This is a genomic window from Arenibacter arenosicollis (assembly GCF_014397245.1).
Lineage (GTDB): Bacteria > Bacteroidota > Bacteroidia > Flavobacteriales > Flavobacteriaceae > Arenibacter > Arenibacter arenosicollis.
In genome coordinates, this window is the sequence record NZ_JACLHY010000004.1 from 1 (window position 1) to 57,671 (window position 57,671).

The following is a 57,671-nucleotide window of genomic DNA, read 5'->3' on the forward strand; positions in this document are numbered from 1 at the left end:
CTCTATTTCGTTGACCACTTTAAGTTTGAACGACATTGAGTAGTCCTTTTGGGTACGCTTGATGTACATCTGTTCTGATTTGTTCATTACACTTTCTTTTTGTGTAACGCTATTTCAGGACTAGACAAAATAACAAAAAAAAACCGCAATTAAAAGGCTTTGCGGTTTTCTAGTTTTATTTTAGGCTTCTATGTCTTTCCCTCGCCAATAAAGTGTTTTTTAACAACATGGCAATGGTCATTGGTCCCACACCTCCGGGAACCGGAGTAATAAAGGAGGCCTTCTTGCTCACGTTTTCAAAGTCAACATCACCAGTGATATAATATCCTCTTTCTTTGGTGTCATCCGGAACACGCGTAATACCCACATCGATAATCACGGCGTCGTCCTTAACCATTTCGGCTTTTAAAAAGTTAGGCACTCCCAATGCAGAAATAACAATATCTGCCTGCGAAATTATTTGTGTAATGTTCTTGGTATGGCTATGCGTCAAGGTTACTGTGGAGTTTCCCGGCCAGCCTTTTCTTCCCATAAGAATACTCATAGGCCTACCTACAATATGGCTTCGCCCAATAACTACAGTATGTTTCCCCTTGGTCTCTACCTTATATCTTTCCAAGAGTTCCAAAATTCCAAAAGGAGTTGCCGGAATAAAAGTACTCATATCCAAGGCCATCTTTCCAAAATTGGTAGGATGAAATCCGTCCACATCCTTATCAGGATCTACTGCCAACAAAACGCGCTGGGTATTGATCTGCTCCGGCAAAGGCAATTGAACTATAAATCCGTCTATATCCTCATTCTGGTTAAGTTCTTCGATTTTGTTCAACAACTCCTGTTCGGAGGTTGTGCTGGGCAGCTGCACCAAAGTAGATTCGAACCCCACTTTCTCACAGGACCTTACCTTACTTCCAACATAAGTAAGACTGGCACCATCGTTCCCTACGATTACCGCCGCCAAATGTGGCACCTTTTCTCCACGCTCCCTCATTTTAGCTACCTCTGCAGCTATTTCCTCCTTAATTTGATTCGATACTTTTTTACCGTCTAGTAATTCCATTATTTAGTATTCAGTTCCTAGTGGCAGTTGGCAGTCCATACACACCAAACTTACCCAGGTTGTTAATCATCTATTGTAATAATCTTATTATTTCCAAATCTTCAAGCCTTTCAATCTTTGCCATTAGGACATCTATTTTACACTGGGAAACTGGCCCCTTGAACCTTGAACCTCGAATAAAATTACTTCATCCCCTTCATGGCACCCATCATTTGCATCATTTTTTTGCCTCCACCGCCTTGCATCATTTTCATCATCTTGCTCATTTGATCGAATTGCTTCAACAATTGATTTATCTCCTGAATGCTGGTACCGCTACCTTTGGCTATTCGCTTTTTACGACTCGCATTTAATTTCGCAGGCGTAGAACGCTCATCCGGTGTCATTGAATGTATAATGGCCTCTATATGCTTAAAGGCATCATCGTCTATATCCAATCCTTTTAATGCCTTTCCTGCTCCTGGGATCATCCCCATAAGATCTTTAAGACTACCCATCTTTTTTATCTGCTGGATCTGGCTTAAAAAATCATCGAAACCAAATTTGTTTTTGGCTATTTTCTTTTGAATTTTCCTGGCTTCCTCTTCATCAAATTGCTCTTGGGCCCTTTCCACCAAAGACACTACATCCCCCATTCCGAGGATTCTCTCGGCCATACGGGAAGGATAGAAGACATCTATGGCGTCCATCTTTTCTCCGGTACCGATAAATTTAATGGGCTTATTAACAACCGACTTAATGGAAATTGCAGCTCCACCACGGGTATCCCCATCCAATTTTGTTAGTATAACACCATCAAAATTAAGCACGTCGTTGAACGCTTTGGCCGTATTAACCGCATCCTGACCAGTCATGGAGTCGACCACAAATAGAGTTTCCTGAGGTTGTATGGCTTTATGAATGTTGGCAATTTCATTCATCATTTGCTCATCCACCGCCAAACGACCAGCCGTATCTATAATAACCACATTAAAGCCATTGGCCTTTGCATGGGCAATACCTGCCTTGGATATGGCCACTGGATCATTGTTGCCCCTATCGGAAAAAACTTCTACCCCAATCTGCTCACCAACCACATGAAGTTGATCTATAGCCGCTGGCCTATAAACATCACAGGCTACCAACAACGGTTTCTTATTCTTTTTGGCAAGAAGATAATTGGCCAATTTCCCGGAAAAGGTAGTTTTACCCGAACCTTGTAAACCGGACATCAAGATTACTGAAGGTGTTCCTGACAGATCGATGCCCTCGGCGTCACCGCCCATAAGCTCCGTAAGCTCGTCCTTTACCAACTTCACCATTAACTGGCCTGGTTGTAGGGAGGTCAATACATCTTGTCCCAATGCCTTTTCCTTGACCTTGTTGGTAAACTCCTTGGCTATCTTAAAGTTGACATCCGCATCTAAAAGTGCTCTACGCACTTCCTTTAAGGTTTCCGCAACATTAATCTCTGTAATTTGTCCATGCCCTTTTAGAACATGTAACGCCTTATCTAACTTTTCACTTAAATTGTCGAACATAGTCTTACTGAATTATCAAGAAAGCGCAAATTTAAGAATAACTGCCGTAAGTCTGAAGCCCGAGGTGAAAAATATAAACGCAAAAAAAAAGGGCAGCTTCTTAAAGAAGCCACCCTTTTCCAAAAATTGGGGCAAAATTTTTATTTCTTTTCGAAGACCAAGATTTCCGTGGTGTTATCTCCGCTAATATTTTTCAGCTCAATTCGGCTACTGGTGACAGAAACAATTTTCCAGTCATCCATTAAAACTTGCATAGCTGTAGCTAAGCCAAAATTAAGATAGCATTTCAATTCCCCTTCGCTATCCCTGATAATTCTCCATAGTCCTGGGTAGGTAGGTCCAGTTTCTCCTGTAGTGACATTAACGGCAAGTTCTGCTTGAAAAGCAAAGGTAAATGCGGCGTAATTCTGGGTTTCATCTTTTTCACCTTCCGTATACTTTGCTACCATCCATTGGCCACCCATCAGAATATTCCTTATCTCGGCAACATCTCCGTCGTTGGCATTGTTATCACAAACCCTTTCCAAGATAAGTTCATAATTGTCATCTTCAATACTAAATTTCAAGCGTTTGTCCCTAAGATCGGACAACAACCATTCAAAACTCACTCCAGGCTCATCACCCATGGTAATTGCCATCACCAAACGCCCTTGTGCATTGGTAGTAATAGCCCATTGCCCTTCAGAAATATTGGATTCATTGCTTAAAGTAACAACTCCCTCTGCATGAAAATTAAATTCATATCCTAAAAGTCGATCAACCTCTTCATTATTAAGTTTCACCTTTTTAATGACCCAGCTACACTCCTTCAATATTTCCCTTAAGGTATCAGGTGTATTATCCACTATATCACATGCCTTTTTCATTATTATTCTCTCCCCTTCACCTGCATATAATTTTATTTTGCCATTATCCAAGTCATACACAAACCATTCCAAACTGAAATCGGCCAATGCTTCAAACTCTAGTTTCAACAAAACTCTGTGCTCAGCTATCCTTGTAATCCAAGTACCAGTAAGACTATTACCTATCCTATCTTTCATTACTACCTTACCGTCTTCAGTAAAGTTCATTACATAATCAAAGTATTGATCTGTGTTATCCAAATTGGCTCTAAACACTTCACGCACCAACCAAGGACAAGCAACAAGATATTCTTCCAAACGCTCCTGGGTAAAGTCATTATCATGATAATCATTATCATCATCCTCATCACATGCATTTTTTGCAGTTTCAATGGCGTGGGCCAATTCCGCATTATTGCTCACACTGATTTTAGTATCATCATATAATTCCAATGTAATAGGAAAATCAAAACTAAGTAGGTCATCATCACCACGCTCCGCGAAATAGCGTCTTAGTTGCATATCATTTTGTACAGTAACATTCCCTGTTTGTTGAAGATTAATATCAAAGGAATAAACCACAATTGGATACACAAAATCTATACATTCAATATCATCGTCATCCCCACCTTCAAGGCACTCCTTCGCCCTTTCACGTAGTTCCTCACGATTATTTATTTTAATTTCGGTATAATCTGATAATGTTATAGTTATAGGAAATACAATATCCACTATATCATCATCAATCTCAACTTCATCAAAAAGTTGCTTTATCAGCTTTAAATCCTCAATGGCATCTATTTCAACTTCCAAGCCATGTACATTTACTACATAGGGAAAGTTGATTGCAAAACAACTGGCACCATCCACAATATTATCATAGGAACCATCTTTGGACGAAGTTCTTTGTATTAATTGCCCAGTACTTGAACTTGCCAAAATGGCTTCCTGGTTATCCTCTCCAGGTAATTCTTCAAACTCTTCTTGACAAGAGGTGAAATTTAATGCCACCAGCAGTAGGCTCCCGTACATTAAATATGACATAAACTTTTTCATAACGATTTGGTTTTTATTTGTTCGTATATATCTAAAACAACCCACTTTTAAAATACCCTACCCCATATTTCATTTTTTTTAAAATATCTTTGAAAAAAATAAAAATAAGAAGGATTGAAAGCTATCAAAGAAGAACATGTATGCGAGGATAAAGTTTACGCTTCCATCTTCAGCACCCATTCCAAAACGGTTTTTAATTACATATATTATAAGTTCGGTAATGAGGAGAAAGCGTATGACGTTGTACAGGAGGCCTTTATAAAATTATGGGAGAACTGTTCCAAGGTTGCACCGGACAAGGCAAAATCTTACGTTTATACCATTGCGAACAACTTATACCTAAATGTTATAAAGGCGGAAAAGGTTAGATTAAAGTACGCACCGGGTACCAATGCCGTGGTAAATGAATCACCTGACTTTATCATGGAGGAACAGGAATATAAAGAAAAATTGGAACGTGCCCTGCAGGCCTTGCCAGAAAACCAGCGCACTACCTTTTTACTGAATAGGATCGATGGAAAGAAATATGCGGAAATCGCCGATATGGAAGGGGTAAGTGTTAAAGCCATTGAAAAGAGGATGCATTTGGCCTTAAAAACGCTCAGGGAAAAGATTGAAGGGATATAAAAGGCCGGGTATTGAGTATGGAGTATTAAGAAATGAGCAAATGACCTATTGGATTGCAATGTGATTTTGACTTAAACCAATCAGCGGTTTGGAAACTCTTTTTTTTGCCGTTTAAGGTTATGGAGTTTTTATTTTACACCGCAGCACCAGTATTCATACTCAATATTAAGCATAATTGTTAATTTAAAAGTAGGGTATTTTCATTTTTAATTGTTATACCTATATAAAGCTAGAAACCATGCAAGAAAATTATTTGGCAAAATGGCTCAACAACGAACTTTCCGAAGAGGAGGTCGTTAAATTTAAAGAGTCCAAGGAATACGCCTCGTATGTGAAATTACGTGAGGCCACCGATAATTTGGTTGGCCCGGATTTTGACATGGCAAAAGCGTGGGAAGACCTCAACAAGCAAAAGGCTTCCAAAGAGAGTAAAGTAGTTAAACTAAATCCTTTTAAAAAGTATTTGAGCATTGCTGCTGCTATAGCCTTGATTTTTACGGCCACCTTTTTATATTATGGCACATTAAACGAAGAGGTAAGCACTCAATATGCGGAGAGGGCGGAAATAGTACTTCCCGATGCCTCGGAAGTTCAATTAAATGCGGATTCCCAAATTTCTTACAGTAAAAAGAATTGGGATAACAAACGAAATATAGCACTGAATGGGGAAGCTTATTTTAAAGTTGCCAAAGGCAAACGTTTTACCGTAACTACAGAAAATGGAACCGTTACCGTATTGGGTACACAGTTCAATGTAGAAAACAGAAAAGGCTACTTCGAAGTTGCTTGTTATGAAGGGTTGGTAAGTGTTATCTACAACAAAAAGGAGGTTAAGCTTCCTGCAGGAAATTCTTTGGTAGTCATTAATGGTGAGGTACAGGCCTTGGAAATCCCTAATATTAAGGAACCATCCTGGATACGCAACGAAAGTAATTTTAAAAGTATTCCATTGAAATATGTACTGGATGAATTTCAAAGACAGTTCAATTTAGAGGTCGCTACCCAAAATATTGATACCGAACAATTATTTACCGGGTCCTTTAGCAATACCAACAAAGATTTAGCGTTGCAAAGTATAAGTACTCCTTCTCAAATGAAATATAAATTAGAGGGGAATAAAGTGCTATTCTATGCTGAAACACCATAAATACTATGTATTTCTTATTGGCCTGTATATATGTCTAGTTTCTTTCCCCGCTAGAGCACAGATCACTTCTACCCAAAAAACAAACCTAATTAGCTATTTAGAGCAACTGGAAAGGGAATTTAACATTAAGTTCTCCTATGCAGATGAAGACCTACGGCTCTTACAGATTACAGTTCCCGATACCAATTCGCTACCTGAAATAATTGAGGACCTACGCAAAAAGACCCTGCTTAACATCACCAAATTGGATGAGCGGTATTTTGCCATATCCAAACCTAACTTCGTGGATATCTGTGCTATTGTTGTTGACAATTTTGAGAACAACACTATAATGAATGCCACCGTCGAAGTTTTGGGCAACAATATATCCCAAATTACAGATTTGGAAGGAAGGTTTTATTTAAAGGAGGTTCCCAGAAACGCAAATATTGCTATCAAACACCTTGGGTTTAAAACAAAATATTTGACGGTGGAGGAACTAACAGGAAGCAATCCCTGCAAGACGATCTTAATGTCACCAAACTACCAACAATTGGAAGAGGTGGTTGTTTACCAGTTCCTAACCACAGGTATAACCAAGAAACCCGATGCGAGCATAGAATTAGATTCGGATAAATTCGGAATTTTACCTGGTCTAATAGAACCAGATGTTCTTCAGACCATACAGGCTTTACCAGGGATTAAGAGCGTAGACGAGACAGTATCCGACATTAACGTTAGAGGAGGCACAAACGACCAAAATTTGGTGCTGTGGGATGGGATCAAGATGTACCACTCCGGACATTTTTTTGGCCTGATATCCGCCTTTAACCCATATTTAATAGAAAAGGTTAACATCATAAAAAACGGTACCAGCGTTCAATATGGCGATGGAGTGAGCAGTGTTATAAACATCAGCACTAGAAACAACATAACAGATTCATTTGTTGGAGGAGCAGGATTTAATTTATTAAGCGGCGATATATACGGACATCTCCCCCTTTCAGAAAAAGTTTCCGTTCAATTTTCAGGCCGACGTTCTACTACAGATTTTATAAACACCCCAACCTACAATCGATTTTTTGATAAGGTTTTTCAGGATAGTGAAGTTAAGGACAATGACAACTCCACCAATGATGAAAACATTGTTCGGAACGAGGATTTTTACTTTTATGATTTTACAGGCAAATTGCTTTATGACATCAGTGAAAATCAAAAAGTAAGGATAAGCTTTATCAATACCAACAATCACCTTAGGTACACCGAAAAAACTGACGATCGCACCGCTACAAGTTTATTGGATCAAGCCAACCTTTCCTTTGGGGGCAGTCTGGAAAGTATATGGAATTCTAAATGGAGTACCCATTTAAACCTATACTATACAAGCTACAACATGGACTCCCAAAACATTCCTTCGGAATCCCAACAACTTTTTCAAAGTAACCAGGTTTTGGAGAAGGCCGTTAAGCTAAATACCAATTACAAATTGGGAAATGGACTTAACTGGCTTAATGGATATCAATTGAATGAAGTAGGCATTACCAATTTCACTCAAGTTAGTCAACCTCCCTACAAAAGCAATATAAAAGGGGTAATATTGACCCATTCCCTTTTTTCGGAGTTGGATTATGAATCCAAGAATAAAAAATTGATAGCCAGAGGAGGACTTAGATTAAACTACATTAAAAACCTTAAAACTTTTAAAACCTTTGAGAAAATTATCCTTGAGCCTAGACTAAACATCAATTATGCTTTGACCGATGATATTAAGACCGAATTATTGGGAGAATTCAAAAGTCAGACCACCAACCAAATAATCGACTTGGAGCAAAATTTCCTAGGAATTGAAAAAAGGCGATGGATACTTTCGGACGACGACATCCTGCCTATTACAAAAAGTAAGCAAATATCCTTAGGTCTTAACTATGACAAAAACACGCTTTACGTTGGCATTGAAGGGTTCTACAAAAAAGTGGACGGCATAAGTACCGCTACCCAAGGGTTTCAAAATCAGGATCAATTTAGTGGCGAAATAGGAAAGTATGATGTTTCCGGTATCGAATTTTTGATCAACAAAAAAACAGCCACCTATAGTACTTGGTTCAGCTATGCCTATAATACCAACAATTATACTTTTGAGAATATAACCCCTAGCAAATTTCCCAATAATCTGGACATAAAACACACCATAACTTTTGCTGGAACATATACCTATAAAAATTTCAGAATGGGACTTGGAGCCAATTATCATACTGGAAAACCCTACACAAAGCCACAAGAGGGAAACAATTCTATAATACTCAATGTGTTTCCCAACAAAATTAACTACGAGGAACCAAACAGCAGTAGACTGCCCGCCTATCTGAGGGCAGATGCTTCAGTCATCTATAACTTTAAAATTGGAACAGGTATAAAATCTTCGGTTGGAGCTTCCGTATTGAATATTTTGAACAAAAAAAATATCCTGAACACCTATTACCGGGTAGACGATCAAAACGAAATTGAAACGGTTGAACAGATCTCCCTTGGCATTACACCCAATTTTAGTTTCCGAATGAGCTTTTAGTTCTCCAATTTGGTATTTCAGCAATAAAAATCAATGGCAGATAACTGGTTTAGGACCTTGTCTCTACCACTTAAATTCATTCACCTTGAATTATTGCCACAAAAAAAGCCGGAAGCTTTGTGATAGAATCTATCCAAAACTCCCGGCTGATATAAATAAAAATCAAATTACTTACTCAAATCCTTAATTCTAATGTTCCTAAAGGCCAATTCGGCACCATGGCCCAAGAAACCAATATGTCCTGTATTTCTTTCCAGGCCTTGGTGATCTTTATGATCCGCCGTCCCATTCTTAGAAGCTTCTTTCCAATCCCCATCCACTATGACGTTACCATTCAAGGTTATTTTAATGTGATTCCCCTTAACGATCACCTCTTGTGAATTCCACTCTCCTACTGGATTTAGGGCTCCTCTTTTTGCAGCAATAATTCCGTATACGGAACCATGGTATTGATAAGGTTTTAGATTGGCATATATTTCAGCAGTGTCGTCCAAAATCTGCAGTTCCTTGCCTTCATACGCAGCATCCCCTTCCAATGGAGCGTGAATACCCAAACCGTTATTGGCTCCTGGTGTTAACTTAAAATCAAATCTGAAAATAAAATCGGAATATTCTTCGGCCGTAAACAAGTTACCATGTCCACCTCTTTTTGGACGTACCAACAACTCATTATTTTCCATGACATAATCGGTTTTATTGCCGATCCAATGATCAAGATCCTTTCCGTTCAACAAAGACTTAAAACCCTCCTTCTGTTCGGCTTCTGTCAATTGATCATCACCAGAACTGATTTCCCTAACATAAATATTCCTAAAGCCAAGGTCTTCCCCATGGGCCTGTAATTCTATGGCTTCTTTGGCAAAAATGGCCTGTTTGCGATCCCAGTAGTTTTCCAAAACTACATTGTCCGTTACCAAAACTCCGTTTAAATGTACGGTAACGCGCTCCCCAACCATTTTAATTCTAAAGGTATTCCATTCATCAATAGGGTTGTCCGCCACCTGTAACGGTTTGCTCTCATGTTTCTGATTGTTGTATAAGCCACCTGAACCAACTTGCGCACCCGCATCCACTCTAGCGATATCCCAAATTTGAACCTGGGGCGTACCTCTTAAATAAATACCACTGTCGCCGCCGTTGGTGATCTTCCAATCCACAATCATTTCAAAATCGCCATAATCCTTTACGGTACAGATATTATTATATCCTTCCCCTTTAAAGCCGATCACTCCATTTTCAATATACCAATCCTTCATCATTTGCTCATTGGCCTTGGCTTGTTCTGCTGCCAATTTTCTGGAGGACATTTTGGAACGGGCAATTGGGTTTTGCACCAATCCTTCCCATCCTGTAAAATCCTTTCCATTAAAGATGGACACAAAGCCTTTTTCATTAGGCATTTTATCCAAGAATTCCTTTACATCAATTTTAATATACTGACTGTCGGGACCTGTAAGGTTGTCGATACTTCTAGAGACAATATCCCTAACCACTTCACCACTTAGGCCATCCTGTACACCAGGAGTTGGCAAAGCAATGGCAATAGCTGCATTGGAAGCAGTAGTCAACAAGTCTTGGTCATCTAAATATTCCGATACAAAAATCAGGGAAAGAAAAGTTTTTATACTTCGTGCTGCAGATAGCACTTGCTTTTTTTCTGTGATGGTTTTGGCTTCAGGCATCAATTTCCTTACCAAAAGCAACTTCTGATCAGCTGGGTAATCCGATTTTCGCACTTTGGCAAGATAATTAGTAAAAGCATTTTTTCTTATGGCACCATCAGTACTAGCAGTAGCTGTTTTAAATAGATATGGCAAAGCATCATTGTTTTTCCAACTCGCAAGAGCATCCAAAGCAATCATTTTCTCACTTTCATTACCTGTGGAAAGTCTTTGGGAAACTAATTCCAATGCCTCCTTACTACTTAAGGAAGCCAATACCGGCAACAATTTCGACTTATCTGTCGCTCCTTTATACTCCTTAAATACCGCATCTGAATATTTACCATTACTTTCATTCAGAATGTTCAATACAGCTATCTGGGCATTTTCTATGTTTTCTGGCTTTTCTGTGTTGTCCAAAAGCTTAATTAAGGTAGAAAAATCTTTTTCCGTTGCAATGGACGGCAAAGCCTTATATACCGCACTAACAACATTTTCACTTCCAGTTTTGACAACACCGGTTAATGTATCAAATTGATCCGTAGCATTTCTGTCCGCCAAAACATTGATCAATACTATCTTACCCTCATCATTTACATTGGAAAGTTGACTAGCCAATAATTGACTGTCCTTGGCTTCGACCAACCTCAACAAGGTTTCCTCGATAGCATTATATTCCTCGGGGGATGTAGCCAATTTTAAACTCTTGAACAACACCGGCAATGCCTTGCTTTGATTCTGATAGGACAACGATTTTATTCCAGCCTCACGAACCGAAATATTCTTGTCTACCACCGCATTCAAAATAACCTTGTCAAAAACAACATCGGCATCACTATTACTGAGCATCCGAATGATAAGAGGCTTAATTTCCGTGGATGACTTCTTATACTGTTTAACCCAAAGAGCCACTTCACTGGGTGATAGATTTGAACTGGCAGCATCCAATACGGCACCTACATAATTCTTATTACTATTCTTGGATTCCTTCAGCAGTGTCTTGGTAAAGGAGGTTCCTTCATTGGTGCTTAATATATGGATTCCCGCAGACCGAAAATGTAACTGGTCGTCCAACTTGCAATTTTTAAGCAAGGCGTTGGCCACGTTATTACTCAAGGATGTATTGCCCTCTTTCTGCAATCTATTTCCGTAGTGTATAAAAGCAACAATACTTTTAGTATCATCCAATTTATATGCAGAATTGCCGACAGCTTTTTCAAGTACCTCATAAGAACTTGGGCTGGCTATTTCTGCCAGCGCCATTAAGGCCCTTTGTTTAACTATTTTTGAAGATGAATTTACTCTAGCCTTCAGCAATTCTTCGGCTGGTGCAAATTGCAGGGCACCCAAAGCCTCTATAAAAGCAGCTTGTTTATTTACATCCTCAACCTCAGTAGCTTCCAAAATGGCCAAGGCAGCATCTGTAGTGCCAATTGAAGTCAAAGCGGCCAAAGCAGGTTTAAACAAATCGTTGTTGGATAAATACTTGCTCAATACAGGAACGCTTGCTTCAGTTCCTACATAGATCAGACGATCCATTAAAAAGGTTTTCACCTCTTTGTTGGTCGATGACTCCAGAGCTTTCAATAAAGCACTTTCAACAACACCGCTTTGGATTTTGGATTGTTGCCCACCGCTATATATAGCCACACTCTGTATAGCATATCTGGCTTTGGTATCGTCCCCGCTACCAAGAGGCACAAGCTTCTCCGTAAATTTCAGGATACCAGTCGCACCCAAGTCGATGATTTCCTGCATTAGACGATCGGAATGTCCTAGATCTTCCGTTGGTAACTGCATCAAAATATCGGCCACCTTGGTATCCAAGGTTCTATTATCCTGTGCGCTTATGGTAAGTGTACCTAAAAACAGCATTAGCACACCTATATTTTTATATAATGTATTCATTTTATTAATTCTAATTAATTGGTTAATAAGCCCAAGAGGACCTCATTGGTTGGTCTATTAATCTATTGGCTTCTTCATCATTGATAAATTCTTGTTTTACCGGATCAAATTCCAAAGTACGGCCCAATCTCAAGGCAATAATACCCATATTCACTACAGTTGCCGAACGGTGGCCATTTTCTTCATTAAGGGCAAATTTTTGTCTGGTTTTTACGGATTCGGAAAAAACGGTAATCTGCTCCTCGGGATCAGGCATACTATTTATCAATCCCTCAATATTAGGGATCGTAGATTTAAATCCGTTATATATTTTTCCATTTGGTCCTTCTATATATGCGGCATCCTTATCGCTATTTTCACCATCCAAAATAATTTGACACCCATCGGCATAGGTGTAGGTAATTCTTCTCCAGGTACCAATAGCATCATAGTGCTGTTGCGGAGCATCTACTTCTACCTTTACCGGACTGGTATTATCCTTACCCAAAAAGTATTGTACAGGATCTATATAGTGTTGGCCCATATCGCCCAATCCACCACCATCGTAATCCCAATAACCCCTAAAGGTACCGTGCACCCTATGTGGATGATACGGCTTTTCCGGGGCAGGTCCCAACCACATGTTATAGTCCAATTCTGAAGGTACGGGCTGTGGCGTTAGATTTTCCTTTCCTACCCAATAAAATTTCCAATTAAATCCAGTAACACCACTAATGGTCACCTTTAATGGCCATCCCAGGGCACCACTGTCCACTACCTTCTTCAATTTTTTTACAGGAGTACCCATTCCGTAAAAATTATCCTTAAAACGGAACCATGTATTTAAACGGAACATCTTACCATGCAGTTGCATTGCTTCAACTACCTTTTTACCTTCACCAATGGTTCTGGTCATAGGTTTCTCGCACCAAACATCCTTACCTGCTTCCGCAGCCATAATGGACATAAGACCATGCCAATGGGGAGGAGTGGCTATATGAACGATATCAACATCAGGTCTTTGCAACACTTCCCTAAAATCACGGTATCCCTTTACTCCACTTCCTACTTTTTGAAGGGTGCTTGACAGGTGATTCGCATCAGCATCACAAATTGCCAATAACCTTGTTCCTTCATAATCCAAATGTCCTTGACCCATGCCCCCAACTCCTATTACCGCTTTGGTCAATTGATCGCTAGGCGGAATAAAATTGGTTCCACCCATTACATGTCTTGGAATAATACTGATACCTGCAGCTGCCACTAGCGACCTTTTTACAAAATCCCTACGGCTGGTTGATTTTTTCTCCATTGATTCTATTCTATTAATTATTTGAAGTTTTGATATTTATATTTAAACCCACAAAGAAAAACTGCAATGCGTAAAAAAAGGGGTAATATTTGGGGTAATAAAATTGAAAAACAGCGAATTATGTAAATTTTATTTTAAATCTTGATGAGTGTTATGGGGTATTGCCAACAACCATATCCTCAAATTTAACGGTATACATTTCACCATAAATCTTTTCATAAAGCTTGGCAAAATTGTCATACACCGTATGTGCCAAACTCAATTTTCCCTGACCAATAAGAATTTGCAATTTAATCTGCAGCGCATTCTCATTTAAATCATCATAGATGTACATCACCGACGCCAAATCATACAACAAGGAACTATGCTTATCAATGTCTAACCTCTTTGATATGTCATAACAGAATTCAATAATTCTATTGCTCATTTTTTCGACTATGGGATCCAACCAAGAATCGCTCATATTAACAAAAAAACGATCCTCCTTTAAAATAGCAATCAATTTTGGTAAATGTTCTTCCAAATAGGTGACCGATAAATCATTCCTGCTCAAGTCATTTAAAAAATTAAGCACCGCCTGATAATCACAAAAACATCCTTCCCCAATTTCCAAATACCAATTTTTATCTCGAAATGTCAAATTCATTTCTTTGGTTGCCGATAAAATGGCCCTGAGGTTCTGTATATTGGTTCCTCTGGTGTTTTTTGCATTCTTTAGGCCAACCCCAGGCCAAAGTGCTTCCGTAAGTTTTTTAGTATTTATTCCATCTTTACCACCTAGGCTATGTAGCAAAACAATAACAAATAACTGTTTTAGTTTAGGCGACAATTTCTTGGCTATATCATTACCTTCTGAGGTAATTATGCGCAACGGACCAAAACATAGTATTTTTTCGGAAGCATTACTTGAACTCTTGAAGTCACTATTGGCCTGCGTTTTTTTAAATTCCCTGGACATTGAAGTCACCTTTGTCTTGGCAGCCCTTCTCCTCCACAGCCAAATAGTCATAACCACAAGGAAAACTGCAGCCATTACAATTCCTATCAACGTATAAAGGGATAATTCCGTAGGACTCTTCAATTCTATCTTATGGTACTCCTTAGCAATTTCAAAGGCATTCAATTCACGCTCCCATATTTTAATATTTGTCATGTATCCCACGAAAAACTCCTGCCATAAATTACTTCCTATTAAAATATTATAGTCGGACGTGTCATAGTCCTCTATGAGTTGGATCTTATCCGTTTGCACCCCATTAACAAAAAACAAGAGCTCATTGTTCAGCTTAGAATGCACTAAGGCAACATGTGTCCATTCATTTATCGGCACAGGGGATGCCTCCGATATATAATCCTTGATATCGGCCATGGTAAAGGTCAAAAAGCCCTCATGGAGCTTTAAAACAAAATTATCTCCTTTCCCAAGGATGCTATTATTATTATTGAGAACAGTAGGCTTTACCCAGGCCGAAATAGTAAAACTTCCTTTCAACGCAGTTCTACTGTCAAGTCCGGCATCTACATAGGCACCTTTACTAAAATAGCCCACCTTTCCCTGAACCTCATCATCCTGAATCCTTACCTCGTTAATGATCAGTTCCTTGTTATTTTTCCTAACCGTATTTTTTATTGTAGTCCCAAATGCAAAATGATCCGTTAAACCATATTCAAAATCCAAGGGAAATCCAATAAACTCTTTTAGATTACTGCTATTTTCCGGAGTGGTGTAAATTATATCGGGAGAAAAATAATAACCAGCTTTATGGGGAATAAACACCGGTAGGCTTTCCTTTAAATCTATCGGAAGGCTAAAATATCCGTCGACAATAAGATTCTTATGGTTTTTAAAATTTACCCCATTCAACAATCCCTCTTTGGATCTTACCGCACCAAATACCTTGCTTCTCCTATTTAGCATCAAAGCAATACTATCTGCGACAGGGAAGAAATTGGGACTGATTTGAATAAAATTGGGCATTTTCCCCAAAAGCCTCCAATAATCCACAAAAATACTGTCATTAATAAATTCCTTATCCGATACCTTCAGTGCCACCAATTCCTTCGCTGCAGCAAGTTTCAAGAAACCCTCACTCTTGAAAAGGGTATCCAATTGAATTGTTTCTACCTTTTGATTTGGTATCTGAGGAACCCATGCCTCTGAAAAAAAATCATTATCAAAAACCTTGTCGCACACCAGTATGAGTGAATCCCTTTCTCCAATCAGACGTCCTAAAAGTGGTTTATAATCCTCTTGGTAATTTGAAATATAAAGGGCTATAGGAGTATTGCCCTTAAGAAGCGCAGATAAATTATCCGTTGTAATTTGATCTATATCTATTAAAACGTGGGATTGTAGACGTATCCTCCATTTATCATCTTCCGAAAGAAGATGGTATTGCTGGGCCATGCCTACTTTCATTGAAAGAAGCAAAAACAACAAACAAATTTTAGAAAATGGACTACTTCTTAACAATATTTACGTGATAATCCCAGATTGGGCATTTATGTTAACCACGCAATTTACTAAGAATAAATAAAATTTCGTCCAAGGAAGTTATCCGAAGTATATCCATACTGAACAATTCAATTTTAAGTCACTAAAATCCTACCTGGCCATGGTAGTCTCAAAACCGTTTACATCCTTTCTGGTACCTGTATCCCTAAAAGACCAAAGCCCGATTTTATAACGTCGCTAACCTTTTTTGCCAATTGAACCCTGAAAATCTTTTTGTTCTCCTCCTGCTCCCCCAATATGGAGACATTCTGATAAAAGGAGTTAAACTCCTTCACCAAATCATAGGTATAATTCGCAATTAAAGCCGGACTAAAGTTATCCGCTGCCAACTGTATTGTATCTGGAAATAACTGCAATTGCTTTATTAGTTCTTTCTCTTTTTCATGGAGATCCGTCAACTTTGGAGTACTGTTCAGGTCATATTCCAATTCTTCGGCCTTTCTCAAAATAGACTGGATCCTTGCATAGGTATACTGAATAAAAGGTCCGGTATTTCCTTGAAAATCCACAGATTCCTCCGGATTGAACAAAATTCTCTTTTTGGGATCAACCTTAAGAATATAATACTTTAGAGCGCCTAGCCCTATAATTTTATAAAGTTCTTGCCTCTCTTCCTGCGAGTAATCCTCCAACTTACCCAATTCTTCAGAAATTTCGGCTGCCGTCCTGGTCATATCGTCCATTAATTCATCGGCGTCCACAACGGTACCTTCCCTACTCTTCATCTTTCCACTAGGCAAATCTACCATTCCATAACTTAAATGGTACAGTTTTTCAGCCCATGAAAATCCTAACTTTTGCAAGATAAGGAACAACACCTTAAAGTGATAATCCTGCTCGTTACCTACGGTATAGACCATACCACCCACATCGGGATTATCCTTCACCCTTTGTATTGCGGTACCAATATCTTGTGTCATATACACTGCAGTACCATCTGAACGAAGCACAATTTTTTCATCAAGCCCCTCATCCCTTAGGTCTATCCAAACACTGCCATCCTCCTTTTTATAGAAAACACCTCTTTGCAACCCATCCTCAACAAAATCCTTTCCCAACAAATAGGTATTGCTTTCGTAATAAAGTTGATCAAAATCAACCCCCATGTTTTTGTAAGTAACATCAAACCCTGTATAAACCCATTGGTTCATAGTTTTCCATAAGGAAACCACTTCCTCATCTCCGGCCTCCCATTTTCTGAGCATGTCTTGGGCTTCCAGCAAGATAGGAGCCTCTTTTTCTGCCACTTTTTCATCTACCCCATTGGATACCATAGCAGCAATTTCAGCCTTATAGGCCTTGTCGAAGGCCACGTAATAGTTCCCGACCAACTTATCCCCTTTTAGTCCACTACTCTCTGGCGTTTCTCCATTGCCAAAGCGTTGCCATGCCAGCATGCTTTTACAAATATGGATTCCCCTGTCGTTAATGATTTGGGTTTTATAAACCTTCTTACCTGAGGCCTTTAGAATCTCTGCCACGGAATATCCCAATAAATTGTTTCTAACATGACCCAAATGCAAAGGCTTATTGGTATTGGGTGAAGAATATTCCACCATCATAGCTTCACCTTCCCTTTTGGCAACAAAACCAAAATCTTGTAGATTTCTTATCCCAGCAAAAAAATCGAGGTAGTATTCGTTACTAATAGTAATATTCAAAAATCCTTTAACCACATTAAAGTCGGTTACCTCATTTACCTGATCTTTCAAGTACTGCCCTATTTGCTCCCCTATTTGTACAGGATTTCCTTTTACAAATCGTAACATTGGAAAAATAACCGCTGTAATATCCCCAGCGAAATCCTTTCGGGTAGGTTGAAATTCCACACTGGGCAAATCAACTTTAAAAATTGAGCTAACGGCTTCTTTTACCTTTTGGGTAAGGACTTCTTGAATGTTCATTAATTTCGTAGTTTACGGCTGCAAAATTAAGCAATTTTTATTCTTCACCCTTCAGAGCCTGTTTAAGAATTCGTCAATTGCTTTTTTATAGCCCTTTTTGCTCATTATTCCGTTAAAATCTTGAACAGCAGCTATTACTTTGTTTAAAAATCCCACCTCCTAAGGCCGGAAAAATTAACCTATAAAAATTCTGACCCTTTTTCCTGAAAAGCTGTTAAAGATAAAGATAGGTTCATCATAAAGAGGAAAGATTTTTTTAACTTTATTTCACTAAATAATCCGAAGTACACTAACAAAACCTTTAAATCATTAAAACTTATGCTTTTAAACGTTTCCTATAACAATAAAGAAATTACCAAAAAAATAGACGAAGAAGTTGGTAAACCTTTTACGTTAAAAGAACGCTTTGCCTTGGACGGAATAGGCTCTCCCAAATTATTCATTGTGGACAGTAGCATCGAAATTAAAAATCTATTGATTTTAGACAACAATACCAATTCCTGCAATATAGAGTTGAGACCAAAAGGAATCATAATTCGTTTTCGGTCCCTGTTGGAAACCTTTGGGTTAATCATCCCATATTACAAGTTTACCCTTTACAAGACCGATCTTGGTATATACACCATTTACAGGGACCAATACTTTATAAAAATAAAATCTGACACCAAGGCTATACAGAAATTTTTCACCAAATTATTAGGTCATAGAGCGGACAATGCACCACCTAACATAGAGGACATTTAATATATTTATTTACAAATACATTACGATCCGCCACAGGATAAAAGCAGACAAATTACACGATAAACACAAAAAACCATCCATAAAATTAAGAAGCTTTTTAGTACCTTGTCTTAAAATCCATATTATCAAAATATTAAATTCCTACCGCAAAAATCCGTTGCTTTCCATTTCCATTGGAATTCTATCAATATCCACTTTGATTGTGTTTGTGGCCACCAAAGCCACCTACAATATTATTGAAATGACTTCTATTTGGGTAAGGAACCATTTTGGATATTTCTATTTATATCTTGGGCTGGGATGTGTTCTTCTTTTGCTTGCTATTGCCCTTTCACCTCTGGGGAAAATTAAATTAGGAAAGAAAAATGAAAAACCCGAATTTACAATCTGGGCTTGGACAGCTATGCTCTATAGTGCGGGAATGGGAGCAGGAATTTTACTCCGGGCGGTACAGGAACCCACTTATATGCAGCAAAACCCTCCTTACCTTTCGGATTTGTCTCCAGAAATCCTTGCCTTGGAGTTCACCTTTTACCAGTGGGGGTTTACCGCCTGGGCATTTTATGGGCTTTTCGCAATGATTATTGGTTATTATCTCTTTGTTAAAAAGAAAAAAGTACTGATAAGTTCAACCATAGAAGATATTATTCCCAACAAAACTGCTCGGACAGGTATAGATGTACTTACCATTATGACAACGGTTTTCGGGTTGGTTGCGGCTATAGGCTTGGGGACTACCCAAATTAACGGTGGCTTAAATTACATTTCCTCCTCTAATTTCGGCCTAATGGCTACACTATTACTCACCACCATTATTTCGGCATTGGCTTTCTATTCCGCATGGAAAGGCGTAAACAAGGGAATACAAGTATTGTCCAAAGTCAACATCCTTATTACATTGGCGGTATTACTTTTTACGCTTATGCAAAGCAACATTCCTAAGGTCGTGACCAATTTTATCACAGCTACCTTCCAGTACATAATTGACTTTATACCTCTAAGTTTGGCAATTGGCAGTTACGATCCAGGCATAGCTTTTCTAACCGATTGGACCTTCTACTACTGGGCATTTTGGTTGGCATGGGCTCCCTTTACAGGGATTTTTATCGCTAGAATATCGAAAGGGCGCAGCCTAAGGCAGTTGTTGTTGGGGGTTTTGGTCATTCCAAGTTTGGGTACCTTTTTTTGGTTTTCGGTATTTGGCACCTCGGCCTTTCAACTTATAGAAGGATGGGGAAGTTACAAGGGTGAATTTGATGGCGTGTTTTCCTCCATATTTATGTTTTTCGGAAACTATCCCTTTGCCACAGTTCTAAATATCACCACCATAGTATTACTAATCGGCTTTTTGGTAACCTCCGTAGATTCCGCTGTTTTTGTATTGAGTATGTTTTCGGATAACGGCAAAAAAGAACCCAGCAAAAAGCATCGCTTAATTTGGTCCCTTTTTATCTTTCTTGCTACGATTGCGTTAATTCTATTGGGTAATGCAAAACCAGAGGTAGACACATTGATTGCTGCACAAAAGCTATTGATAATAACCTCACTGCCCTTTGCCTTTTTTATGGTCTTTATGACCTTTGTCTTTCTAAAGGAACTGTTGGGGCACCATAGGAACTACTCCCTCGGCCCCAAAAAAGAGGTGTAAAAAAATGATTTAAGATTTTAATTCTTCGGCAGAAACACCTCTGCCATCATACAGCGCGCACTGCCACCTCCGCAGGTTTCAATGGTATCCAAAGAACTATGGATAATGGCACAATGCTTTTCCAACGCCCGTACTTGTTCCGGTTTTAAACTATTGTAGGCCGCCGTACTCATTGCCAGATAGCGTTTTTCACCCATTCCCAAAACCTGAAGCATATTCCCTGCAAAATGGTGCATCTGCTTTTCGGAAATGGCTATAATTTCTTTACCATCTTGTTTTAAATGGTTTACAACATTCTTTTTTTCTTTTTTATCGTCGATGGAATCCAAACATATTACCGCAAACGTTTCCGCCAAACACATCATTACGTTGGTATGATAAATAGGTTTTCGGGTACCGGCCACGGATTGATTGGCCGTAAATACAATGGGGGTATACTCAAAATCTTCACAAAACTCAATAAATAAATCCTCATCCGCCCTATCTGAAAGAGCGCAATACGCCTTTTCATTCACCCGATCCATGACAACACTTCCTGTACCTTCCAGGAAAAAGCCTTCCTCCTCTGCAGAAGTATAGTCCATTACATTTTCTATAACGAATCCCTTTTGTTCCAATACGGCCAGAATATCCTCCCTTCGTTCATTTCTTCTGTTTTCCGCGAACATAGGATACATGCCCACTGTGCCATCTGCATGGAAGGACACCCAATTATTTGGAAATATGGAATCTGGGGTATCTACATCCTTTTTGTCATCTACCACTATAACATTTACCCCCTTTTCCCTTAACGTCAAAACAAAGGCATCAAACTCCTCCTGTGCCTTGGCATTTATTTCCTGATTTTTTAAATCAAGATCCTCCTGAAAATAATTATTTACAGCGGTTTGCTCATTCATTCTAAAATTTACGGGCCGCACCATCAAAATGGTATTGGTAACTTGCTTTTTATTATTCACTATTCAATTAGGTATTACAAAACACTTTCACATTAAATCTGCGCAAAATTAGTTTATTTATTTCCCAGTATGGGCCATATGGATAAATTTAGAACCACATTAATCCCTTACCAAAGGTAAAGTGCTGCATCTTAAAAGACCCTCTTGTTTGGCTATCTCTGCGTAAGCGATTTCTTCAACCGTAAAATCATGTTCCCGCAACCAATTATTCAATCTAGTAAAATTGCGCTCAGAAACCACTACAGTCGGGGAAATGGAAAAAACGTTGCTCATCATATTATACATCTCCTCTTTGGTAATCTCAAAAACATTGTCCCGCCCAAAATAATTCAACAACCATAGATACTCCTCTTCCTTTAAAAAGCCATTTTTATGTAAAATAGCCTTATCCTTACCAACGGGCTGAAAACAACAATCCAAATGCAGCGCATTTTCACGTGCATTGGTATTTGACTTTCGAAGCTCAAAAGCCTTTACCTTTTTATACGGAAATTGTTTGGCAATAAAATCTACTGCCTCCTTATTTGTACGAGCCGTAATATAATCTGGGTAGTCCAAACCCGTATAGGTTCCCATAAAAATATACTCCCCCCGTGGCATAACATCACCACCTTCTATATGTACCTCTTTAGGAGGATAAATAATCTGATCTTCATCAATTTTATTAAGCACATATTTGATAGCCTGAAATTCCTTTTCCCTATCGGGAAGAATATTGGCTTTCACGAGCTTGTCATCTATTACAAAGGCTATATCCCTGGAAAATATTTGATTACAATCCTTTAAAACCCTAGGCCTAAAGACCTGCACATCATATTTGGCAAATACCTTGGCAAAGCCATCCATTTCCTGTACCATATCCTCCTCATTGGGATAGGTGCCAGCCAATATATGTTCCAATGATTTGGGATCATAGGCCTCTTCAGGTTTTGGAATGGGTCCACAGCTTTTAGCAGTTCCCAGTACCACCGACCTTAAGCGCGAAGTTTCATCCTGTACATTCAACTTTAGCATACCTGAATTTTATGTAAAGATAGAAATACTTATTTTGATAAGTAAATTTCTCCGGGGCAAGCCCACGGAGCATTTTAAAGGAACACGTTTTCAAACTTTAGCCACTTACTAACGAGACAAGTCTCGGGGTATTCACCCCTCTAGAATAAAAACTGCCCTTTGTGAAAAATACACAAAGGGCAGTTTATTACAATCTATATCTTACTTATCTCTTGTTCACAGGGACAAAAGGTCTTAATGTCTCTCCAATATAAACTTGTCTTGGACGACCAATTGGTTCATTTTTTAATCTCATTTCCCTCCATTGGGCAATCCAGCCTGGTAGGCGACCCAGTGCAAACATTACAGTGAACATTTCTGTTGGAATACCCAAGGCCCTATATATTATTCCTGAGTAGAAATCCACATTAGGATATAATTTTCTATCTACAAAATATTTATCCTCCAAGGCTTCCTTGGCCAAACCTTTGGCTATATCCAATATAGGATCATCAATACCCAAATCGGCCAAAACTTCTTCCGCAGCTTTTTTGATGATCTTTGCCCTTGGATCAAAATTCTTATACACTCTATGTCCAAAGCCCATTAAACGGAATGGATCGTTCCTATCCTTAGCCTTGGCCATATACTTTTTAGTATCTCCACCATCGGCTTCAATAGCCTCCAACATTTCCAATACTGCCTGGTTTGCCCCACCGTGCAATGGGCCCCAAAGAGCACATATTCCAGCGGAAATAGACGCAAATAAACCTGCATGGGAAGACCCTACAATACGAACGGTAGAGGTAGAACAGTTTTGCTCATGGTCTGCATGCAGAATCAGTAATTTATCCAAGGCATCTATAACTATCTTATTGGACTCATACCTATGACTGGGTCTCTTGAACATCATTTTATGAATATTCTCGACATAACCCAAAGAATCATCACCATAATCTAACGGCCATCCTTTTTTCTTTCTAAGGGTCCAAGCTACCAAAACTGGGAATTTAGCCAAAATCCTAACGATGGCCCAATACATTTCCTTTTCGGACGACACGTTAACAGAAGTTGGATTAAAGGCTATAAGCGCACTGGTTAAGCTGGAAAGTACACCCATTGGATGTGCAGATTTTGGAAAACCATCCAAAATCTTCTTCATCTCCTCATCTACATGGGACTCGCCTTTAATATCATGATGGAATTTTTCCAGTTGCTCCTTATTCGGCAACTCCCCAAAAATTAACAAATATGCTACTTCCAAGAAATCGGCCTTCTCTGCCAATTCCTCTATAGAATACCCACGATACCGTAAAATCCCCTTTTCACCATCCAAAAAAGTAATGGCACTCTCACAAGAGCCCGTATTCTTGAAACCAGGATCTATCGTTATCATTCCAGAAGTAGCCCTCATAGTTTTGATATCTATAGCCACTTCATTTTCGGTACCTTCTATAACTGGAAATTCAAATTTTTTTCCTTTGTATTCTAAACTTGCGTTATTCGCCATTCTTAAATTCCTGTTTTGTTCGATTCTCCGTAAAAATACTAAAAACACCCAAGGTTAACAATTGAAGAATTCTTATTTATTGAATAATTATGAAATCTTCACGAAACCTAATATGATTGTGAATCTATTGATTAATGGAATATAAATATTTATAGTAATCATCCACCGATTTTTCCCAAGTGAACCTCATTTTTTTGGCATTGTCCTGAATCTCCCTCCACTTTGGCTTGTCATTTACAAAAACGTCCAAAGCTTGATCCAACACAACAAGCATATTCTTAATTTTGTCGTCATAGGTCTTACCATCAAAGCTGAACCCCGTTCTCATATGCTCCACAGTATCTCTCAAGCCACCAGTATTATGTACTAAACAAGGGTTGCCATTACGCATGGCCAACATTTGGCTAATGCCACAAGGCTCAAACAAACTGGGCATAAAATAGAGATCCGTCTCCAAGTAAATAGAATCGATCAAGTCTTCGGATTGTCCGTTGGTAAATATGAAGTTCTTATGTTCGTAACTCAATTGGCGAAATAACTCCTCGTATTCAGGTGCACCCGTACCCAAAAGCATAAATATTCCATCAACTTTTTTAAGTCGTTTGAGGATTTCAACAAAAGCCTCTGGAGAACGTTTAAAGAAGTAAAACTTCTGTTCCGTTAAACGAGCTACACTTGAGACTATGAATTTAGGTTTGTCCGTAACATATTCCATTACTTTCTCACCCGTATGCGCCAAAAAATCGGCCTTATACTTTTTGGATTCCTCTTGCAACCATCTAAACAAAGCTTTTACGGTATTGCGATACAATAACCCCTTCTCCGCTGCGCGAATATTCTTGTAATTGGATCCATTAAGAATACCGAATAACCTCCCTTGATTATTGGCTTCCTGTAAGTCCGACTCCAAGCTTTCACCTCCTATAAACTCTGGTGGAGTACTTGGCCTAAGTACATCTTCCTTGTATGAGGGAGATACCGTATGAACCGCATCTGCCAACCGGATTCCGACTGCCATAAGGTTAATACAGTCTTGGTACCTATGATCCATTAACCTTGGTATATCTATGGGAACACTGGGAAACCAATTCCCAAGTGCAGAATAATTATCGTAAAACGGACGTATACCTTGTATGGCAAGATTATGTATGGTATATACATACCGCATTTTCTTTAGCGCCTGATATTCGGGATGATAGGTTTTCAAAAACAATACTAGGCTAGAATGCCAATCGTGCATATGCACAATATCCAAATCCCCAAAAGCCCCAACTTTAATTGCCTCAGCTACGGCAGTACAAAAAATGGTAAACTTAATATTGTCAGTATAAAAAGCTTCTTCCGGGTCATCATGATATATATGCCCAATTTCCCCAGCCGTAATTTCCGGATGATGAATTACATAATGATGTAAATTCGCAAATTCCTTTTTAGGAACAACTTCGTACAACTCCGCAACATATATCGTTCCCCGCAGGTTAAGATTTAGATTGGTAATGAAAGTTCCATTTTGATGTAATCTGGAATAGGAAGGCACTACTACATGAGCCATATCTCCCCTTTCCGAAATCTGTCGAGGAACATCCCTAACCACATCACCCATGCCACCGGCCTTACATTTAGGAATACCATCATTCTCCGCGGCTACAAATAGAAAGTTATTCATTTAATCTAAAATTTGGTTGTACAACTTGGTTTATTAATAAAAGTATGATAATATAATTATTTATTTCTGATAAGTGAACAAACCTCCATGATATTTAAAAAAAAAAGCCATTCTGTACAGAATGGCTTTTTAATGACAATAAATATGTGTATTATTTTATCTTGAAGGCATTTACACCAGGATAATAAGCCGTACTTCCCAATTCTTCCTCAATTCTTAACAATTGGTTATATTTTGCCATCCTATCGGATCTGGAAGCTGAACCTGTTTTAATTTGACCTGTATTCAAAGCAACGGCCAAATCAGCAATAGTGTTATCCTCGGTCTCTCCGGAACGATGCGACATAACGGAGGTATATCCAGCGTTTTTAGCCATATTTACAGCGGCTATAGTTTCTGTTAATGTTCCTATCTGATTTACCTTGATAAGGATAGAATTGGCTATGCCATTCTTAATCCCTTTGGATAAACGCTCAACATTGGTAACAAATAAATCATCACCTACCAATTGTACTTTATCCCCAATTTTCTCGGTCAAAGACTTCCAACCATCCCAATCGTTCTCATCCATTCCGTCTTCGATAGAAATAATGGGATATTTGGCACTCAAATCTGCCAAATATTGGGCTTGCTCTTCAGAAGTCCTAACCACTCCCTTATCACCCTCGAATTTGGTATAGTCGTATTTACCATTTACATAAAATTCCGCAGCTGCACAATCCAAGGCGATCATTACGTCGTCTCCTAATTTGTATCCTGCCTTTTCCACTGCTTTTGCAATGGTATCCAATGCATCCTCTGTACCGCCGGCAAGGTTTGGTGCAAATCCACCTTCATCACCTACTGCTGTACTAAGGCCCCTATCGTGTAAAACTTTCTTAAGGTTATGGAAAATTTCCGTCCCCATCTGCATGGCGTGCGAAAAATTATTGGCTTTAACCGGCATTACCATAAATTCCTGGAAAGCTATGGGAGCATCGGAATGCGAACCTCCATTTATTATATTCATCATTGGAACTGGCAAGGTATTGGCACTTACACCACCTACATATCTAAATAAAGACAATCCCAATTCATTGGCAGCTGCCTTGGCAACAGCAAGCGAAACACCTAAAATAGCATTGGCTCCCAATTTCGATTTATTGGGCGTACCATCCAAATCGATCATAGTTTGATCTACCAAATTTTGTTCAAAAACGGACATACCCAGTATCTCCTCAGCAATAACAGTATTAACGTTATTCACTGCTTTCCCAACACCTTTACCCATGAAAGATTTTCCTCCATCACGAAGCTCTACTGCTTCGTGTTCACCTGTAGAAGCTCCAGACGGAACTGCTGCCCTACCCATAACACCATTTTCCGTAATTACGTCTACCTCTACTGTTGGATTACCTCTTGAATCCAAAATTTGTCTTGCATGAACACTTAGGATGATACTCATATGTCTTACTTTTATTTTTAGTTAATTTAATATGCAAATATAGCAAAGGAAGCGCTTTTCACCCCACTATTATTAGCTTTATTGGTGGATTAATAACAATAAATTAAAACTATAACGTTTTAGTTTACCGTGGATTGGATCATTTCAAAAAATTGGTCAAAAAGATATTCTGCATCGTGTGGACCCGGACTTGCTTCAGGGTGATATTGAACAGAAAATACATTTTTATTTTTCATTTTTATCCCAGCTACGGTATTGTCATTAAGATGAAGATGGGTTACTTCCAAATCTGGATTGGATTCGGCCTCTTCCCTATTTATGGCAAAACCATGATTTTGGGAAGTAATCTCGCCCTTTCCTGTTACCAAATTCATTACAGGATGATTAATACCCCTATGTCCATTGTGCATTTTATAGGTAGAAACTTCGTTGGCCAGTGCCAGCACCTGATGTCCTAAACAAATACCAAACAATGGCTTGTCCGATTTGATCATTTCTTTGGCAGAAGCTATTGCCTCATGCAATGGATCTGGATCTCCTGGACCATTGGAAATAAAATAACCGTCCGGATTCCAAGCACTCATTTCCTTGAAACTTGTATTGTAGGGAAAAACTTTTATGTAGGCGCCCCTTTTGGCCAAATTCCGTAGAATATTTTTCTTAATTCCTATATCCAAGGCAGATACTTTATATTTGGCATTCTTATCACCGTAGAAATATGGTTCCTTGGTAGAAACTTTGGAAGCAAGCTCCAAGCCTTCCATACTAGGTACTTCTGCCAACTTCTTTTTAAGTCCATCAATATTATCTACATCGGTAGAAATAACCGCATTCATGGCACCATTATCCCTGATATAACCTACCAAGGCCCTAGTATCCACATCGGAAATGGCAAACAGATTATTTTTATCCAAAAATTCCTGTAAACTTAAATCAGCATCGGGTCTAGAATAGTTGTAACTAAAATTTTTACATATCAAGCCTGAGATCTTCACAGAATCGGATTCCACCTCCTCGTTATTGGCTCCATAATTCCCTATATGGGCATTTGTGGCTACCATTAATTGTCCAAAATAGGATGGATCTGTAAATATTTCCTGATAACCGGTCATTCCAGTGTTAAAACAAGCCTCTCCAAAGGCAGTTCCTTCCTTGTCTCCTACGGCCTTGCCGTGAAAAATGGTCCCATCGGCCAGCAATAGTATTGCTTTTTTTCTTGTTTGATACTTCATTTTTGGTCTTACAATTTTTCGTTTTGCAAAATAACATAAAAAAAGGATAAGCTTTTAGGCTTATCCTTTAACAATTATTAATATTTAATAACAATTCTATTCTTGTGAATCATCAGCTTTTTTTTCTTCTGCCTTTGTTTCAGCTTTAGCATCTGCTTTCGCTCCCTCTTCAACAACTGGAGTTTCCTCTACTTTTTTACTTCTACCCCTTCTTGTAGTTTTTTGCTTTTTAGGCTTGCCAGCATTATAGATTTCATTGAAATCTACAAGCTCGATCATTGCCATATCGGCATTATCCCCAAGACGATTACCCAATTTAATAATTCTGGTATATCCACCTGGTCTGTCAGCTACCTTTTCAGCTACACTGCTAAAAAGTTCGGTCACCGCGTACTTGTCACGAAGACTTTTGAAAACAATACGTCTGTTATGAGTACCTTTTTCCACAGACTGATTATTTTCAGCTTTGGATTTGGTAATCAATGGTTCTACGAACTGCTTTAAAGCTTTTGCTTTAGCAACAGTTGTATTAATTCGCTTATGCTCTATTAATGAACAGGCCATGTTTGCCAACATAGATTTCCTATGGGCCGCCTTTCTTCCTAAATGATTAACTTTCTTACCGTGTCTCATTGTTCTTTTCTATATTCTTTCTCAGTCCTGGTATTCCCAATTCCTTTGAAAGTTCAATTAATCTTTATCCAATTTATATTTTGACAAATCCATTCCAAAGCTTAAGCCTTTGTTGATAACCAGCTCTTCCAATTCGGTCAAGGATTTTTTACCAAAGTTTCTAAACTTCATTAAATCGTTCTTATTGAAAGAAACCAAATCACCAAGTGTATCCACTTCCGCAGCCTTTAAACAGTTCAATGCTCTAACAGAAAGATCCATATCAACCAATTTGGTTTTCAATAGTTGACGCATATGCAATGATTCCTCATCATACGTCTCTGTTTGTGCGATCTCGTCTGCCTCCAAGGTAATACGCTCGTCGGAAAACAACATAAAGTGGTGTATTAAAACCTTAGCTCCTTCGGTCAATGCTTCTTTTGGATGAATTGAACCATCGGTTGCGATTTCAAAAACCAATTTCTCATAATCGGTCTTTTGTTCTACACGAAAGTTTTCTATACTGTACTTTACATTTTTTATAGGAGTAAAGATAGAATCTACGGCAATTGTACCTAATGGTGCATTGGACTTTTTATTTTCCTCTGCCGGCACATACCCTCTACCTTTATCTATGGTAACCTCCATGTTAATGCTAACCTTGGGGTCCATGTTACAAATAACCAAATCTGGGTTCAATACTTGATAACCAGAAATAAATTTTTGAAAATCACCTGCAGTCAATTGTTCCTTTCCGCTAACAGAAATAGATACAGTTTCGCTATCAACGTCATCAATCTGTCTTTTGAAACGAACCTGTTTAAGATTTAGAATGATTTCGGTAACATCTTCCACAACACCGGAAATTACAGAGAACTCATGTTCCACCTTATCAATTCTAACAGAAGTGATAGCAAAACCTTCCAAGGACGAAAGCAAAACTCTTCTTAATGCGTTCCCAACAGTTAGGCCATAACCTGGTTCCAATGGTCGAAATTCGAATTTACCTTCGAAATCGGAGGAATCAATCATTATAACTTTATCGGGCTTCTGAAAATTTAATAATGCCATAATTGGATCAGTGTTGTTTATTTAGAGTATAACTCGACTATTAATTGTTCTTTGATATTCTCTGGAATTTGCATTCTTTCTGGAACGGTTACAAAATTACCTTCCATTTTTTCAGAATTCCAAGTGATCCATTCGTACACACTGCTATTTGCAGAAAGTGAATCATCGATCGCTTTTAAAGACTTTGATTTCTCCCTAACACCAACAACATCACCAGCTTTCAAGGTATAGGATGGTATGTTAACCAACTCTCCGTTAACCGTAATGTGTCTATGGGAAACCAATTGTCTTGCACCACTCCTAGAAGGAGAGATACCCATTCTGTAAACAACGTTGTCTAAACGGGATTCACATAATTGAAGTAATACCTCACCAGTTACTCCTTTACTTCTATTTGCTTTGGCAAATATGTTCCGGAATTGTTTTTCCAAAATACCGTAAGTGTATTTTGCTTTTTGCTTTTCCATTAACTGGATAGCGTATTCAGACTTTTTACCACGACGTCTGTTATTACCGTGTTGTCCTGGAGGATAATTTCTTTTCTCAAAAGATTTATCATCTCCGAAAATCGCTTCACCGAATTTACGGGCGATTTTTGTTTTTGGTCCTGTATATCTTGCCATTTTCTTTTAGTTTGGAAACGTGATCATGAATTAAGGCTTATCCTTCGATAATCGTATCTACATCTCCTTGAAATACCCCTACGGGGCAATTGATTACTATTAATTATACTCTTCTTCTTTTTGGTGGTCTACAACCGTTGTGCGGCATTGGAGTTACGTCGATGATCTCTGTAACCTCAATTCCTGAGTTATGTATAGAACGAATAGCAGATTCCCTACCATTTCCTGGTCCTTTTACATAAACCTTTACCTTTCTTAAACCAGCTTCGTGAGCAACTTTAGCACAATCCTCAGAAGCTATTTGAGCTGCATAAGGAGTGTTCTTTTTAGAACCCCTGAAACCCATTTTACCAGCTGAAGACCAAGAAATTACGTCACCCTTCTTATTGGTTAAAGAAATAATAATATTATTAAAAGAAGCAGTAACATGGGCTTCACCCACAGACTCTACTATAACCTTACGCTTCTTTGCTGCTTTTGCACTTGCCTTTGCCATAATATCCTAATTATTATTTAGTTGCCTTCTTCTTGTTAGCAACTGTTTTCCTCTTACCTTTTCTTGTCCTAGAGTTGTTCTTGGTACGTTGACCTCTTAAAGGCAGACCAGATCTATGGCGAATACCTCTATAACAACCTATATCCATTAAACGCTTAATGTTCAATTGGTTTTCAGAACGCAATTCTCCTTCTATAGTCAAAGAAGAAACTGCCTCACGAATACGACCAATCTCATCATCGTTCCAGTCAGATACTTTGGTATCCTCACTTACTTGGGCAGTAGATAAAATCTCCTTAGCCCTACTTTTTCCTATACCAAAGATATAGGTTAGGGCTATTACCCCTCTTTTCTGTTTTGGTATGTCTACACCTGCAATTCTTGCCATAATTACCCTTGTCTTTGTTTAAATCTAGGATTCTTTTTATTAATTACGTACAATCTGCCTTTTCTACGTACAATCTTGCACTCGGCACTTCTTTTCTTAATTGATGCTCTAACTTTCATCCTATTTACTTAATATCTATATGTAATTCTTGCTTTACTCAAATCGTAAGGGCTCATTTCGAGCTTAACCTTATCCCCTGGAAGTAACTTAATATAATGCATACGCATTTTTCCAGAGATATGCGCTGTTACCACATGACCGTTTTCCAACTCCACGCGGAACATGGCATTTGACAATGCCTCAATTATGCTTCCATCCTGCTCTATCGCTGCCTGTTTAGCCATAATCTATGCTACCTTTCTATTTTTACCTGATTTCATCAATCCGTCGTAATGTCTGTTCAACAAATATGAATTTACCTGTTGTACTGTATCGATCGCAACACCAACCATAATCAGCAATGATGTTCCGCCGTAAAACAATGCCCAACCTGCCTGCACATCCATAAGCTTTACGATTACTGCCGGCAATACCGCCAATAACGCAAGGAATACAGATCCTGGCAATGTAATCAATGACATTATCTTATCCAAGAAATCCCCAGTTTCCTTTCCTGGTCTAATTCCAGGAATAAAACCACCACTTCTTTTTAAGTCATCGGCCATTTTATTGGTAGGTACCGTAATCGCCGTATAGAAATAGGTGAAAACAATGATCAAAAACCCGAACAAAAGATTGTAAGCCAATCCAAAAATGTCCTGAAACTGAACCTCCATCCATTGTCCAACAGCCGTATTGTTAAAGGTCTTACCCAATAGTCCTGGCGCAAACATAATAGCCTGTGCAAATATAATAGGCATAACTCCAGAAGCATTCAATTTTAAAGGAATGTACTGTCTAGACCCCATGATATTCTTTTCATAACCACCGGAAGCTGTTCTTCTTGCATACTGAACTGGAATCTGACGCGTGGCCATCACCAACAATACACATAACAAGATTACAACGAACCATATAATAACCTCTATAAGCATGAACATAAGTCCACCGTTGTTATTTGCGGTTCTGGATATAAATTCCTGAACAAAATTCTGAGGCATATTGGCTATAATACCCACCATAATCAATAAGGAAATACCATTACCAATACCTTTATCGGTAATTTTCTCACCCAACCACATTGCGAAAATTGTCCCGGCAACCAAAATTATTACCGATGGGATAATAAAATTAAGTCCCTTACCAAATACAAAAGCACTCTCAGGAACACCTAAGGCTCCCAAACTGTACAAATAGGCAGGAGCTTGAACAATACATATACCGATAGTAAGCCATCTGGTAATTTGATTGATCGTCTTTCTTCCGCTTTCACCTTCCTTTTGCAACTTTTGAAGATAAGGAATGGCTATACCCATCAACTGCACTACAATGGATGCAGAAATATAGGGCATAATACCCAATGCAAAAACCGAGGCATTTGATAACGCACCTCCGGTAAAGGCATTCAATATTCCTAGTATACCACTATCAGTACTGGCTGCCAAGGCACCTAACTGGGTAGAATCAATACCTGGAAGAACAACTTGGGCACCAAAACGGTACACCAAAAGCAAACCAAGGGTAATAATAATTCTACCCTTTAGTTCTTCAATCTTCCAAATATTTGATAATGTCTCGAAAAATTTCTTCATAGTATTCTTTGCTTATAAACTTATAGCCTCACCACCTGCAGCTTCAATAGCAGCCTTTGCGGTAGCTGTAAATTTATGTACAGAAACTTTAAGAGAAGCCTTTAGCTCTCCATTGCCAAGAATCTTAACCAAATCGTTTTTACCAACCAATCCATTTTCAAAAAGTGTATCCAAAGTCACCGTATCTTTAATAGCTCCTTTATCTACCAATTCCTGTAATTTTTCTAGATTGATTCCAGCGTAATCCTTTCTATTGATATTCGTGAAACCAAACTTTGGTACACGTCTCTGCAATGGCATTTGACCACCTTCGAAACCAATTTTCTTAGAATAACCAGATCTGGATTTAGCACCTTTATGTCCTCTGGTAGCTGTACCTCCCTTACCGGAACCTTGACCTCTACCTACGACTTTACCGGCTTTTTGGACAGCACCATCCGCTGGTTTTAAATTACTTAAATTCATAACACCAAAATTATATTAAGCCTCCTCTGTGGAAACTAAGTGTTTAACTTTATTTATCATCCCAAGAATATTAGAGGTAGCATCGTGTTCAACCACCTGTCCTATTCTACGTAAACCAAGAGCCTCTAATGTTCTCTTTTGATTTTGAGCTCGTTTAATACTGCTCTTTACCTGTTTTACTTTAATCTTTCCCATTATATTCTTGGTTTTATCCTTTAAAAACTTTTTCTAAAGAAATACCTCTTTGGTTTGCAACTGTCTTTGCACCTCTAAGCTGCAAAAGAGCATCAAAAGTAGCTTTTACTACGTTGTGAGGGTTGGAAGAACCTTGTGATTTAGACAATACGTCCTGAACACCGACTGCTTCCAATACCGCTCTAACTGCACCACCTGCAATTACTCCGGTACCATGCGATGCAGGCTGGATATAAACTCTAGCTCCACCGAATTTCCCTTTTTGTTCGTGCGGCAAAGTACCTTTGTTCAATGGAATTCTAATAAGATTCTTTTTAGCATCTTCTATAGCCTTGGCAATTGCCGTGGCAACCTCCTTAGACTTACCTAGACCATGACCTACAACACCATTTTCATCACCTACCACAACGATAGCAGAAAATCCGAACGCTCTACCACCTTTAGTAACTTTGGTAACACGTTGTACCCCAACCAATCTATCTTTTAATTCTAAACCTCCCGGCTTAACAGTCTCTACGTTTTTGTATTTCTGATACATAATATTCTTAGAATTTTAATCCAGCTTCCCTAGCGCCATCGGCTAATGATTTTACTCTTCCGTGGTATAAATTACCACCTCTATCAAAAGCAACAGCTTCTATTCCTGCTTCTTTTGCCTTTTCGGCAAGCGCTTTACCAACTTGGTTAGCCACTTCTGTTTTAGTCCCTTTAACTTTAGCTAAAGCCTTATCTCTTGAGGAAGCGGACACCAAAGTTGTTCCAGCCACATCATCAATAATTTGAGCGTATATTCCAGTATTACTTCTAAAAACAGCTAGCCTTGGCCTTTCTGCAGTACCTGAGGAAATTTTTCTAATTCTCCTTCTGATACGTAGTCTTCTTTCAGTCTTCGTTAATCCCATAATGCTAATTATTAAGCCGATTTACCAGCTTTTCTTCTTAATTGTTCGCCAACGAACTTAATTCCTTTTCCTTTGTAAGGTTCTGGCTTACGTAAGGATCTAATCTTAGCGGCAATCTGCCCCACTAATTGCTTATCATGCGAACTTAGCTTTATTATTGGATTCTTTCCTTTTTCGGATACGGTTTCAACTTTTACCTCTGAAGCCACATCCAAAACGATGTTGTGTGAAAACCCTAAAGCTAGGTCCAATGTTTGTCCTTGGTTACTGGCACGATATCCTACCCCTACCAATTCCAATTCCTTTACCCATCCTTTAGAAACTCCTTCGATCATATTATAAAACAAAGATCTATAAAGACCATGTTTCGCTTTATGCTCCTTGGAATCTGAAGGTCTTGTAACAAAAACTTGACCGTCCTCAACCTTAACAGCAGCACCAGAAAATTCTTGAGAGAGTTCTCCCAACTTACCTTTTACGGTAATAACATCTTCCTTAACCTCTACGGTTACTCCTTCTGGAATTGCTATTGGATTATTACCTGTTCTAGACATTATTCTAAATCTTTATAGTATTAATAAACATAACATAATACTTCCCCACCTGCATTCTCAAGCTTTGCCTGCTTGCTGGTCATTACACCATGGGAAGTAGAAATAATTGCAATACCAAGACCATTTAATACTCTTGGCAACTCCTCCGAGTTAACATATTTTCTAAGTCCTGGTGTACTAACTCGCTTAATTTTTTTAATAACCGGCTCTTTAGTGAATTTGTCATATTTCAAGGCTATCTTAACAACCCCTTGAACCGCATTATCCTCAAATTTGTAGCTTAAAATATATCCTTGATCGAATAATATTTTAGTAATTTCCTTCTTTAAATTAGATGCAGGAATCTCCACCACTCTGTGGCCAGCACTACTTGCATTTCTAATTCTAGTTAAATAATCCGCAATTGGATCTGTAAACATAATTATTGATTTACGGTAACGGTTTTTAACACTATTGTTAAACCTGAAACCAGTTTATACTCTTTTATTACCAGCTAGCTTTTCTAACTCCAGGTATAAGACCATTATTGGCCATTTCCCTAAAGGTAACCCTAGATATCCCGAAGGTTCTCATGTAACCTCTTGGTCTTCCTGTTATCTTACAACGGTTGTGCAAACGTACAGGAGAAGCATTTTTTGGCAATTTTTGTAATGCTTCATAGTCGCCAGCTTCTTTTAAAGCCTTTCTTTTCTCAGCATACTTTTCCACCATTTTTTCCCGTTTTCTCTCACGGGCTTTCATTGATTCTTTAGCCATACTAATTCTTTTTAAAAGGTAGTCCCAATTCGGTTAATAATGATTTCGCTTCTTTATCTGTTTCTGCAGAGGTTACAAATGTAATATCCATACCATTGATTCTGTTAATTTTATCAATGTTTATTTCTGGAAATATTATTTGCTCCGTAACACCAAGATTATAATTCCCTCTTCCATCAAAACCAGTGGCCTTAATTCCTTGGAAATCCCTTACCCTAGGCAGTGCACTTGTCACCAATCTATCCAAGAATTCGTACATTCTCTCTCCACGTAAGGTTACTTTTGCCCCGATTGGCATTCCTTTACGCAATTTAAATGCAGCAACATCCTTTTTAGACATCGTTGAAATTGCTTTTTGGCCAGTAATATTGGTCAACTCATCTACCGCATGGTCAATAAGTTTTTTGTCCGCAACAGCGGCACCAACACCTCTACTAACAACAATTTTTTCTAATTTAGGAACCTGCATTACATTTTTGTAACCAAACTCCTCTTTAAGAGCCTTAACAACTCTCTCTTTATATTCCTGTTTTAATCTTGGAACGTAGGCCATAACTAAATTACTTCTTTAGATTTCTTAGAAAATCTTACTTTCTTACCATCTCTTACCTCAAATCCAACTCTAGTGGTCTCTCCGGATTTTGGATCGATCAATGACAGATTGGATATCTGTAAGGGAGCCTCTTTCTTAACAATCCCCCCTTGAGGATTGCTAGCACTAGGCTTTTCGTGTTTAGAAACCATATTGGCACCTTCAACGATCGCCTTGTTTTTTTCACGGTCTACACTTACAACCTTACCTTCTACCCCTTTGTGGTCTCCGGCAACAATTCTAACAGTATCCCCTGTTTTTATTTTTAATTTTCCCATTTTGCTATTTTTATTAAAGCACCTCTGGAGCCAATGATACAATTTTCATGAATTGCTTATCACGAAGTTCCCTAGCCACCGGTCCAAAAACACGTGTTCCTCTCATTTCCCCTGTTGGGTTTAAAAGTACACAGGCATTATCATCGAAACGAATATAAGAACCATCAGGTCTTCTAACTTCCTTTTTTGTTCTAACAACAACTGCTGTGGAAACCGCACCTTTTTTAATAGCCCCATTAGGAGTAGCTTCCTTAACGGCAACTACAATTTTATCCCCAACAGAAGCATATCTTCTTTTTGTACCTCCCAACACACGAATGGTCAAAACTTCTTTCGCCCCCGTATTATCCGCTACTTTTAGTCTAGATTCTTGCTGTAACATAATTATTTAGCTCTTTCAATGATTTCCACTAGTCTCCAACACTTGGTCTTACTCAATGGACGAGTCTCCATTATCTTAACAGTATCGCCAATATTGCAATCGTTCTTTTCATCGTGTGCAACATATTTCTTAGTTTTCAACACGAACTTTCCGTACATAGGGTGCTTAACACGTTTAACTTCTGAAACCACAACTGATTTCTCCATTTTGTTGCTAGTTACAACTCCTATTCTCTCTTTTCTTAAATTCCTTTTTTCCATAAAGCAGAACCAATTATTGTAATTCCCTTTTAGTTAATTCAGTTGCCAATCTAGCCACAGTTCTTCTCACTTTCCTAATAAGTAAAGGATTTTCCAATGGTGTAACAGAATGGGCCAATTTTAAATCGAAATACTGTTTTTTAAACTCAGCACTCTTTTCTTTTAACCCCTCAACTGATAATTCTTTTATTTCTGATTGTTTCATGATTCCTTGCAATTATATTAAGCAGAATAGTCCCTAGCAATAATAAATTTTGTTCTTACTGGTAGTTTCTGAGCCGCAAGACGCAAAGCCTCTTTTGCAATATCAAGAGAAACACCGGCAATCTCGAACATAATCCGTCCTGGCAACACCACAGCTACAAAATATTCTGGAGCACCTTTACCTTTACCCATACGAACCTCCAATGGTTTTTTGGTGATAGGCTTGTCCGGGAATATTTTTATCCATAATTGGCCTTCTCTTTTCATGTACCTAGTTGCCGCAATACGAGCTGCTTCAATCTGGCGCGATGTTATAAAAGAGGTATCCATTGATTTTATACCAAACATACCGTTTGAAAGTTGATGACCCCTTCCGGTGATCCCTTTCATACGACCTTTCTGCATTTTGCGGAACTTAGTCCTTTTTGGCTGTAACATTTCTTTACTTCTTTAAAAAATTACTTTCTACGACGTTGTTTCTTCGGTCCTTCTTGCTTTCCACCTTTTCCTTGAGACTGGCTTTTTGCCATACCTACCAAAGGAGAAAGTTCTCTTTTTCCGTAAACTTCACCTTTCATGATCCACACTTTAATACCCAATCTTCCATAGGTTGTATGCGCTTCATGTAAAGCATAATCTATATCGGCTCTAAAAGTAGACAAAGGAATCCTACCATCTTTATAAGATTCGGATCTTGCCATTTCAGCTCCGTTCAAACGTCCAGATATCTGAATTTTAATCCCTTCAGCGTTCATTCTCATGGCAGCTGCAATCGCCATCTTGATAGCTCTTCTAAAAGAAATTCTACTTTCTATTTGGCGTGCTACACTGGCAGCAACTAGATTAGCATCCAATTCAGGTCTTTTGATCTCAAAAATATTGATCTGAACTTCCTTATCCGTAATCTTCTTAAGCTCCTCTTTTAATTTATCTACCTCTTGACCACCTTTACCAATGATAATACCTGGTCTTGCAGTGGTAATGGTAACCGTAATCAATTTTAGAGTACGCTCAATAATAATTCTAGACACACTTGCTTTTGCCAAACGAGCATGAACATATTTTCTGATCTTATCGTCTTCGGCAAGTTTATCACCATAATCGTTTCCACCGTACCAGTTAGATTCCCATCCTCTGATAATTCCTAGACGATTTCCGATTGGATTTGTTTTCTGTCCCATACTAAATGCTCTAGCTTTGTGTGTTATTGTTAGATCCCAAAACCAAGGTAACGTGGTTGGAACGTTTTCTAATTCTATGTGCTCTTCCTTGTGGAGCAGGACGTAGTCTTTTCAACATACTTCCACCATCCACTCTAATCTCCTTAACAAAAAGTTCAGCTTCCTCAACACTTGCATCCTCATTCTTAGCCTGCCAGTTAGCTATTGCGGATAACAATAACTTCTCCAGTCTACGTGACGACTCCTTAGAGTTAAATTTCAAAATAGCAAGCGCTTTCTCCACTTTTACACCTCTAACCAAATCCGCTACTAAACGCATTTTTCTAGGGGAAGTAGGGCAATTATTCAATTTTGCAAACGCTATCTGCTGCTTTTCTGCCTTTATTCTTTCGGCCATTTGTTTTTTACGAACTCCCATAGCTTACTTTTTACCTTTATTTTTTGCTCCCGCATGACCTCTAAAAGATCGTGTTGGAGAAAATTCACCTAATTTGTGACCCACCATGTTTTCTGTAACAAAAACAGGTACAAATTGCTTTCCATTGTGAACTGCTATTGTCTGACCTACAAAATCAGGAGTAATCATAGAAGCTCTAGACCATGTCTTAATGACTGCCTTTTTACCAGATTCAACGTTTTGTTGGACTTTTTTATCCAAACTATAGTGAACGTAAGGTCCTTTCTTTAATGAACGTGCCATTTCTTTCTACTTTTTATTTCTTTCTACGTTCTAAAATATACTTGTTGGTACTCTTGGTCTTGGAACGGGTCCTGAATCCTTTGGCAGGAATTCCGTTTCTAGATCTAGGATGACCTCCAGAAGCCCTACCTTCTCCACCACCCATTGGGTGATCAACAGGGTTCATTGCAACTGGTCTTGTTCTTGGTCTTCTTCCCAACCATCTACTTCTACCAGCCTTACCTGACACCAATAATTGATGATCAGAGTTGGATACAGCACCTATAGTGGCCAAACAATCCGCTAAAACCAATCTGGTTTCACCTGATGGCAATTTAATGGTAACAAACTTACCGTCCTTCGCCATTAATTGGGCAAATGTTCCAGCACTTCTTGCCATTACAGCTCCCTGTCCAGGACGCAATTCAATTCCTGATATGATTGTACCCAAAGGTATTTCACTCAATGGAAGTGCGTTCCCGATCTCTGGAGCAACTGCAGCTCCAGAAGATACTTCTTGACCCACCTGCAAACCATTTGGAGCAATAATATATCTCTTTTCACCATCAGCATACGCCAATAAAGCTATAAAAGCTGTTCTGTTTGGATCGTACTGAATTGATTCAACCTTGGCAGCAACATCTTGCTTATCCCTTTTGAAATCAATAACACGATACCTTCTCTTATGACCTCCACCTTTTTGGCGTATGGTCATTTTTCCTTGACTGTTTCTACCTCCCGACTTTTTTAACGGAGCAAGCAAGCTTTTTTCCGGCTTATCAGTAGTAATGGCGTCAAATCCATTTACTACTCTAAAACGCTGCCCGGGAGTGATTGGTTTTAATTTTCTAACTGACATTTTTTGTCTTTATAGATTACTGTAAAAATCAATAATATCTCCTTCTGCTACATCAACAATGGCTTTCTTAAAACCACTTGTCTTTCCGTGCTGTACACCAGTTTTGGTGTAACGCGACTTGCGCGAAGGACCATAATTCATTGTTCGAACTTTCTCAACAGAAACACCATAAGTTGCTTCAACTGCTTCCTTGACCTGAATCTTGTTGGCTTTTGGATCAACAAGAAAACCATAACGATTGTGTAACTCGCTATCAGCAGTCATTTTTTCCGTAATAATTGGCTTTATCAACACACTCATGGTTCGCTTATTTAATTAAGTTCGATTCGATTCCTTCCAAAGAACCTTCCAACAACACTAGGTTGTTAGCGTTTAATATTTTGTAAGTGCTTAATTCTGAGTTAGTTATAACCTCAGAACGCTCTAAATTGCGTGAGGACAAATATACGTTATTATTTGAATCACCCAACACAATTAGGGATTTTTTATTCTCCAAGCCCAAAGACTTCAAAAATTCTTTAAAATCCTTAGTTTTTGGAGCTTCAAAATTGAAATCCTCAACCACCATTATAGCATTGTCTTTTGACTTCAAAGTTAAGGCCGACCTTCTAGCCAAACGCTTAACATTTTTATTCAATTTTTGCTTATAATCCTTTGGTCTTGGTCCAAAAATACGTCCACCACCTCTAAACACTGGAGACTTAATACTACCCGCACGAGCAGTACCTGTTCCTTTTTGTTTTTTGATCTTTCTTGTACTTCCTGCTATCTCAGCACGCTCTTTGGATTTGTGCGTACCTTGTCTTTGGTGTGCCAAATATTGCTTAACATCCAAATACACAGCATGATTGTTTGGTTCTATTGCGAATACAGCGTCAGAAAGCTCAACCTTTCTACCTGTTTCTTTTCCCTTAATATCTAAAACTGCTACCTTCATTACTTCTCAATAGTTACGTAAGCGTTCTTATGACCAGGAACACAACCTTTTACTACTATAAGGTTCTTTTCTGGAACAATTTTTAATACTCTCAAGTTTTGAACGGTAACTCTATCAGTACCCATTCTACCAGCCATTTTCATTCCCTTAAAAACTCTTGCAGGATATGAAGCAGCACCAATGGAACCTGGAGCTCTTAATCTATTGTGCTGACCGTGGGTTGATTGACCAACACCGGCAAAGCCGTGTCTTTTAACAACACCTTGAAAACCTTTACCCTTTGAGGTACCGATTACATCAACAAATTCTCCTTCTACAAAAAGGTCTACTCCAAGAGTATCTCCTAATTTGTGCGCACCTTCTTCAAAATACCTGAATTCCATGACCTTTTTCTTAGGAGAAGCGCCTGCTTTTTTAAAGTGACCTGTAGCCGCTTTATTAGCACGTTTTTCTGCCTTGTCATCGAAACCAAGCTGAAGGGCATTGTACCCGTCCACCTCTTCGGTTCTGACTTGGGTAACTACGCATGGTCCAGCTTCGATTACTGTACATGGAATATTCTTTCCATTTTCATCGAAAATGCTGGTCATACCTACTTTTCTACCTATTAACCCAGACATATTTAATTAATTATTAATTGATTACTATTTAACTTATTGACAAAAAAACAGGGTCAAAAAACAATTCAACCCTGAATATATTTTTTTCCGTCTTTCCTTCGCGAAACGCTCGGGACATGTCTTTCATAATTTCGAATTATGAATTCCGAAATTAGAACTATACTTTTATCTCAACCTCAACACCGCTAGGAAGTTCCAACTTCATTAGAGCGTCGATGGTTTTTGATGAAGAGCTATAAATATCCAATAGTCTTTTGTAAGAACTTAATTGGAACTGCTCCCTTGCTTTTTTATTTACGTGTGGAGAACGCAACACAGTAAATATTTTTTTATGTGTTGGCAAAGGAATTGGTCCAGTTACAACCGCACCTGTAGTCTTTACCGTTTTTACGATCTTCTCAGCAGATTTATCTACCAAGTTATGGTCGTACGACTTTAATTTAATTCTAATTTTTTGACTCATCTTAGTACGATTTAAGCTGTTAATCCTTTTGCTTTCTTAATCACCGCTTCCGAAATATTGGAAGGAGTTTCAGCATAATGTGAAAATTCCATTGTTGAAGTTGCTCTACCTGAAGACAAAGTTCTCAATGAAGTAACATATCCAAACATTTCGGACAAAGGTACTTCACCTTTAATTACTTTGGCACCGGCTCTATCATCCATATTGGTAACAACTCCCCTTCTACGGTTAAGATCTCCTACGATATCTCCCATGTTTTCTTCAGGAGTTAGAACTTCCATTTTCATGATCGGCTCCATAATTATTGCTCCAGCAGCTTTACCAGCAGCTTTATAACCCATTTTGGCAGCCAATTCAAAAGATAGTGCATCAGAATCCACAGGGTGGAAAGATCCATCCTTTAGAACAACCTTCATTCTATCCATTTCAAAACCGGCCAAAGGACCATTCTTCATAGCGGCAGTAAATCCTTTTTGAACAGGACCTACAAATTCTTTTGGAATACGACCACCTTTGATTTCATCAACAAACTGTAACCCAGTTCCAACAAAATCGTCATCAGCAGGTCCCATTTCAAAGACAATATCACCGAATTTACCACGACCACCGGATTGTTTCTTATAAACCTCCCTATGTGAAGCCGTTTTAGTCAACGCCTCTTTGTATTCTACTTGTGGCTCTCCTTGGTTTACTTCAACCTTAAACTCACGTCTTAAACGGTCAACAATAATATCCAAGTGAAGCTCACCCATACCAGAAATGATAGTCTGACCAGATGCTTCATCTGTTTTTACCTGGAAAGTTGGATCTTCTTCGGCCAATTTAGCCAAAGCCATACCTAATTTATCAACATCAACCTTGGTTTTAGGCTCAACAGCAATACCAATTACAGGATCAGGGAAATTCATACTTTCCAATACTATTGGATGTTTTTCATCCGACAAAGTATCCCCTGTCTTAATATCCTTAAATCCTACTGCCGCACCAATATCTCCTGCTTCAATATAATCTACTGCATTCTGCTTATTGGCATGCATTTGGTAAATCCTGGAAATACGCTCCTTGTTCCCGGAACGATTATTCAATACATAGGAACCAGCATCCAATCTACCCGAGTATGCTCTAAAAAATGCCAAACGACCTACAAATGGATCCGTAGCAATTTTAAATGCCAAAGCAGCAAATGGCTCCTTAACACTTGGCTTTCTAGCCTCAGGCTTCTCAGTATCAGGATTAGTACCTACAATCGCATCCTTATCCAATGGAGAAGGCAAATAGCGACATACTGCATCCAATAAAAATTGTACTCCTTTATTTTTAAATGACGAACCACAGATCATAGGTATGATACTCATATCCATAACCGCAGCCCTCAAGGCAGCATGAACTTCATCCTCTGTAATGGAATCTTCATCTTCGAAGAACTTCTCCATCAAAGTTTCGTCATATTCCGCAACAGCTTCTATCAATTCAGCTCTACGTGCCCTAACTTCTTCCTTCATATCTTCCGGAATTGCAACAACATCAAAGGTTGCTCCGAAATTATCCTCATGCCATACTATAGCTCTGTTTTTCACCAAATCCACAATACCCTTAAAGTCTGCCTCGTCTCCGATCGGCAATACAATAGGCACAGCATTGGATCCCAACATTGTCTTAACCTGCTTATTAACCATTAAAAAGTCAGCCCCCTGACGGTCCATTTTGTTAACGAAACCGATACGTGGCACTTTATAATTATCAGCCAATCTCCAGTTAGTTTCAGATTGTGGCTCAACACCATCAACTGCACTAAATAAGAAGACCAAGCCATCCAATACACGTAAAGAACGGTTTACTTCAACCGTAAAATCCACGTGGCCCGGGGTATCTATTACATTAAAGTGGTAGGATTGTGCATCTGCGGTTGGCTCTGCATTCTCCATAGGAAAAATCCACTCACAAGTTGTAGCAGCTGAAGTAATTGTAATACCACGCTCCTGCTCTTGCTCCATCCAGTCCATAGTGGCAGCACCATCATGAACCTCACCTATTTTATGACTCACACCAGTATAAAACAAAATACGTTCTGTCGTAGTTGTTTTACCTGCATCAATATGAGCAGCAATCCCAATATTTCTTGTTAATTTTAAATCTCTTGCCATTTCTGCTTATTAAAATCTAAAGTGGGAGAATGCTTTGTTTGCTTCTGCCATTTTATGGGTATCTGTTCTTTTCTTAACTGCAGCACCTTCTTCTTTGGCCGCTGCCAATATTTCTCCTGCCAATTTTTGTGACATTGCCTTTTCGTTTCTCTTACGAGCATAACTAATAAGCCATTTCATAGCAGTTGATATCTTACGATCTGGTCTAATTTGCATAGGAATCTGAAAAGTAGCTCCACCTACTCTTCTACTTCTTACCTCAACATGAGGCATAACATTGGACAATGCATCTTTCCAAAGCTCTAACGCCGTTTTTTCTTCGTCTGTCTTTTTCTCTTCTACGATATCAATTGCATCGTAAAACACTTTAAAGGCAACCGACTTCTTACCATCCCACATCATCATGTTAACAAAACGGGTCACCAATTGGTCATTAAACCTTGGATCGGGTAAAAGTGGTCTCTTTTTTGCCTGCTTTTTTCTCATTTCTTCTTTTTGAGTTAATGGTCAATAGTTAATTATTAAAAGTACAACACCTTTAAAACTTAACTCTTAACAAATTTTTACTTCTTAGGGCGTTTTGCTCCGTACTTAGATCTACGTTGTGTCCTTCCAGCAACACCTGCTGTGTCCAAGGCACCTCTAACGATGTGATACCTAACTCCTGGCAAATCCTTTACCCTTCCGCCTCTTACTAATACTATCGAGTGCTCTTGCAAATTGTGACCCTCACCTGGTATATATGCGTTTACTTCCTTTCCATTTGTTAACCTAACCCTTGCAACTTTACGCATTGCAGAGTTTGGTTTCTTAGGAGTGGTTGTATAAACACGTGTACATACACCTCTTCTTTGAGGACACGAATCCAAAGCAGCCGATTTACTCTTCTTAGTAATCGTGACTCTTCCTTTTCGTACTAATTGTGAAATTGTTGGCATACTATTTTTGTATAATAAAAACTTAACCCCTCTTTTAAGGGCTGGCAAATGTAGTAATTATTCGCAATATTTCAAACCCTGATGAATTTATTTTTCATATTTTTTATCCTCAACAGATTCGGTAGCTCATAATTAGATCGCAACACACCTCATCGAAGAAGCTTCAGCCGCCCAAAATTTCCTAAATGGTAATTGCGAAATCAAAAATAAACCCAACAAAAGATCAGAGGGTACTTATCAAAAAATGACCCTTTTATTAACAATAAAGCAGCTTAATCGTTTAATCACCAAAAATAATGCAATATCAAAGCCGATAAATCTCTAATAATTGCGATTATTATGATATTGTCATTTTTTTAACTGTTTTGATGCAATAAAATCCTACGTTCAAGTCAATTGATTGTTATAAATATAAAATACAACTCCATCATTGTGTTAAAAATCCTCATTACACCCTTCACAAGGCCTTATTTAACAATAATTTCTTATGCGCGCATAAGAAATATCCCAAAAAAGTTGCTTTATTAACATTAAATTAGGATTTTTGCGATTGCTAATTCAAATAATCATAAAATGAAAACAAAGTTAAATGGAATCCTAACGCTGTTTCTAGCGTTGATTGTGCAATTATCTTTTGCACAAGAAAAAACGATTTCAGGTACGGTTACGGACCAAGAAGGTCTACCACTCCCTGGAGTTAACATCCTTGTACAAGGGACCACGACTGGTACCCAATCTGATTTTGATGGAGAATACACTATCAAGGCAGAGGCAGGACAAGTTTTAGTGTTCTCTTATATAGGACAAAAAAATGCAACCATGACCGTTGGCGCCAGTAACACAATCAACGTACAAATGGAAGAAGATGCCCAGGCACTCGAAGAAGTGGTAGTTACCGCTTTTGGTACTGGTGACAGAAATGCCAAGGCAACAGTTTATGCTAACCAAACTGTGAAATCAGAGGACCTACTCTCTGTCCCAAACAAAAATGCTTTAGAAGCTTTAAGGGGTAAGGCAGCCGGTGTAAATCTTTCTACTGCTTCAGGATCCGTTGGATCATCCACAAGAATTGTGTTAAGAGGTTCAGGGTCACTTACTGGTAACAACAATGCATTAATTGTTATTGATGGTGTCGCAATTGACAATACAGCATCTTCAGGCGGCTCTGGTACTTCCACAACCGGATATTCCGATTTTGGTAATAGATTCAATGACGTCAATCCTGACGATATAGCATCTGTAACCATATTAAAAGGTCCCTCAGCAACTTCGCTTTATGGGTCACGTGGTGCATCAGGAGTTGTTCTTATTACTACCAAAACCGGTAAAGGTAAAAAGATGCAAGTCAATTACAATGGTTCTACTTCGATGGAAACAGCGATCATTAATTTACAACGCCAGAGTAAGTTTGGACAAGGATATGATAACCTTCACCTAGATTCTGGAGAAAACTGGTCTTGGGGACCAGCTCTAGATGGTGTGGTAAGACCATGGACTTCTCCGATTGATTCCGATGGAGATGGGTCATTGGAAGCCTTATTAAGGCCGTACAGCGCGGTTAGAAATCAATTGCAAGACTTTTTTAACACGGGGTATACAGTTACTCAAAATATAAACCTATCAGGATCTAATGACGGCTTTACTTATTATGCCTCTTATGGTAATACAAAGCAAACGGGTATACTTGATAACACGTCTTACAACAGAAATAATATTACCTTTAACGCTTCTGCACAATTAAGCGACAGACTTAAATCAGATTTCAAGGTTAGTTACGCTAGAGTTGATCAAAATACTGCTCAAGAAGGATCGCGTGCCTTTGAAGGTAATAATGCCTATGCAATGGCGATTCAATCTCCAGTTAACATCCCATTTACTGAATTGAGAGACTACAAAAGTCCATTTCATGGTATTGACGGGTACTGGGGATCTTATTCATCAGTAAACCCATATTATATTTTGAACGAATATGGAAACGAGGCAGAGATCGACAACTTTTTAGCTAACGCCTCATTAACCTATAACTTTTTAGATAACTTATCTATAACAGGACGCTTTGGTGGTAATATTGTAAACACCCAGACCGATGTATGGACGCCAACTTATACACCTGCCCAACAATTAGTTTGGACCGACGGTTTACAAATTGCAACCCGAAATTCCAAACACAGTTCATTAGGTGAATACACTAACTCCAATACTAAAGTTGAAAATCTTGATGCTACGGTTTTACTTAATTACGATGCTAAATTTAGTGAAGACCTAAAACTAACAGCGGCAGCGGGATATAATTTCTTTCAAAGAACTGCTGATCGCTTAAGAGGAAGTACAGTAGGGGGCTTGGTAGTTCCAGACACATACAATTTATCGAATAGTAGTCAACAACCTACTTCGAATATGTTTAGAAGCAAGTATAGAATTTTTGGGGTCTTAGGGAATGCATCGCTTGGTTATAAAGATGCAGCATTTCTAGAATTATCAGCAAGAAATGACTGGTCTTCTACTCTTCCTTCGACAAACAACTCCTTTCTATACGGAGCTGTAGGTGCTTCTATAGTCGTAACAGATTTATTTAATCTAGAGAATAACATTTTAAATTACGCTAAACTGAGAGGTAGTTACGGTACATCTGGTAAAGATGCCGATTTATATTTACTAAACTCTTACTTCGTGGGTAATCCGGAACTTGTGAGTTTAGGTGATTTCTCTCTTACCCTACCAAAAGACGGCGTACCTGGATTTACAATTGGAAACACTATCGGAAATCCAGGACTAAAACCTGAATTAACGACGACATACGAACTTGGTGCCGACATAGGATTATTTAAAAACAGAATTAGCGCCGCGTATACGTATTATCATTCGATTCATGATGATCAGCTTGTTACAATAAGTCTTCCGAGATCAACAGGTTATACTCAAACCGTGAGCAATATTGGTAGAATGGAGAATAAAGGGCATGAACTTTCCCTAACCTTAAAACCTATTCTTGGTTTGGTTGACGGTTTAAATTTTGAGCTGTTTGGAGCGTACTCTACAAACGATAATAAAGTTGTTACAATTACAGATGATATAGACGAGTTAACAATTGGTACTTTTGGTTTTGCTGCAGGTACTACAGTTACTATGGTTGCAAAAGAAGGATTACCTTTTGGTACTTTTAAAGGTAATGATTTTAAGTACAATGATCAAGGAGAGGTTATTGTTGATGAGAATACCGGTTTTCCTGTTTATCCCGATGATGATGTTATTTTAGGTAATAACCAACCAGATTATTTATTAAATTTTGGTACAAATGTCAATTATAAAGGATTTGGACTTAGAGTTTTATTTGACAGGAAAAAAGGAGGTCTATTTGCCTCTCAAACTAAATACAATACCAATTTTAATGGTACCAACGTTAATACTACCGTTTATAATAGAGAACCGTTTATATTTCCAAATTCGGTCGTAGACAATGGAGATGGTACTTACTCTGAAAATACCGTTCAAATTACCGAGCAAGATTATTTTACAAATTATGATGCACCAGTTTCTACACAATTAATTGATGCAAGTTTTCTGAAATTAAGAGAGGTGGAAGTGAGTTATACCTTTTCTAAGGAATTGTTAAAAGATACTTTCTTTTCAACTGCTAGATTATCTTTATATGGTAAAAACCTTAAGTATTGGTTACCTGACAGTAACAAATATGCTGACCCAGAAGTTAATGGCCCTGGTTTAACGGACAATGCCCAAGGTATTGAAACAACTCAAACACCTTCTTCAAGAAGTGTAGGACTTAACTTACAATTGTCATTTTAATAAAAAAATAATACGATGAAGAACAAATTTAATATATGTCTTATTTTATTATTAACACTGAACTTTTCATGTACTGATAGTTTAGAAGAAGTTAATATAGACCCGAACACTTTCCCATCCGCTGGTGACGCACAAGTTTTAAGCGCCGCTATTGCCTATATGGGATATATTGTTGATCATGATTTAAATTACGAAGAATCCATGCTTTGGAGCCAATACTACACATGGGGTATTGGAGTTTCAATTGGAAATGAGGAACGTTATGTATCTACAGGTGGTGATTTTAATGGCTACTGGCAACGTGCATATGCTAACTCGCTAACCGATTTAAATTATATTACTAAAAATAGTAGTTCCCCAGCATATAGAGGTATAGCTAATGTATTAAAGGCCTATCTATTTCAAGGTTTAGTTGACCATTTTGGAGATATTCCATTTACAGAAGCAATTTCTGGTGCCATTGAGGACGGCTCAATATTAACACCAAATTCAGATTCAGCTGAGGCAGTTATATACCCTGGATTGGTTACCATGTTGGATAAGGCCCTAAGTGATTTAGCACTAGCAGAAGCTGGTATAGTTGCAGAGGACGACTTTATCTATCAAGGTGATACAACAAAATGGATAAAATTTGCCAATTCATTAAAATTAAGAGTTTTAATGAGAACTTCTGAAGTAAATGCACAAGGGTCTGCCGTACAAGCCCTTATTAGCAACGGTACTTTTATTGAGTCCGTTGATGATATGCCATTCATTCCATTTTCTGGAAATACTGGTGATCAAAACCCAATGTTTGCTAGAGCAGAGTTTGGTGTAGGTATGTTCTACTTTGCTAGTAATGCTTCATTAAATCTACTTGAATCACTCGATGACCCTAGAGCTGAAGTATTATATACCAAAGCGACTACCGGGACATTTGCAGGAAACTTACGAGGGATAGATCAAGGTACCATAGATGACGAGCCTTTCACTGCACCAGCGTCTGATTATAGTATGGCTTCTGAATATGCTTATTCAGCAACAAATCCAGCCATTTTAATGAGCCCATGGGAAGTTTGGTTTTTAAGAGCGGAGGCCGATGCAAGATATAATACAAGTGATGATGCCGAAACGGCATTTTCCACAGCTATTGAATTAAACTTTGACTACATGGAAGTTGCTGACGCAGCTTCTTATATTAGCTCATTAAATTTTGCCGGAGCAACCACTTTAGATGACAAACTTGATTTGATAGGTATACAAAAATGGATATCTTTAAATGGAACTCAAGAGGATGAAGGATGGATTGAAACTCGAAGATTTGATAGACCTGCCAGTAGGATATTTACGGATGGAATTTTTCAGAACCCTCCGTTATCTGTTTTACCAAGTGGAACCTTTCCTGCCGCATGGTTATACCCTGAGTCTGAAAGAAGTTTAAATCCAAATGCATCGCCGCAAAGAAAAATTACAGATGCCATATTTTGGGATAATTAAAAAAAAAAGAAAGATGAAAAAATATAAATTAATATTATGTACGTTTTCAATCATAGGATTGACGTTAACAAGTTGTGACCCTAGTGTTGATGCACCTGGCTCAGCGGACGTTTCAGTAGTTACCTTCCTACCCACGATTACCCTAGAGGGTGGTGATGTTGTGTTGGATTGTAATGCTAGCTCCTACTCAGATCCAGGAGCTGTAGCATCCGCTGGAGGAGTAGAAATTGATTTGGAAACCAAAATAAGCGGGAAATATTTTGGAGGAGCTTCTGTTACTGATGGCCCTGATGTATATCAGGTCTCTTATAGCGCTTTCAATACCGACAACATTCCTGCTACTGAATTTAGGACCGTTTTGTATCCTGAATGTAATGGTGATTTAGTGACCAGTATAGCTGGAATGTATACAGGTACCGTTGCAAGAAACGGAAGTACTCCCGCGGGTTACGCAAATAATGGTCCGTTCATTGTTAGGGACTTGGGTGATGACAGATATGCCATATCAGATGCACAAGGTGGTTGGTATGAATATGGTAGAGCACTTGGTGTTTCTTATGCCACACCCGGATTAATTCTTAAGGCCAATAATATCTTAACAAACGATTTCACAAGTGAAGGGCCGGTTGCTACTAATACATTTGGTGGATCCAATACTTTTACCAGCTTAATTGTAGATCCGGTAGCCAAAACACTTACACTTACAGTAGAGTGGGATTTTGGCTTTACATTTAAAACGGTATTTACCCAAACTGATGTTTATTTTAATTAAAAACTTGAAGAAAATGAAATATAATATAATATTAAAAAAACTAAGCTACTTGTTTCTAAGTTTTGCTTTGATAACTTCATTTGTATCTTGTGATCAAGTTGAATCAGTGCCTGATGAGAGTGATATCCTTATTAGCGAAGTTACTGGGACATGGGTTGTAGATATGGTATATGACGGCGATCCTCAAGGTACAAATACTATCAGTATTTATAATACCTCTGCTAATGACACCCAGTTTATGTGGTTGGATGACCAGGAGCACAGTTGGGGCTTAAAAGCAAAAGTTCCATTAAACCTCGATGCATTGACATTTGGTGGTGCAGATTTAGAAGAACTTTATTACGATGTAACAGTAAGCATCACTGATGGTATAATTGTAAAAGGAGGTGCTACAACACCAAGTGGTGATGTTGTAGACAGTATTTCTTTTAAAGCGGAATTTTCGGATATTCCCGGTGAAATTTGGGAATATTCTGGATATAAAAGCACCGCAAAAATTAATGATTTGCCTTAACTCATTAAATCTTAATAATTAATAGAAACCACCCCTAATCGGGTGGTTTTTTATTTACCTTTGCCGCCATGAAGAATACCCAACAAATTTATGGCATCAGAGCCGTAATCGAAGCCATAAAATCTAACGAACCCATAGATAAGGTTTTCATCCAAAAAGGTCTAAAGGGCGATTTGTCCAAGGATATGGAAACCCTAATTCGAAAAAATGGTATTACCGCTTCCTATGTACCCATTGAAAAATTAAACCGACTTACAAAGAACAATCATCAAGGCGTTGTTGCCAATATATCTCCCATTACCTTTTTGACCATTGAAGAAATGGTAGAAAAAGTATTGGAAACCGAAAAAATACCACTATTCCTATTATTGGATCAACTATCGGATGTGCGCAACTTCGGTGCAGTTATCAGAACCGCTGAATGTACTGGGGTAGATGGTATTATTATACAGAAAAAAGGAGCCGCTCCAGTTACTGCAGATACCATTAAGACATCGGCAGGTGCCGCATTTCGTGTACCTATTGCGAAGATAGACCACATAAAGGATGCCGTGTTTTATTTACAGGCCTCTGGAATAAAGGTTATTGCAGCAACCGAAAAAACGGATAATACCATTTACGATGTTTCCTTTAAGGAACCTTGTGCTATAATTATGGGATCGGAAGATGTGGGTATCTCTCCCTCCATATTGAAGGCTGCCGATCATATGGCCAAACTTCCCCTATTGGGTGAAATTGGCTCACTAAATGTTTCGGTAGCCTGTGGCGTTTTCCTTTATGAAGCGGTAAGGCAACGGCAAGAAACCCCTTAAGGTATTAGATTGTCCAACTTTATCAGAACTTGGCAATATTCTAATTTCCTATAAATATTAGTGAACTCTCTTTATCATTCCAATCCCGAATCCTCGGGATTTTTTTTATAATGATAGGTGATTTTGATTTCTTCTTCTTCTGAGTCCTGTGGTATATTTTCAATGAAATTCCCATGTTCGTCGAAATGTTTTAAGAATTCATCATCCTCTTCATTATAATCCTCCTTCTCCCAATCAAATTTTTTCAATTTGGGCAAAGGAGCCTTCAATACAAATGCCAAAAATAGGCCAGTGATAAATCCGCCTAAATGGCCTTCCCATGAAATTCCGTCCTTAACAGGAAAAATATACCATAACGTACTGCCGTATATAAAAACCACAATTAGGGACAACGCTACCAAGCGGTAGTGTTTGGAAATAATTCCTTTAAAAAATATAAAACTGACCAGGACATAAATTAATCCACTGGCTCCAATGTGATAGGATGGCCTCCCAATGAGCCAAGTTATAAAGCCCGAAATGAGAATTCCCCATAACAAAACTTTATAGGCTATTTTTCTGTAGAAATAAACCAAAGATGCCGTAAGTATGGCCAGTGGAATGGTGTTATTGTACAAATGCTCTGCCGATGCATGTATAAAAGGGCTTAAAACAACACCCCGAATCCCGTTTATAGTCCTTGGATAAATTCCGTAATCGTTGAAATTTACCTGAAACCGAATTTCAAACCAATATACGGTCCATATAGAGAGCACCGCAAATAATGGAATCGCGATTACGGCATTGGAGAATTTAAAATAGTTGCTCTCAGTCATAATGGAAATATAACTATTTATGCAATATGCTTACCAAAATTTCAAAATCGGTTAAAATGTCATTGATATTTTTGTCCAGTTAAAATTCAAATTTAAAGTCCCAAAAAAGGAGCCACCCTATAACAACTTTGTTTTATTTTTACATTATGAACGAGCCATTAGCAGAAAGGGTACGCCCCAAAACCTTGGAGGATTATATAAGCCAAAATCATTTGGTAGGAGAAAATGGGTCGTTGACCCACCAAATAAAAAAGGGGATCTTGCCTTCCTTAATTCTTTGGGGGCCTCCAGGTACCGGCAAAACCACTTTGGCCAATATCATAGCCCATACAAGTGGCCGACCTTTTTATACGCTTAGTGCCATTAGCAGTGGTGTAAAGGATATACGGGAAGTTATAGAGAAGGCGAAGCAAAGTGGTGGATTGTTCACGACCAAGAACCCAATACTTTTTATTGATGAAATTCATCGCTTTAGTAAATCGCAGCAAGACTCCCTTTTAGGGGCTGTAGAAAAAGGTTGGGTCACCTTGATCGGTGCCACCACCGAAAATCCAAGCTTCGAGGTAATTCCGGCCCTCCTTTCCAGATGTCAAGTATATATTCTGAACCCTTTTGGAAAGGAAGATCTTGAAGCCCTGCTCCAGCGAGCTATGGAACAGGACAAATATTTGAAAACCAAAAAAATAAAACTTAAGGAAACGGAAGCCTTACTCCGTCTTTCAGGTGGCGATGGAAGAAAATTGCTCAACATATTTGAACTTATCGTCAATTCTGAAGAGACAGACACCATTACCATCACTGACGACTTGGTTTTGAGCAAAATACAGAAGAACACGGTACTTTACGACAAAACAGGGGAACAGCATTACGATATTATCTCAGCTTTCATTAAATCGATCAGGGGAAGTGACCCCAATGCAGCCGTATATTGGTTGGCACGTATGATCGAGGGAGGAGAGGATGTAAAATTTATTGCAAGACGTTTACTTATTTTAGCTTCAGAAGATATTGGAAATGCCAATCCTACCGCCTTAGTGATGGCGAATACCACTTTCCAGGCCGTAACTACCATAGGATATCCCGAAGCGAGGATCATACTAAGTCAGTGCGTCATCTATTTGGCCACGTCGCCAAAAAGCAATGCCAGTTATATGGCCATTAACAAGGCACAACAAACCGTAAAACAAACAGGTGACCTTTCCGTTCCCTTGGCCTTGCGGAATGCCCCTACGAAATTAATGAAAGACCTAGGGTATGGGGAAGATTATAAATATGCCCATGACTATGAGAACAATTTTGTATCAGAGGAATTTATGCCCAAGGAGGTAGCCAAAACAAGTTTTTACCGTCCAGGCAATAATCAGCGGGAAAATGCGATCAAAGATTTCCTAAAAAAGCGATGGAAAGATAAATATGAACTCTAGCTTCAACTTAAACTACTTGGTCATTGATTGGAGTTCCACTAAAACTTAATATTCAGCTCCTGACCAACTAATTTTTCGTTTTCGTAATATTCAAAATACCACTTATCTCCTTTTTTAACGATAATGCCATCCTCAGCAGCATTGTAAGCCTGGGCAATAAATACATTGGCTACTGACGTTTTCCACATCCACATGGCAATTTTAGGCGTGCTGTCCACCAATTGATAGCCGTTGGCTATAGGCTGGGCATATAATACGGTGGCAATATCCGATTTATAAGCTACCTGAGCCGGGGCCGTTTCCATACTATTTTCTGCCTTGGTAATATTGGATTGTACCGGTTCCATATTTTTATAGGATTGTTCCTCTAAAGTAGCTTTTTGTTGAACTACTGGATTTGGAATATTTTGTTTTGATTGTACACTGCCCTTCTCCTCTATCCTTTTAACATCATTTTTAAAACTTACGGTAGGGGGCACATTATCTCCAGAAGGCTCAAATTTGTACCCTACTCCTGACAAGGATTTAAAGCATTCCTTTATTGCCTCCGAATAGGCAGATTTGTAGTCCTTCTCCTTACTAACCCCTTCTACAGTGGTATAGACCACATTCGAGAGACAATCCTTGAGAATTAAGGTTACCTTAGTGGTAAACATGGATGAGTCGTCCTTAAGACTCAATAGCAAACCAATACATCTATTGGCCACCAAATCCACAGGCATATCATTATCATATACCGCCGTAAACCCATTTTCCACAAGATTATATTTTATCAAAGTACTGGTCTGATACTGATTTTCACTTTTAAAAGCCTCAAATTTGGTTGGAACTATTATGTATTTGTATTTATTTAATTCAGCTTGGGACATTCCGTAAAAGCTACATATTAAAAACAGGGGTAATAAAATATTTTTCATCAGTTCAAATTTCATGGTTTCCATTAATCAGGCTAGTAGCCTATAGCAATAATTTATCATAAAACATGCCAGAAGTCCTTAACTACCTGTCATGCTTCATTTAAAGGTAAAATCTAAATAATTATTTGATAAGGAATAAATTACGATACTAAAAAACTTAAGAATCCCTGGATACCCGCATTTATGATTTTAAACCCCACTTAAGACAAATGGTCGCCTAAAATCCAATAATGCACATTTTCAAAAATCATATATTATTTCTTCCCCCAAGATATGATATTTAATCCTAATTGAAAAGAGGAGTAGTGACTATCCGCAAGGTTTCTATAAGCCAACAAGTTGTCGGCCATTACGTAGATATTTACAGGACCGGCCTGGAGATTGAGGCCCAAACCAATATTGCTCCAAGAAAACTTATCTACAGTATAAGTTGTTTTTAGTGCCAAGGCCCTACCAAATCTTCGTAAATAAAAGGCGGTAAGTGCTGCTTGTGGTCCTCTGGGTCTATTAATTACGTACAATTGTCCACCAATACCGTTGGCATATTTGGTATAATCCCTCCTTTTAGAGACCATATAGTTACAATCGCAATCCATATTTTGCTTAAAGGTCTTCCCCCAATTATGGCGAATGGAACCGTATAACTTGGTAGGCCTAAATGAAATATAGCTATTATTATTGGTGCCGTGGGGAACCAGGGCATCCACCTCATCCACTAAATTTTGCCAAAAATCGTCATTGGAATTAGAAAATGCATCGGGCAGGATTACTTCTATTCCCTCTACAGTGGCATTCCCTTTTATAGTATAATTCTTAACGTCTGTAGAACTATAAACAAAGCCTAGATCCAACAAACTTCCAGTAATCACGGTTTGCTTATTAAGCTTATAAGTAAAGCCAAGGTCGATACCAAATCCCAAATCTCCCCCAAAGAACATTCTTCTTGTTATAATTCCGGGTAAAAGGGAACTATCATTGTCCAGAGCATCCTCAATTTCATTAAGGCCAGAAGACCTTAATTCCATATCGGCAACAAAAGTATGGGACAGGATATTGTTTTGCCCTTGGTTAGTCACAAAATAACCCTTGTTTTTTGTCGATGAAAAATTAAACACACTGGAATATACTTTGGCCCTTGCTCCAATGGTAAGGGCACCATCCACTCTTTTATTGATTCCGAAGTGAAATACATTGAGCATCTCACCTCGTGTTTTTAAATGACCAACATCAAATTTTCGTCCCAATTGATCGGCATTGCCCTCAAAGGCCAAGATAGCGTAATCCTTAAACCAATAGCCAATTGCATCACCTTCATTATAAATCCCAAAAGAATAGAAATTATCACGATTTCGTCCGCGAAAACCTCCATTCAACAATTCTACCTGATAAGTACCATTAAGTTCGTCACGTGTGCTCATACCATAAATAGCCCGTTCCCTAACTTTTACGTTAAAATCCACTCCGTCATCAGCGAACAAATCGTTTACCGTAAGGCCACTACTACCGGCCTGAAAGGAAATACCGGACAATGCTGGAATACCAGCATACCATTGAAAGTCCGTGGACATTCCT

At 38.5% G+C, this 57,671-nt stretch carries 59 protein-coding genes (1 of these 59 running past the window's edge); 11 read left to right on the forward strand and 48 right to left on the reverse strand.

Going from position 1 to position 57,671, the window contains the following annotated elements:
* Positions 1 to 175: 175 nt before the first annotated feature.
* The 3 genes from H4O18_RS05865 to H4O18_RS05875 form a co-directional block, all read right to left on the reverse strand.
* Complete coding sequence (locus H4O18_RS05865) at positions 176 to 1,060, reverse strand: bifunctional 5,10-methylenetetrahydrofolate dehydrogenase/5,10-methenyltetrahydrofolate cyclohydrolase (RefSeq protein ID WP_187582398.1); 885 nt, start codon at positions 1,058 to 1,060, stop codon at positions 176 to 178.
* 182 nt (positions 1,061 to 1,242) lie between these two features.
* The gene (ffh, locus tag H4O18_RS05870) at positions 1,243 to 2,580 is read right to left on the reverse strand and encodes a signal recognition particle protein (RefSeq protein WP_187582400.1); all 1,338 of its coding nucleotides are present in this window, start codon (positions 2,578 to 2,580) and stop codon (positions 1,243 to 1,245) included.
* Between the two features lie 140 nt (positions 2,581 to 2,720).
* Positions 2,721 to 4,481, reverse strand: a complete 1,761-nt coding sequence (locus H4O18_RS05875; RefSeq protein WP_187582402.1) for a hypothetical protein — start codon at positions 4,479 to 4,481, stop codon at positions 2,721 to 2,723.
* A 114-nt stretch (positions 4,482 to 4,595) separates the two neighbouring features.
* On the opposite strand from H4O18_RS05875, the gene H4O18_RS05880 reads away from it, so the two are divergent.
* The 3 genes from H4O18_RS05880 (at position 4,596) to H4O18_RS05890 (ending at position 8,800) form a co-directional block, all read left to right on the forward strand.
* Positions 4,596 to 5,108 carry an RNA polymerase sigma factor gene (locus H4O18_RS05880; protein ID WP_187582404.1) on the forward strand — a complete coding sequence of 171 codons (513 nt, stop codon included), beginning with the start codon at positions 4,596 to 4,598 and terminating at the stop codon, positions 5,106 to 5,108.
* Between the two features lie 238 nt (positions 5,109 to 5,346).
* Positions 5,347 to 6,255: a FecR family protein gene (locus H4O18_RS05885; protein WP_187582406.1), complete on the forward strand. Its 909-nt coding sequence runs from the start codon at positions 5,347 to 5,349 to the stop codon at positions 6,253 to 6,255.
* Positions 6,239 to 8,800: a TonB-dependent receptor gene (locus H4O18_RS05890; protein ID WP_187582408.1), complete on the forward strand. Its 2,562-nt coding sequence runs from the start codon at positions 6,239 to 6,241 to the stop codon at positions 8,798 to 8,800. Before H4O18_RS05885 ends, H4O18_RS05890 begins: the two co-directional genes overlap by 17 nt.
* A gap of 167 nt (positions 8,801 to 8,967) precedes the next feature.
* Here H4O18_RS05890 and H4O18_RS05895 read toward each other — a convergent pair whose 3' ends face one another.
* From H4O18_RS05895 to argS, 4 genes are all read right to left on the reverse strand, one after another.
* Positions 8,968 to 12,369 carry a 3-keto-alpha-glucoside-1,2-lyase-like domain-containing protein gene (locus H4O18_RS05895; protein ID WP_187582410.1) on the reverse strand — a complete coding sequence of 1,134 codons (3,402 nt, stop codon included), beginning with the start codon at positions 12,367 to 12,369 and terminating at the stop codon, positions 8,968 to 8,970.
* 22 nt (positions 12,370 to 12,391) lie between these two features.
* On the reverse strand, positions 12,392 to 13,660 hold the full coding sequence (locus H4O18_RS05900; RefSeq protein ID WP_187582412.1) for a Gfo/Idh/MocA family oxidoreductase: 1,269 nt from the start codon (positions 13,658 to 13,660) through the stop codon (positions 12,392 to 12,394).
* Between the two features lie 151 nt (positions 13,661 to 13,811).
* On the reverse strand, positions 13,812 to 16,079 hold the full coding sequence (locus tag H4O18_RS05905) for a LamG domain-containing protein (RefSeq protein ID WP_187582414.1): 2,268 nt from the start codon (positions 16,077 to 16,079) through the stop codon (positions 13,812 to 13,814).
* A gap of 215 nt (positions 16,080 to 16,294) precedes the next feature.
* Complete coding sequence (argS, locus tag H4O18_RS05910) at positions 16,295 to 18,079, reverse strand: arginine--tRNA ligase (RefSeq protein ID WP_187582416.1); 1,785 nt, start codon at positions 18,077 to 18,079, stop codon at positions 16,295 to 16,297.
* Between the two features lie 318 nt (positions 18,080 to 18,397).
* Between argS and H4O18_RS05915 the strand changes: the two genes are divergently transcribed.
* Together H4O18_RS05915 and H4O18_RS05920 are read left to right on the forward strand one after the other, a co-directional pair.
* Complete coding sequence (locus H4O18_RS05915) at positions 18,398 to 18,823, forward strand: hypothetical protein (protein ID WP_187582418.1); 426 nt, start codon at positions 18,398 to 18,400, stop codon at positions 18,821 to 18,823.
* Positions 18,824 to 18,980: 157 nt separating this feature from the next.
* Positions 18,981 to 20,471, forward strand: coding sequence for a BCCT family transporter (locus H4O18_RS05920; protein ID WP_222942350.1), 1,491 nt, complete (start codon positions 18,981 to 18,983; stop codon positions 20,469 to 20,471).
* A gap of 17 nt (positions 20,472 to 20,488) precedes the next feature.
* Here H4O18_RS05920 and ctlX read toward each other — a convergent pair whose 3' ends face one another.
* The 38 genes from ctlX to rpsL form a co-directional block, all read right to left on the reverse strand.
* Complete coding sequence (ctlX, locus tag H4O18_RS05925) at positions 20,489 to 21,394, reverse strand: citrulline utilization hydrolase CtlX (RefSeq protein WP_187582780.1); 906 nt, start codon at positions 21,392 to 21,394, stop codon at positions 20,489 to 20,491.
* Between the two features lie 135 nt (positions 21,395 to 21,529).
* Complete coding sequence (locus tag H4O18_RS05930) at positions 21,530 to 22,444, reverse strand: dimethylarginine dimethylaminohydrolase family protein (protein WP_187582420.1); 915 nt, start codon at positions 22,442 to 22,444, stop codon at positions 21,530 to 21,532.
* 205 nt (positions 22,445 to 22,649) lie between these two features.
* Positions 22,650 to 23,933 carry a citrate synthase gene (locus H4O18_RS05935; RefSeq protein ID WP_187582428.1) on the reverse strand — a complete coding sequence of 428 codons (1,284 nt, stop codon included), beginning with the start codon at positions 23,931 to 23,933 and terminating at the stop codon, positions 22,650 to 22,652.
* Between the two features lie 124 nt (positions 23,934 to 24,057).
* Complete coding sequence (locus H4O18_RS05940; RefSeq protein ID WP_187582430.1) at positions 24,058 to 25,599, reverse strand: glycogen synthase; 1,542 nt, start codon at positions 25,597 to 25,599, stop codon at positions 24,058 to 24,060.
* Positions 25,600 to 25,750: 151 nt separating this feature from the next.
* Positions 25,751 to 27,043 carry a phosphopyruvate hydratase gene (eno, locus tag H4O18_RS05945; protein ID WP_187582432.1) on the reverse strand — a complete coding sequence of 431 codons (1,293 nt, stop codon included), beginning with the start codon at positions 27,041 to 27,043 and terminating at the stop codon, positions 25,751 to 25,753.
* Positions 27,044 to 27,162: 119 nt separating this feature from the next.
* On the reverse strand, positions 27,163 to 28,275 hold the full coding sequence (gene carA, locus H4O18_RS05950; RefSeq protein WP_187582439.1) for a glutamine-hydrolyzing carbamoyl-phosphate synthase small subunit: 1,113 nt from the start codon (positions 28,273 to 28,275) through the stop codon (positions 27,163 to 27,165).
* A gap of 96 nt (positions 28,276 to 28,371) precedes the next feature.
* The gene (rplQ, locus tag H4O18_RS05955) at positions 28,372 to 28,908 is read right to left on the reverse strand and encodes a 50S ribosomal protein L17 (RefSeq protein ID WP_187582441.1); all 537 of its coding nucleotides are present in this window, start codon (positions 28,906 to 28,908) and stop codon (positions 28,372 to 28,374) included.
* Positions 28,909 to 28,965: 57 nt separating this feature from the next.
* On the reverse strand, positions 28,966 to 29,958 hold the full coding sequence (locus H4O18_RS05960) for a DNA-directed RNA polymerase subunit alpha (protein ID WP_103440696.1): 993 nt from the start codon (positions 29,956 to 29,958) through the stop codon (positions 28,966 to 28,968).
* A 17-nt stretch (positions 29,959 to 29,975) separates the two neighbouring features.
* A complete protein-coding gene (gene rpsD / locus H4O18_RS05965) occupies positions 29,976 to 30,581 on the reverse strand; it encodes a 30S ribosomal protein S4 (protein WP_187582448.1) in 606 nt (201 codons plus the stop codon).
* Between the two features lie 103 nt (positions 30,582 to 30,684).
* Positions 30,685 to 31,077 (reverse strand): 30S ribosomal protein S11, encoded by a 393-nt coding sequence (gene rpsK, locus H4O18_RS05970; RefSeq protein WP_103440698.1) that lies wholly within the window; start codon positions 31,075 to 31,077, stop codon positions 30,685 to 30,687.
* Positions 31,078 to 31,090: 13 nt separating this feature from the next.
* Positions 31,091 to 31,465, reverse strand: a complete 375-nt coding sequence (gene rpsM, locus H4O18_RS05975; protein WP_031445095.1) for a 30S ribosomal protein S13 — start codon at positions 31,463 to 31,465, stop codon at positions 31,091 to 31,093.
* A 2-nt stretch (positions 31,466 to 31,467) separates the two neighbouring features.
* A complete protein-coding gene (gene ykgO / locus H4O18_RS05980) occupies positions 31,468 to 31,584 on the reverse strand; it encodes a type B 50S ribosomal protein L36 (protein ID WP_013621733.1) in 117 nt (38 codons plus the stop codon).
* A 9-nt stretch (positions 31,585 to 31,593) separates the two neighbouring features.
* Positions 31,594 to 31,809: a translation initiation factor IF-1 gene (infA, locus tag H4O18_RS05985; RefSeq protein ID WP_013751343.1), complete on the reverse strand. Its 216-nt coding sequence runs from the start codon at positions 31,807 to 31,809 to the stop codon at positions 31,594 to 31,596.
* Between the two features lie 3 nt (positions 31,810 to 31,812).
* Entirely contained in the window at positions 31,813 to 33,156 is a 1,344-nt protein-coding gene (gene secY, locus H4O18_RS05990; RefSeq protein ID WP_187582451.1) for a preprotein translocase subunit SecY, read from the reverse strand.
* A 12-nt stretch (positions 33,157 to 33,168) separates the two neighbouring features.
* The gene (gene rplO, locus H4O18_RS05995; protein ID WP_187582453.1) at positions 33,169 to 33,621 is read right to left on the reverse strand and encodes a 50S ribosomal protein L15; all 453 of its coding nucleotides are present in this window, start codon (positions 33,619 to 33,621) and stop codon (positions 33,169 to 33,171) included.
* A gap of 15 nt (positions 33,622 to 33,636) precedes the next feature.
* Positions 33,637 to 33,816: a 50S ribosomal protein L30 gene (gene rpmD, locus H4O18_RS06000; protein WP_072865343.1), complete on the reverse strand. Its 180-nt coding sequence runs from the start codon at positions 33,814 to 33,816 to the stop codon at positions 33,637 to 33,639.
* Positions 33,817 to 33,829: 13 nt separating this feature from the next.
* Entirely contained in the window at positions 33,830 to 34,354 is a 525-nt protein-coding gene (gene rpsE, locus H4O18_RS06005) for a 30S ribosomal protein S5 (protein ID WP_103474398.1), read from the reverse strand.
* Between the two features lie 7 nt (positions 34,355 to 34,361).
* Positions 34,362 to 34,718, reverse strand: coding sequence for a 50S ribosomal protein L18 (gene rplR / locus H4O18_RS06010; protein WP_187582455.1), 357 nt, complete (start codon positions 34,716 to 34,718; stop codon positions 34,362 to 34,364).
* Positions 34,719 to 34,729: 11 nt separating this feature from the next.
* A complete protein-coding gene (rplF, locus tag H4O18_RS06015; protein WP_187582457.1) occupies positions 34,730 to 35,272 on the reverse strand; it encodes a 50S ribosomal protein L6 in 543 nt (180 codons plus the stop codon).
* A gap of 20 nt (positions 35,273 to 35,292) precedes the next feature.
* Complete coding sequence (gene rpsH / locus H4O18_RS06020; protein WP_187582459.1) at positions 35,293 to 35,691, reverse strand: 30S ribosomal protein S8; 399 nt, start codon at positions 35,689 to 35,691, stop codon at positions 35,293 to 35,295.
* Positions 35,692 to 35,758: 67 nt separating this feature from the next.
* Positions 35,759 to 36,028, reverse strand: a complete 270-nt coding sequence (rpsN, locus tag H4O18_RS06025) for a 30S ribosomal protein S14 (RefSeq protein WP_187582460.1) — start codon at positions 36,026 to 36,028, stop codon at positions 35,759 to 35,761.
* Between the two features lies 1 nt (position 36,029).
* Entirely contained in the window at positions 36,030 to 36,581 is a 552-nt protein-coding gene (rplE, locus tag H4O18_RS06030; protein WP_103440706.1) for a 50S ribosomal protein L5, read from the reverse strand.
* A gap of 2 nt (positions 36,582 to 36,583) precedes the next feature.
* Positions 36,584 to 36,898, reverse strand: coding sequence for a 50S ribosomal protein L24 (gene rplX / locus H4O18_RS06035; RefSeq protein WP_103440707.1), 315 nt, complete (start codon positions 36,896 to 36,898; stop codon positions 36,584 to 36,586).
* Between the two features lie 13 nt (positions 36,899 to 36,911).
* Positions 36,912 to 37,280, reverse strand: coding sequence for a 50S ribosomal protein L14 (rplN, locus tag H4O18_RS06040; protein ID WP_111624287.1), 369 nt, complete (start codon positions 37,278 to 37,280; stop codon positions 36,912 to 36,914).
* Positions 37,281 to 37,282: 2 nt separating this feature from the next.
* Positions 37,283 to 37,540 (reverse strand): 30S ribosomal protein S17, encoded by a 258-nt coding sequence (gene rpsQ, locus H4O18_RS06045; protein WP_031445107.1) that lies wholly within the window; start codon positions 37,538 to 37,540, stop codon positions 37,283 to 37,285.
* 13 nt (positions 37,541 to 37,553) lie between these two features.
* A complete protein-coding gene (gene rpmC, locus H4O18_RS06050) occupies positions 37,554 to 37,745 on the reverse strand; it encodes a 50S ribosomal protein L29 (protein ID WP_103440709.1) in 192 nt (63 codons plus the stop codon).
* 17 nt (positions 37,746 to 37,762) lie between these two features.
* Positions 37,763 to 38,182, reverse strand: a complete 420-nt coding sequence (rplP, locus tag H4O18_RS06055; protein ID WP_187582462.1) for a 50S ribosomal protein L16 — start codon at positions 38,180 to 38,182, stop codon at positions 37,763 to 37,765.
* 20 nt (positions 38,183 to 38,202) lie between these two features.
* The gene (rpsC, locus tag H4O18_RS06060; protein WP_072865350.1) at positions 38,203 to 38,925 is read right to left on the reverse strand and encodes a 30S ribosomal protein S3; all 723 of its coding nucleotides are present in this window, start codon (positions 38,923 to 38,925) and stop codon (positions 38,203 to 38,205) included.
* A 10-nt stretch (positions 38,926 to 38,935) separates the two neighbouring features.
* Complete coding sequence (gene rplV, locus H4O18_RS06065; protein WP_103440712.1) at positions 38,936 to 39,343, reverse strand: 50S ribosomal protein L22; 408 nt, start codon at positions 39,341 to 39,343, stop codon at positions 38,936 to 38,938.
* Between the two features lie 3 nt (positions 39,344 to 39,346).
* On the reverse strand, positions 39,347 to 39,625 hold the full coding sequence (gene rpsS, locus H4O18_RS06070) for a 30S ribosomal protein S19 (RefSeq protein WP_026810026.1): 279 nt from the start codon (positions 39,623 to 39,625) through the stop codon (positions 39,347 to 39,349).
* Positions 39,626 to 39,638: 13 nt separating this feature from the next.
* Positions 39,639 to 40,463, reverse strand: a complete 825-nt coding sequence (gene rplB / locus H4O18_RS06075; protein WP_187582464.1) for a 50S ribosomal protein L2 — start codon at positions 40,461 to 40,463, stop codon at positions 39,639 to 39,641.
* A gap of 9 nt (positions 40,464 to 40,472) precedes the next feature.
* Entirely contained in the window at positions 40,473 to 40,763 is a 291-nt protein-coding gene (rplW, locus tag H4O18_RS06080) for a 50S ribosomal protein L23 (RefSeq protein WP_187582466.1), read from the reverse strand.
* A gap of 7 nt (positions 40,764 to 40,770) precedes the next feature.
* Complete coding sequence (rplD, locus tag H4O18_RS06085; RefSeq protein WP_103474409.1) at positions 40,771 to 41,400, reverse strand: 50S ribosomal protein L4; 630 nt, start codon at positions 41,398 to 41,400, stop codon at positions 40,771 to 40,773.
* Complete coding sequence (rplC, locus tag H4O18_RS06090) at positions 41,400 to 42,020, reverse strand: 50S ribosomal protein L3 (RefSeq protein WP_187582468.1); 621 nt, start codon at positions 42,018 to 42,020, stop codon at positions 41,400 to 41,402. The genes rplD and rplC overlap by 1 nt, the downstream gene beginning before the upstream one ends.
* Positions 42,021 to 42,177: 157 nt before the next feature.
* Positions 42,178 to 42,483: a 30S ribosomal protein S10 gene (gene rpsJ / locus H4O18_RS06095; RefSeq protein ID WP_010230113.1), complete on the reverse strand. Its 306-nt coding sequence runs from the start codon at positions 42,481 to 42,483 to the stop codon at positions 42,178 to 42,180.
* 11 nt (positions 42,484 to 42,494) lie between these two features.
* The gene (gene fusA / locus H4O18_RS06100) at positions 42,495 to 44,627 is read right to left on the reverse strand and encodes an elongation factor G (protein ID WP_187582470.1); all 2,133 of its coding nucleotides are present in this window, start codon (positions 44,625 to 44,627) and stop codon (positions 42,495 to 42,497) included.
* A 9-nt stretch (positions 44,628 to 44,636) separates the two neighbouring features.
* A complete protein-coding gene (rpsG, locus tag H4O18_RS06105; protein ID WP_103440719.1) occupies positions 44,637 to 45,113 on the reverse strand; it encodes a 30S ribosomal protein S7 in 477 nt (158 codons plus the stop codon).
* A gap of 77 nt (positions 45,114 to 45,190) precedes the next feature.
* A complete protein-coding gene (gene rpsL, locus H4O18_RS06110; RefSeq protein WP_031445118.1) occupies positions 45,191 to 45,565 on the reverse strand; it encodes a 30S ribosomal protein S12 in 375 nt (124 codons plus the stop codon).
* A gap of 573 nt (positions 45,566 to 46,138) precedes the next feature.
* Between rpsL and H4O18_RS06115 the strand changes: the two genes are divergently transcribed.
* The 5 genes from H4O18_RS06115 to rlmB all read left to right on the forward strand — a co-directional run bounded on the left by H4O18_RS06115 (position 46,139) and on the right by rlmB (position 52,943).
* Positions 46,139 to 49,369 carry a SusC/RagA family TonB-linked outer membrane protein gene (locus tag H4O18_RS06115; protein ID WP_187582472.1) on the forward strand — a complete coding sequence of 1,077 codons (3,231 nt, stop codon included), beginning with the start codon at positions 46,139 to 46,141 and terminating at the stop codon, positions 49,367 to 49,369.
* Between the two features lie 15 nt (positions 49,370 to 49,384).
* Positions 49,385 to 50,845, forward strand: a complete 1,461-nt coding sequence (locus tag H4O18_RS06120; RefSeq protein ID WP_187582474.1) for a SusD/RagB family nutrient-binding outer membrane lipoprotein — start codon at positions 49,385 to 49,387, stop codon at positions 50,843 to 50,845.
* A gap of 13 nt (positions 50,846 to 50,858) precedes the next feature.
* Entirely contained in the window at positions 50,859 to 51,617 is a 759-nt protein-coding gene (locus tag H4O18_RS06125) for a hypothetical protein (RefSeq protein ID WP_187582476.1), read from the forward strand.
* 13 nt (positions 51,618 to 51,630) lie between these two features.
* Positions 51,631 to 52,131, forward strand: a complete 501-nt coding sequence (locus tag H4O18_RS06130; protein WP_187582478.1) for a lipid-binding protein — start codon at positions 51,631 to 51,633, stop codon at positions 52,129 to 52,131.
* A 68-nt stretch (positions 52,132 to 52,199) separates the two neighbouring features.
* Positions 52,200 to 52,943, forward strand: a complete 744-nt coding sequence (rlmB, locus tag H4O18_RS06135) for a 23S rRNA (guanosine(2251)-2'-O)-methyltransferase RlmB (protein WP_187582480.1) — start codon at positions 52,200 to 52,202, stop codon at positions 52,941 to 52,943.
* Positions 52,944 to 53,017: 74 nt separating this feature from the next.
* Here the strand turns inward: rlmB and H4O18_RS06140 are convergent, their stop codons facing one another.
* Entirely contained in the window at positions 53,018 to 53,758 is a 741-nt protein-coding gene (locus tag H4O18_RS06140) for a rhomboid family intramembrane serine protease (RefSeq protein WP_187582482.1), read from the reverse strand.
* Positions 53,759 to 53,904: 146 nt separating this feature from the next.
* Here H4O18_RS06140 and H4O18_RS06145 point away from each other — a divergent pair, with 146 nt between their 5' ends.
* Positions 53,905 to 55,182, forward strand: coding sequence for a replication-associated recombination protein A (locus H4O18_RS06145; protein ID WP_187582484.1), 1,278 nt, complete (start codon positions 53,905 to 53,907; stop codon positions 55,180 to 55,182).
* A 38-nt stretch (positions 55,183 to 55,220) separates the two neighbouring features.
* Here H4O18_RS06145 and H4O18_RS06150 read toward each other — a convergent pair whose 3' ends face one another.
* On the reverse strand, positions 55,221 to 56,099 hold the full coding sequence (locus H4O18_RS06150) for a hypothetical protein (RefSeq protein WP_187582486.1): 879 nt from the start codon (positions 56,097 to 56,099) through the stop codon (positions 55,221 to 55,223).
* Positions 56,100 to 56,353: 254 nt separating this feature from the next.
* Positions 56,354 to 57,671, reverse strand: the 3' portion of a protein-coding gene (locus tag H4O18_RS06155) for a DUF5723 family protein (RefSeq protein WP_187582488.1). 119 nt of this gene lie beyond the right edge of the window; 1,318 of the gene's 1,437 nt are visible here — the last part of the coding sequence; the start codon falls outside the window, past its right edge — the gene reads right to left on this strand; the stop codon is at positions 56,354 to 56,356.

Bases quoted from the DNA above. Each gene is read 5' to 3' on its own strand.
- H4O18_RS05900 (WP_187582412.1), bottom strand. From the start codon at position 13,660: ATGGAGAAAAAATCAACCAGCCGTAGGGATTTTGTAAAAAGGTCGCTA.
- H4O18_RS06130 (WP_187582478.1), top strand. From the start codon at position 51,631: ATGAAATATAATATAATATTAAAAAAACTAAGCTACTTGTTTCTAAGT.
- rpsL (WP_031445118.1), bottom strand. From the start codon at position 45,565: ATGCCAACAATTTCACAATTAGTACGAAAAGGAAGAGTCACGATTACT.
- rplV (WP_103440712.1), bottom strand. From the start codon at position 39,343: ATGGGAGTTCGTAAAAAACAAATGGCCGAAAGAATAAAGGCAGAAAAG.
- rplR (WP_187582455.1), bottom strand. From the start codon at position 34,718: ATGGGATTAACGAAGACTGAAAGAAGACTACGTATCAGAAGGAGAATT.
- rlmB (WP_187582480.1), top strand. From the start codon at position 52,200: ATGAAGAATACCCAACAAATTTATGGCATCAGAGCCGTAATCGAAGCC.
- rpsG (WP_103440719.1), bottom strand. From the start codon at position 45,113: ATGAGAAAAAAGCAGGCAAAAAAGAGACCACTTTTACCCGATCCAAGG.
- rpsH (WP_187582459.1), bottom strand. From the start codon at position 35,691: ATGTTTACAGATCCAATTGCGGATTATTTAACTAGAATTAGAAATGCA.
- H4O18_RS05885 (WP_187582406.1), top strand. From the start codon at position 5,347: ATGCAAGAAAATTATTTGGCAAAATGGCTCAACAACGAACTTTCCGAA.
- rpmC (WP_103440709.1), bottom strand. From the start codon at position 37,745: ATGAAACAATCAGAAATAAAAGAATTATCAGTTGAGGGGTTAAAAGAA.
- rpsM (WP_031445095.1), bottom strand. From the start codon at position 31,465: ATGGCAAGAATTGCAGGTGTAGACATACCAAAACAGAAAAGAGGGGTA.
- rplP (WP_187582462.1), bottom strand. From the start codon at position 38,182: ATGTTACAGCCAAAAAGGACTAAGTTCCGCAAAATGCAGAAAGGTCGT.
- rpsQ (WP_031445107.1), bottom strand. From the start codon at position 37,540: ATGGAAAAAAGGAATTTAAGAAAAGAGAGAATAGGAGTTGTAACTAGC.
- H4O18_RS05915 (WP_187582418.1), top strand. From the start codon at position 18,398: ATGCTTTTAAACGTTTCCTATAACAATAAAGAAATTACCAAAAAAATA.
- rpmD (WP_072865343.1), bottom strand. From the start codon at position 33,816: ATGGGAAAGATTAAAGTAAAACAGGTAAAGAGCAGTATTAAACGAGCT.
- rpsD (WP_187582448.1), bottom strand. From the start codon at position 30,581: ATGGCAAGATATACAGGACCAAAAACAAAAATCGCCCGTAAATTCGGT.
- H4O18_RS06145 (WP_187582484.1), top strand. From the start codon at position 53,905: ATGAACGAGCCATTAGCAGAAAGGGTACGCCCCAAAACCTTGGAGGAT.
- argS (WP_187582416.1), bottom strand. From the start codon at position 18,079: ATGAACATTCAAGAAGTCCTTACCCAAAAGGTAAAAGAAGCCGTTAGC.
- rplO (WP_187582453.1), bottom strand. From the start codon at position 33,621: ATGAATTTAAGTAATTTAAAACCAGCGGATGGTGCTGTCCAAAAAGCC.
- H4O18_RS05890 (WP_187582408.1), top strand. From the start codon at position 6,239: ATGCTGAAACACCATAAATACTATGTATTTCTTATTGGCCTGTATATA.
- rpsJ (WP_010230113.1), bottom strand. From the start codon at position 42,483: ATGAGTCAAAAAATTAGAATTAAATTAAAGTCGTACGACCATAACTTG.
- rpsN (WP_187582460.1), bottom strand. From the start codon at position 36,028: ATGGCTAAAGAATCAATGAAAGCCCGTGAGAGAAAACGGGAAAAAATG.
- H4O18_RS05960 (WP_103440696.1), bottom strand. From the start codon at position 29,958: ATGGCATTATTAAATTTTCAGAAGCCCGATAAAGTTATAATGATTGAT.
- secY (WP_187582451.1), bottom strand. From the start codon at position 33,156: ATGAAGAAATTTTTCGAGACATTATCAAATATTTGGAAGATTGAAGAA.
- H4O18_RS05930 (WP_187582420.1), bottom strand. From the start codon at position 22,444: ATGCTAAAGTTGAATGTACAGGATGAAACTTCGCGCTTAAGGTCGGTG.
- H4O18_RS05935 (WP_187582428.1), bottom strand. From the start codon at position 23,933: ATGGCGAATAACGCAAGTTTAGAATACAAAGGAAAAAAATTTGAATTT.
- H4O18_RS06150 (WP_187582486.1), bottom strand. From the start codon at position 56,099: ATGAAAAATATTTTATTACCCCTGTTTTTAATATGTAGCTTTTACGGA.
- rplC (WP_187582468.1), bottom strand. From the start codon at position 42,020: ATGTCTGGGTTAATAGGTAGAAAAGTAGGTATGACCAGCATTTTCGAT.
- H4O18_RS05865 (WP_187582398.1), bottom strand. From the start codon at position 1,060: ATGGAATTACTAGACGGTAAAAAAGTATCGAATCAAATTAAGGAGGAA.
- H4O18_RS06120 (WP_187582474.1), top strand. From the start codon at position 49,385: ATGAAGAACAAATTTAATATATGTCTTATTTTATTATTAACACTGAAC.
- rplB (WP_187582464.1), bottom strand. From the start codon at position 40,463: ATGTCAGTTAGAAAATTAAAACCAATCACTCCCGGGCAGCGTTTTAGA.
- H4O18_RS05940 (WP_187582430.1), bottom strand. From the start codon at position 25,599: ATGAATAACTTTCTATTTGTAGCCGCGGAGAATGATGGTATTCCTAAA.
- H4O18_RS06125 (WP_187582476.1), top strand. From the start codon at position 50,859: ATGAAAAAATATAAATTAATATTATGTACGTTTTCAATCATAGGATTG.
- ykgO (WP_013621733.1), bottom strand. From the start codon at position 31,584: ATGAAAGTTAGAGCATCAATTAAGAAAAGAAGTGCCGAGTGCAAGATT.
- fusA (WP_187582470.1), bottom strand. From the start codon at position 44,627: ATGGCAAGAGATTTAAAATTAACAAGAAATATTGGGATTGCTGCTCAT.
- rpsS (WP_026810026.1), bottom strand. From the start codon at position 39,625: ATGGCACGTTCATTAAAGAAAGGACCTTACGTTCACTATAGTTTGGAT.
- carA (WP_187582439.1), bottom strand. From the start codon at position 28,275: ATGAAGTATCAAACAAGAAAAAAAGCAATACTATTGCTGGCCGATGGG.
- rplQ (WP_187582441.1), bottom strand. From the start codon at position 28,908: ATGAGACACGGTAAGAAAGTTAATCATTTAGGAAGAAAGGCGGCCCAT.
- H4O18_RS05895 (WP_187582410.1), bottom strand. From the start codon at position 12,369: ATGAATACATTATATAAAAATATAGGTGTGCTAATGCTGTTTTTAGGT.
- H4O18_RS05875 (WP_187582402.1), bottom strand. From the start codon at position 4,481: ATGAAAAAGTTTATGTCATATTTAATGTACGGGAGCCTACTGCTGGTG.
- rplW (WP_187582466.1), bottom strand. From the start codon at position 40,763: ATGAGTGTGTTGATAAAGCCAATTATTACGGAAAAAATGACTGCTGAT.
- H4O18_RS05905 (WP_187582414.1), bottom strand. From the start codon at position 16,079: ATGAAAGTAGGCATGGCCCAGCAATACCATCTTCTTTCGGAAGATGAT.
- infA (WP_013751343.1), bottom strand. From the start codon at position 31,809: ATGGCTAAACAGGCAGCGATAGAGCAGGATGGAAGCATAATTGAGGCA.
- rplX (WP_103440707.1), bottom strand. From the start codon at position 36,898: ATGGGAAAATTAAAAATAAAAACAGGGGATACTGTTAGAATTGTTGCC.
- rplE (WP_103440706.1), bottom strand. From the start codon at position 36,581: ATGGCCTACGTTCCAAGATTAAAACAGGAATATAAAGAGAGAGTTGTT.
- rpsC (WP_072865350.1), bottom strand. From the start codon at position 38,925: ATGGGACAGAAAACAAATCCAATCGGAAATCGTCTAGGAATTATCAGA.
- rplF (WP_187582457.1), bottom strand. From the start codon at position 35,272: ATGTCTAGAACAGGTAATAATCCAATAGCAATTCCAGAAGGAGTAACC.
- H4O18_RS06140 (WP_187582482.1), bottom strand. From the start codon at position 53,758: ATGACTGAGAGCAACTATTTTAAATTCTCCAATGCCGTAATCGCGATT.
- rplN (WP_111624287.1), bottom strand. From the start codon at position 37,280: ATGTTACAGCAAGAATCTAGACTAAAAGTAGCGGATAATACGGGGGCG.
- ffh (WP_187582400.1), bottom strand. From the start codon at position 2,580: ATGTTCGACAATTTAAGTGAAAAGTTAGATAAGGCGTTACATGTTCTA.
- ctlX (WP_187582780.1), bottom strand. From the start codon at position 21,394: ATGGTGCGGCCCGTAAATTTTAGAATGAATGAGCAAACCGCTGTAAAT.
- rpsE (WP_103474398.1), bottom strand. From the start codon at position 34,354: ATGTATCAGAAATACAAAAACGTAGAGACTGTTAAGCCGGGAGGTTTA.
- rplD (WP_103474409.1), bottom strand. From the start codon at position 41,400: ATGAAGGTAGCAGTTTTAGATATTAAGGGAAAAGAAACAGGTAGAAAG.
- rpsK (WP_103440698.1), bottom strand. From the start codon at position 31,077: ATGGCAAAGGCAAGTGCAAAAGCAGCAAAGAAGCGTAAGGTTATAGTA.
- H4O18_RS06115 (WP_187582472.1), top strand. From the start codon at position 46,139: ATGAAAACAAAGTTAAATGGAATCCTAACGCTGTTTCTAGCGTTGATT.
- eno (WP_187582432.1), bottom strand. From the start codon at position 27,043: ATGAGTATCATCCTAAGTGTTCATGCAAGACAAATTTTGGATTCAAGA.